The organism is Mycobacterium sp. IS-2888, from assembly GCF_001954215.1.
Taxonomy (GTDB): domain Bacteria; phylum Actinomycetota; class Actinomycetes; order Mycobacteriales; family Mycobacteriaceae; genus Mycobacterium.
Genome location: NZ_MBET01000071.1, coordinates 57,225 through 113,260 on the forward strand (window position 1 = coordinate 57,225; position 56,036 = coordinate 113,260).

Here is a 56,036-nt window from a genome sequence, read left to right on the forward strand (position 1 = left end):
TTCACGAAAGCCAACCGGCGGCGTCCGCGGCCCAGTACGTCAGCACGATATCCGCTCCGGCGCGCCGGATGCTGGTCAGTGACTCCAGCGCCGCGGCGCGCTCGTCGATCCAGTTGTTGGCGGCCGCAGCGCAAATCATCGCGTACTCCCCCGACACTTGATACGCGGCCACCGGCACCGGCGAAACGTCGGCCGCGGCGGCCAGCACGTCGAGATAGCCCATCGCGGGCTTGACCATCACAATGTCGGCGCCCTCGTCGAGGTCCAGCTCGATCTCCCGTAGCGCTTCGCGCAGGTTGCCCGGCTCCTGCTGGTAGGTGCGCCGGTCGCCGGACAGGCTGGAGCTGACCGCCTCGCGGAACGGTCCGTAGAACGCCGAGGCGAACTTCGCGGCGTAGGCCAGGATCACCACGTCGGTGTGGCCCGCGGCGTCCAGGCCGTCGCGAATGGCGCCCACCTGACCGTCCATCATCCCGCTCGGCCCCACCACGTGAGCACCCGATTCCGCTTGTGCCACAGCCAGTTCCACGTAGCGGACCAGGGTGGCATCGTTGTCGACCCGGCCGCGCTCGTCGAGGACGCCGCAGTGTCCGTGATCGGTGAACTCATCCAGGCAGGTGTCGGCCATCAACACGGTGGAGTCACCGAGATCTTTGGCGAGGTCGCGCAGCGCGACGTTGAGGATGCCGTCGGGGTCGGTGCCGGCCGAGCCGGCCGCGTCCTTGTCCTGTTCGCGGGGAACACCGAACAGCATCAGCCCGCCCACCCCGGCCGCGACGGCTTCTTCGGCGGCCCTGCGCAGCGAATCCCGGCTGTGTTGAACCACTTTCGGCATGGATGCGATGCCGCGCGGTTCGTCGATACCGTCGGCGACGAACATCGGCAGCACCAAATGCCTTGGCTCCAAGGATGTTTGCGCCACCAAACGTCGCAACGCGGGGGTGGAGCGGAGCCGGCGCGGGCGCTGCCGCGGGAAGGCCATTGGCTAGCGCCTGCGGCTCTTCTTGCGCGGCGGTGGCAGCGCGCCCTCGGCGCGCAACCGCGCGGCGTGTTCGGCCAGCGCGTCGACCAACGGGCCGATCGCGGCGGTGTCGGGCTGGACATCCACCCGCAAGCCGAATTCGGCTGCGGTCTCGGCGGTTTTGGGGCCGATGCAGGCGATGATGGTGCGCGCGTGCGGCTTACCCGCGATGCCAACGAGGTTTCGCACGGTGGAGCTGGACGTGAAGCACACCGCGTCAAAGCCGCCGGTCTTGATCATTTCGCGGGTGGCCGCCGGCGGCGGCGCGGCGCGCACCGTCCGGTAGGCGGTGACGTCCTCGATCTCCCACCCGCGCTCGCGCAGTCCCTCGGCCAGCGTCTCCGTGGCGATGTCGGCACGCGGCAGCAGAACACGGTTCACCGGGTCGAAAACGCTGTCGTAGGGCGGGAAATCATCGAGCAGGCCGAGCGATGATTGCTCTCCGGCCGGCACCAACTCGGGGCTGATCCCGAAGGCCCGGACCCGGTCGGCCGTCGACTCGCCGACGCAGGCGATCTTGACCCCGGAGAACGCGCGGGCGTCCAGACCGAACTCACCGAACTTCTCCCACACCGCGCGCACCGCGTTGGTGGAGGTGAACACGACCCACTGGAAGCGGCCGTCGACCAGACCCTTGACGGCGCGCTCCATCTGCGCCGGGCTGCGCGGCGGCTCCACGGCGATGGTCGGCACCTCCATCGGCAGCGCGCCGTACGACGTGAGCCGCTCGCTCATCTCGCCGGCTTGGTCCTTGGTGCGCGGCACCAGGACGGTCCAGCCATACAGGGCGCGGCTCTCCCACCAGTTCAGCTTGGCCCGGCTGCTCACCGTCTTGCCGATGGTCACCACCAGCGGTCCGGTCAGCGGACCCGCGGGGTCGGTGGCGCCCAGCACGGCCGAGTCGGTCAACCCGTGCAGCGTCGTTTCCACCGAGCGCTGCTGGCAGGTGGTGCCCTGGGCGGTGACCACGCACGGCGTGGTCTCGGCGAGCTCGTGCTCGATCAGGGTGCGCGCCGCGTCGGCCAGATGCGAGGCGGTGGCCTGCAGGATCAGCGGCCCGGGAGCCGCGGCCAGCGCCTCCCAGTCGACGTCGCCGCGCACGTCGGCCACGGTGTGCGCCGAGCCGAGCGGCAGGCCGGCGTACGTCGGGACCGCGCTAGTCGCGGCCAGGCCCGGCACGATCTCGAGGTGCAGGTGGCTGCGCGCGACGGCGTTCACCTCCGTGATGACCGCGTCGACGGTCAGCGGGTCACCGGCCACCAGCCGCACCACGTCGACGCCCGAACGGGCCTCGGCGGTAAGCATCTTGGCCACTTCGGCGGGCTCGCCCAGGGCCGGGCGGATGTCGGGGCCGCCCGGCAGCACCGTCGGCGCGCCCTGGCCCGGGTCAGCGCCGGAGGCTTCGTCGGCCTTACCGGGGGCCGGGTCGGCGGGCGCCGGGCCGGAGACCGGCGGCAGGTCCTGGCCGATCAACGCCAGCACCGCCTCGGGCACGTCTGGATCGGTGAACACCAGTGCCGCGTTCGCTAGTACCGTGGCGGCCCGCGTGGTCAGCAGTCCGGGGTCGCCCGGACCGGAGCCCACGAACGTGATGTGCCCCGGCCTTGGCTTACGCCCTCGCGTCGTCATTGTCGCTCCCACTCTTCATCGCGCGGGGTCTTGCCGCGCTCCCCTCATCAGCTCACGGGCGCCCAGCTCGAACAGCTCCGCGGCCACCGAGAGCCCCAGCTCTCGTGCCCGACCGGAGGTGCCGATGCCGGACGCGCGGATCACGTCGGACCCGTCCAGCGCCGCCACACAGCCGCGCAGCGACAGCTCTTCGAAGACGCGGTTTTCGTCGTCGATGGACTCGACCACTTCCGCGATCGCTCCCACCGGTGCCGAGCACCCGGCTTCCAGTTCGGCCAGCAGGGCTCGCTCCGCGGTGACCGCCGCGCGTGTGTCGGCGTCGTCCAATTCCGCCAGCACCGCCGCTAATTCGTCATCGGCGCGGCACTCGACGGCGAGCGCGCCCTGAGCCGGTGCTGGCAACATTTGCACCGGCTCGAGCGTCTCGGTGACATCGCCGAGGCGGCCCAACCGGGCCAGACCGGCCCGGGCCACGACGACGGCGTCAAGATCACCACTGCTTACCCTGTTCAACCTGGTATCTAGGTTGCCTCGTAGGGGGCGGATTTCCAAACCGAGACCCAATGCTCTAAGCTGTGCCGCCCGCCGCGGGGAGGACGTGCCCACCAGCGAACCGGCCGGCAACTCCGCGAGCACCAGTCCGTCGCGGGCCACCACCGCGTCGCGGGGGTCGTTCCGTGGGGGTATCGCGGCCACCAGGAACCTGGGATCCGCGGCCGTCGGCAAATCCTTGTGCGAGTGCACGGCAGCGTCGACGCGCCCGTCGTCGATGGCCTCACGCAGCGCGGTGGTGAAGGCGCCCACGCCGAGACTTTCGATCGGTGCCGACGACCGGTCGCCCGCGGTGCTGATCGTCACCAACTCCGCGGGGTGGCCGTTGGCGATCAGGGCGTCCCGGACGCCGGCGGCCTGAGTGGTGGCCAGCAGACTTCCCCGCGTGCCGATCCGGATCACGTGTGCCAATCGGCTACTCGGCAGGCTGTTGCGGGGTGCCGGCATCGAATCCGGTTGACACCACTGGTAATTCGCCCGCTGCGACGGCGTCGACAGCGGTCTGGTCGAGTTCGAACAGCTCGCGCAGCGCCTCGGCGTAGCTGTCACCGCCGGGGGCGCTGGCGAGTTGTTTGATGCGCACGGTCGGCGCGTGCAGCAGCTTGTCGACCACCCGGCGCACGGTGCGGGCGACCTCCTCGCGCTGGGCGCTTTCCAGACCGGGCAGCCGGTTTTCCAGCCGCAGCAGCTCGGCTTCGACGACGTCGGCTGCTCGCTGGCGCAGCGCGGTCACCGTCGGGGTGACCTCCGCCATCCGCTGGCCCGCCAGGTAGGCGGCGACTTCGGCCGCCACGATGTGACGGGCGGCGTCGACGTCGGCCGCCGCGGCGTGGGCGGAAGGTTCGTGCTGGACGCGCTCGACGTCGACGACCCAGACGCCGGGCAGTCCGGCCACCGCGGGATCGACGTCGCGGGGCATGCCGAGGTCGCAGATCACCAACGGGTGGGTCGCTTCGTCGCGGCGGGCGGCGGCGAGCGCGTGGTGTACGTCGGCCAGCGAAACCACGGGGCTCACCGCCCCGGTACAGCTGACGACGACGTCGGCCTCCGCGAGTGCGCCGGGCAACCGGTCGAGGGGCAACGCCTCGGCCTTGGCGCCGGATTCGCGGATCTTGCGGACCAGCCGCTGCGCCCGGGACAGCGACCTGTTGACCACCAGGATGTTCCCGATGCCGGCGCGGGCCAGATGCGCGGACGACAGGGCACCCATCGCCCCGGCGCCGATCACGACGGCGGTCTTGCCGGTCAGCCCGCCCAGGTTGCGTTCGGCCATGCCGAGCGCGACCGAGACCACCGAGGCGCCGGCCGCATCGATGGCGGTTTCGGAATGCACCCGCTTGCCGACGGATAGGGCCCGCTGCGCCAGCTCGTGCAGCACCCGCCCGACGGTGCGGTTGGTCTCGGCGGTGGCGTAGGCGCGGCGGACCTGGCCGAGCACCTGTTGCTCGCCGACGACGGCGGAATCGAGGCCGCTGGCAACGGCGAACAGGTGCTCGACGGCGGCCTCGCTGTAGCGCACGTAGGCGTACTTGGTCAGGTCGCCCATCGACATGCCGGAGTATTCGGACAGCACCTGCCCGATGACCGCCAACCCGCCGTGGAACGCGTCCACCACCGCGTAGACCTCGACCCGGTTGCATGTCGACAGCACCATGGCCTCGGTCACCAGGGGGGACTGCAACACCCGATCGACGATCTTGATCTGGTCGGCATCGTCGATGCTGAGTTGTTCCAGGACGGAAACCGGCGCACTGCGGTGCGAAACTCCGAAAAGCAGGATGCTCACGGCAGCATCACCTGGCCAGCTCCCTTGCTTCCTCCAGTAACTGAACTGGTGTCCACGGTAAACGTTTATCAGGTGGGCTACCAAATAATCGCCCGGCGCCTACGGGCGAGCGGCCCGCATCCTCACCGGCCTAGATCGGCACGAAGTCTGGGCTCGTCGATTTCCCAGTAACTGTGTTCGCGGCCGTCCAGCAAGACCACCGGCAAACGATCCCCGAACTCGGCACGCAGCTGTGGGTCGCCGGCTTCGGCGGCGGCGTCGACATCGGTCGTCGAGAGGTCGAAGCCCAGCTCAAGCGCCAGTTCGGCGAGCCGGGCGTGTACCCGCGCGCAGATGCTGCACCCGGGTCGGGTCAGCAGTTCCACCTGCGGTCGAGGGGCGGGCTGGGACATGGACACCAGTGTGGCACCGGTGAATTGTGGACGCGGCGCCTGGTGATTAGGTTTCGGCTGTGGCCGGTAACGACAATCTGCGCGTAGATCCCCAGGTGATGCAGGGATTCGCGCAAAGCCTGAGCGGTGCCGCCGAGGATCTGCGGAGCCGGCTGGCCGAACTCGACGGTCAGGTCGGCGAGATGCTGGGGGGCTGGCGCGGCGGGTCCGGCGACGCCTACGGCTCGGCGTGGCAGATGTGGCACCGCGGCGCCACCGAGGTGGAGCTGGGCTTGTCGATGCTGGCCAAGGCGGTTGGTGAGGCCGGCGCGGGCTATGCGCAGAACGAGGCCGGCTCGGCGCAGGCATTGCGGGCGGTGCGCAATGGCTGACGCGTTTCAGGTGGACCCCGATGCGCTGGCCGACGCGGTCGAGCGGATGGCCGAGTTTCAGCGTTACGCCGAAAGCATGCTGTCCGAAATCGATTCTCTGGTAGGCAATTTGCACGCGACCTGGACGGGTGAAGGCGCGACAGCTCACACCGAGGCACACCGGCACTGGGCGCATGGCGAGGCGGTGATGCGCGAGGCGCTGGCTCAACTGCGAGCGGCCGCGCATACCGCGCACGGCAACTACACCGGCGCCATGGCCAAGAATTTGAGCATGTGGTCGTGAGCTAATGGCGCCGCTGGCGGTTGACACCGCGGCCCTCGATAGCGCAGGCGCCGAGGTGGTGACGGCAGCCGAGGGTTTGGGCGCGGTGATCTCGACGTTGACGGCTGCGCTGTCCGGGTGCGCCGGGATGGCCGGCGACGATCCCGCCGGCGCGGCGCTCGGCCGCAGCTACGACAGTTCGGCAGCCAAGCTCGTACAAGCCATGGTGGTCACGCGAAACGGCTTGTGCGGTCTGGGTGTTGGCGTGCGGATGTCGGCGCACAATTACTCGCTGGCCGAAGCGCAGTCCGACGTTTCCGGCCATAGCAGCCCGCTTCCGGCGCCGCGACCGACGGGGCCGATCTCGGCGGGCTCCCCGCCCTCATCGGTCGGAACCGGCGACGGCCCCCCGGCGGGCTGGGGATGGGTGGCCCCGTTCATCGGGATGATCTGGCCGAGCGCGGATTCGGGGAAGTTGCGCGCCGCAGCCGCGGCGTGGAGCGCGGCGGGCACGCAGTTCGCGGTCGCCGAAATCCTCGGGACCGGCGGGCCCATGGGAGCCATTCGCGGCCAAAAGATCCCGGAGGGCCCGGCCATCGATCGCGCGTTCACCGAGGCCTACAGCAGCACCACCGGCATCGTGCAGCAGTCCCAGAAGATCGCCGCTCAACTGAGCGATTATGCGGCGAAGGTCGATCAGGTGCACGCGGCGATCCTGGATCTGCTGGCCCGCATCTGCGATCCGATGACCGGGATCAAAGAGGTCTGGGACATTCTCACCGACGAAGACGAAGACGAGATCAAAAAGATCGCCGACGACATTCGCACGGTGGTGGACCGGTTCACCGCGGAGGTCGATGCGCTGCGGGCCGAGATCGCGGCCACCGTGCGTGAGGCAGAAACGATCCTTACGACGATGGGCGACTACGCCTCGCGGGAGTGGGATCAGTTCCTGCACGGCACCGAAGTAGGCCGAGCCATCAACCAGGTGGGGCAGTACGCCAAAGGCGTGTATGCGGAGGCCGGCGACACCCTCGCGGGGCTCTACGACATCAGTCAACTGCGGCTGCTGTTCGACCCGGTGGGCTATGCCAAAAACATGGGCGAGATGGCCGAGGGCGTTCTGCCCCTCGTCGGATTGGGCCCTGACGGTGCGCCCGGCGTCTTGGAGTCATGGAAAGAGGTCGGCAAGAGCCTCAGCCACTGGGACGAGTGGGATACCAATCCGGCCTCCGCCGCTGGCCGGAGCGCGCTCGATCTTGCGATGTTGGCTCTCCCCGGCGGGCCGCTCTCGAAGCTGGGCAAGTTTGGCCGCAGTGTGTTCGGACACGTGGGGCCGCCCAAGCTTCCTAAACCCCCGTCCATCAAGCCGCCCGCGGTTGAGCCGCCACGGGTTGAGCCGCCAACGCCCAAGCCGACAGAGCCGGGCCCGAAGCCGCCGGAACCCGGCCGCCCCGCCCCCGCGCCGCCGGGCAAGCCCACGCCGGCCCCTCCCGGTGCTCCGGCGCCGCACGGCCCGACAGAATCACGGCCACCCGTCGAGCCGCCACATGGGGGTGAGCCGCCGAAATCGACTGCGCCGCCGCACGAGTCACCCACGCAGGTGTCCGCGCCCGCAGAAGGCAAGCCACCGCCGCACGGGTCCGGCGCGGCGCCGGCGGCCGCGCCGGCAGAACGCACACCGCCCCACCCACCGCCGCACGAGCGCGTCCCTGCCGCAGTGTCAGCTCCGGCAGCCGGAGCTCCGGCCGAATCGGTTCCGAGTGCCGCGTCGGCATCCGCGCCCGCGGCCTCGGCGCCTTCGGTGCCTGAGCCGCATCTGTCATCGCCGTCGTCTGTCGGCACGGCCGGCGCGGCCGGTGAAGGACCGCAGCCCTTCGGTGGACCACCCCACGGTGGAGAACCGGCCGCGACGCCGGGCGGAGGAACACCGGGCGGCGGGGAACCTGGCGGGGACCCGGGCGGCGGGAAACCCGGCGACGGCACGCCCCACGGTCCGCACGGGTCCGGGGACGGCGACGGCAAAGGGCCGCACGGGTCCGACGACGGCACGCCTGACGGGTCGGGTGATGGCGAAGGCTCGCCTGGTGACCACGGCCACGGAGCGAACAGCGACCCACCGAAGGCGCGAGACGTCTTTCCCGATGCGAAAGAATTCGGCGAGCTCACGGAAGACGAGTATCGAGCTCGTTTTGAAGATGAAGATGGCGAGCTGATATATCCGGATGAGAACGATCCAGCCAAACCGTATGCCATACCCGGCACCGTTCGCGACTTAACGGATGCCGATATTTCGTCGATGGATGGCCAACGGCTAGATCGTATCGGCCATCCAGGCGGAAAGTGGCTTGCTTTCGAAGGCACCCCATACGAAGGGCGGTCGCTTCCTCACGACAGTTTGGACAAACCGTACTTGTCTTACACAATTAATGCCGCGGCCGGGCTTCCGCCTGGGTGGAAGATAGAATTTTCAAAAGCTGCGCCTTGGTTCGGACATCCCGGCGGGGAGCCTCAGCTTCTTATCCTTGCGCCACCAGGTGAGCGGCCCAGCGTGGCAGTTCTGATTGCAAGACACTTCCTACTACGGGACTGATGAAGGCCGAAGGAGTTGTAATGCCGGACTACCACCTCGATCTCAGCGAATACCCCACATTTCTGCACCGCATCGTGAAATCGTGGTACTCGTGGCAAGAAGTTTACCTTCGTAGCCAGGGCCGGTATCCGGGCGAGGACGAGCGCGCGCCGACAGGCCGACAAACTTCCGAACAAATTTATTGGGGACGCCGGCCGCCCGAGATGACCCGCAACGGTGAGCTAGCTTTCATCGACGACGCGGATGTTTCATATTATTTGGTTCCCGCCAACGGCGGCTATTTCATTGATAGCAAAGAGAGGGGTTCACGGAACAGATATTGGATGTTCAGAAGGTATGAGGATGCTGAAAAATATCTTCTGTTTTTGATAAGCCAGATGGCCCGCCCTGGCGAATTCACCAACTCACCTGAATTCCGCTGGTATCAGGAAGGCGTGGACTCGCGGGTGACCCTGACTAAGCCAGATCCCCTGAATTTCCCCGGGCGCGTTAGTTTATGGGTGGATCAAGAACCTATCGATCGTGGATGGATGGGCGAGAGTGACGCTCCCGCGGGCTCACATGTTCTAGTCCTCAGCTTCGAGGAACTCGATTCGATCCTTCGTGAGGGAATTCCCGCGGAGTGGTTTACCTTCAATATTCCGAACGAGTAAAGAATCGCCTTCGCTTACTTCACCAAACACTTCGAACGGCCCGAACGGTTCAGCGCTGTGCCCAGCACCCCGGCCGTCAGGGCTGCCCTTTCAGCGAGCCCGTACGTTTGTCGGGAGTGTAAGCGACGCACGCAACGCCGCGGTCGTGAGACCGATCCCATGTTTCAGATGTCGGATATGCGACCTTTATCTGTACGCTCAAATCCTGTTGTGCTGTCCGCGAGTAATTCGGCAACGCATCCGGGCACTTGTTCGCGTACTCATCGATGACCGATTGGCCAGGGTAAGGCCCGTCGGGAATGGTGAACACCGCATAGACCTCCGCGGTGTGGGGCTGGTCGCAGCTAATGGTGTCCACCGATGAGACATTTTTGCCTTGCGGAGTGTTGACCAGGCACTCACCGACCTTCACGTCTGTTATCGCCTCACTAGTACCGGGCGACAGCACAGCGAAAACGATGGCGACACTGAAGAGCACCACGTACACCGCCGAGGCCACCAGTCCCGCGATGGCCAAGCCGCGACCGCTTTGGCCGCGACTCTTGATCTGGGATAGCGCGATGATCCCGAAGATGACGCTCAGCAAGACGCCGCCCAGGAGTCCCATCACCAGCGATGCGATGGCGAAGCCGTTCGTTCTGCGCTGAGGGCCCGGGTAACCAGGCTGGGGCATCGGCTGGCCCCACGGTTGCGGGTAAGGCGGCGGCGGGGCATAAGCGCCCGGGGGTGGCTGATAACCGCCCGGGGGTGGTTGATAGGGCGGAATCCACCCCGGGGGCTGCGTCATCCGGCAAGCGTAACGGCGGTGATGCGGCGCCGTAGGCCGTTGAACCACGTTCTCCGCGCTGCCCGCGAGGCACTCCTGGCACTGGCATCTCGCCAACCGGCATCGCCCGGCCAGGCCCCGCGACACCACGTCGTCCCAACATCCCCACCGCCAAACGCGACCGCCGCAGCAACGACGAGCGTGACGCTGGCGTCACGCTGGAGCCCGAACGTGACGCTAGCGTCACGTTCGGCGACGCAACCCACACAACCTCCACGCATCTGCCGGATAGGGTTGAGATCTGCCAGCGATTTAGGAGGCTTGGCGATGACTTCCCCTGAGTCGGGCGGCGCGGAACCAACCGCGCCCGTCGACTTGCAGACGCTGGCCGCCAACGCGAGCGCCGCGCGTGCGCTCGAGGGACTGGAGGACGCGGCCGAGGAGGGGCAGCCGCAGCCGCCGATCGACCTGACCGCCGCCGCATTCTTCGACGTCGACAACACGTTGGTACAGGGTTCGTCGGCCGTGCACTTCGGTCGCGGGCTGGCCGCTCGCAAGTACTTCACTTATCGCGATGTGCTCGGATTCATCTACGCCCAGGCCAAGTTTCAGTTGCTCGGCAAGGAGAACAGCGACGACGTCGCCGCGGGACGCCGCAAGGCGCTCGCCTTCATCGAGGGCCGGTCGGTTTCGGAGCTGGAGCGTCTCGGCGAGGAGATCTACGACGAAATCATCGCCGACAAGATCTGGGCGGGCACCCGCGAGCTCACCCAAATGCATCTCGATGCCGGCCAGCAGGTCTGGCTGATCACCGCCACGCCCTACGAACTCGCCGCGACCATCGCGCGGCGACTCGGCTTGACCGGCGCGCTGGGGACCGTCGCCGAATCGGTCGACGGGGTGTTCACCGGCCGGCTGGTCGGCGAGATCCTGCACGGCACCGGCAAGGCGCACGCGGTGCGGTCGCTGGCGATCCGGGAAGGGCTCAACCTCAAACGCTGCACCGCCTATTCCGACAGCTACAACGACGTCCCCATGCTGTCGTTGGTAGGGACCGCGGTGGCCATCAACCCCGATGCCCGGCTACGCGCGCTGGCGCGCGAGCGGGGCTGGGAGATTCGCGACTTCCGCACCGCCCGCAAGGCGGCCCGGATCGGGGTGCCGTCGGCTCTGGCGCTGGGTGCGGCGGGCGGTGCGCTGGCCGCGTTGGCGTCGCGACGCCAATCACGCTGATAAGCTGCGCCGCTGAGCAGCTATTCGAACAGAGAGCAAACGGCATGACAGTCCCCAAAGAGGCCGAAGGCATCATCGGCAGTCACTACCGGGCACCGGACTACTTCCAGGTCGGACGCGAGAAGATCCGCGAGTTCGCGCTCGCGGTGAAAGACGACCACCCCACGCACTTCAACGAGTCCGACGCCGCCGAGGCCGGCTATCCGGGGTTGGTCGCGCCCTTGACGTTCCTGGCGATCGCGGGACGGCGTGTACAGCTGGAGATCTTCACCAAGTTCAGCATCCCGATCAACATCGCCCGCGTCCTCCACCGCGACCAGAAGTTCGTGTTCCACCGGCCGATCCTGGCCCAGGACAAGCTGTATTTCGACACCTATCTAGACTCGGTAATCGAATCCCACGGCGCGGTGATCAGTGAAATCCGCAGCGAAGTCACAGACGCCGAGGGCAAACCGGTGGTCACCAGCGTTGTCACAATGTTGGGAGAAGCCGCACACCAAGATGCCGACGCCGCGACAACCGCCGCGGCAATTGCATCCATATCTGCTGGAAAGTAGGGTCAATTCAATGACGTCACAGGGTGAAACGGGTGGCACCCAGCTGAAGCCCCCGGTCGAAGATGTCCGATCTCATTACGACAAATCGAACGAGTTCTTCAAGCTTTGGCTCGACCCGTCGATGACTTACAGCTGCGCCTACTTCGATGAGCGCCCGAACATGACGCTGGAAGAGGCTCAGTACGCCAAGCGCAAACTCTCGCTGGACAAGCTCAACCTTGAGCCCGGCATGACGCTTCTCGACATCGGGTGCGGCTGGGGCTCCACCATGCGGCACGCGTTGCAGGAGTACGACGTCAACGTGATCGGCCTGACGCTGAGCGAGAACCAGTACGCCCACGACAAGGCCAAGTTCGAGGAGATCGACACCCCCCGCCGCAAAGAGGTGCGGATCCAGGGCTGGGAAGAGTTCGACGAGCCGGTCGACCGGATCGTGTCACTGGGCGCCTTCGAGCACTTCGCCGACGGCGCCGGTGATGCCGGCTTCGAGCGCTACGACGCCTTCTTCAAGAAGTTCTACAGTTTGACGCCCGACGACGGCCGAATGCTGTTGCACACGATCATCATTCCGGACAAAGACGAAGCCGAGGAGCGCGGCCTGGGGGCGCCGATGAGCCTGCTGCGCTTCATCAAATTCATCCTGACCGAGATCTTCCCGGGCGGCAGGCTGCCCCGGATCTCGCAGGTCGACCACTACTCGTCCAACGCCGGCTGGAAGGTCGAGCGCTACCACCGGATCGGCCACAATTACGTGCCGACCCTGAACGCCTGGGCCGACGCGCTGGAAGCGAACAAGGAAAAGGCGATCGAGCTCAAGGGGCAGGAGACCTACGACATCTACATGCACTACCTGCGTGGGTGCTCGGACCTCTTCCGCGACCACTACACCGACGTCTGCCAGTTCACTCTGGTCAAGTAGCCGTCGAGAGCAAAGCGCCCCGGTGCCATTGGCGCCGGGGCGCTTTCGCGTAGCAGGCCGGATCTCAGCCCAGGAAGATGTTGCGGCGGCCGGCGAGCAGCCGGTACAGCGTCTGCTGGATCGTCTCGCGCACCTGGTCGGTCAGCTCGAAGGTGACCATCGGGTCCTCGGCGTCGGACGCGGCGTAGTCGTTGGTGTAGATCGGCTCACCGAACGCGATGCGCCACTTGGACGGCAGTGGCACCAGACCCGCGGGCCCGGCCAACGGGAACAGCGGAGTGATCGGGAAGTAGGGCAGGCCGAACAGCCGCGCCAGCAGCTTGACGTCGGTGAGCATCGGGTAGATCTCTTCGGAACCGATGATCGAGCAGGGAATGATCGGCGCCTTGGTGCGCAAGGCGGCCGTCACGAAGCCGCCGCGCCCGAACCGCTGCAACCGGTAGCGGTCCTCGAATCGCTTGCCCAGGCCCTTGTAGCCCTCCGGGAACACGGCGGTGAGCTCGCCCGCGGCGAGCAACCGGTGCGCATCGCTCGTGCAGGCCATGGTGTGGCCCGCCTTGCGGGCGGTTTCGCCGATCACCGGCAGATCGAAGACCATGTCGGCCGCTAGCAGCCGCAGGTCCCGCTCCGCCGGATGCTCGTCGTGAACGGCCACCGACAGCATCAGCCCGTCGAACGGCAGTACCCCGGCGTGATTGGCGACCACCAGCGCCGCGCCCTCGCTGGGCAGGTTCTCGATGCCGCTGACTTCGACCCGGAACCAGGACCGGAAGAAGAACCTCAGCAAAGGCCGGACGACCGCGCTGTTGAAGTGGGGATCGAAGCCGAATTCGTCGACCGTGTAGTCACCCGTCAACCGCTGCCGGAGGAATCCGGCGACGGCGGCGACGCGCTGCGCGAGCTCGTTGAGCGGTGCCTCGGCTGCCGATGGCGCGCCCGCGACGCGGCGGTGCTCATCGATTTCCCGGACGACGGCGGCGATCTGCTCGGCCGATGCCCGGCCCCGCGGATCGGTAAGCAACGAGGGATGCTGTCGAGACGACTCCGCGCGCTGATCGGCTCTCCGCCGCGCCGCTACCCGACCCCGATTGGTGTGCAGTGGAATGACATTCGCTCTGGTTTCACCCGCCACGATATCTACCTGACCCCACCCCATGGAATTGGATTTCGGCTACCCCAGCGCTGCGCTAGGGCAATGGCGCGACCCTCCAAGGAGCGTACCCGATCTGGATCGATTATGGGAGTGAGCGCGCGGCCGCGAACGTAGTCGTCGAACGCCTCGGCCGTCGACCATTTGGGCTGGTAGCCGAGCTCCGTGCGCATCCTCGTGGTGTCCATGACGCGGCCGTAACTCAGGTAGTTGAATTGCTCGCGGTTGATCTCCGTGTAGCGATTAGCCCGTCTCAGCGAATCCAGCGCCCAGACCCCGAAGCCGGGTACGGGGAACGGAATTCGCCCGGCCCGCCGGATCGCCTGCGACAGCATGAGGATGCCGTCGGCGCCGACGTTGAACGTGCCGGCCTTGCCGGCCATCGCCGCGCGCTCCAGCGCGCCCAGGGCGTCCTGCTCGTGCAGCAACTGCAATCGGGCGTCGCGGCCGAACATCGTCGGCACCAAAGGCCCAGCTAGATACCGCGACAGCGTGGTGTCCATCGCGGGGCCGATCATGTTGGCCAGCCGCAGGATGGTCACCGCGATATCGGGACGGCGCCGGCCCAGGCCGCGCGCGTAGCCCTCGATGTCGAGGCTGTCCTTGGCGAAACCGCCGCGGATGGGTCGACGGCTGCTGCTGTCCTCGGTGAACATCACCGGATCGTGCGGGCTCGACCCGTACACCTCCGACGTCGACTTCAGCACGACGCGGCGCACCGAGGGAGCCTTCTGGCAGGCCGCGAAGAGCTGCATCGCGCCCATCACGTTGAGTTCCTTGAGCGCAGCGCTACCGCCGGAGCGGGGCGCGTACGACGCGGCCGCCGCGTGCACCACCGTATCGACGTCGCCGTTTCGAATCACCTTGGCGATAAAGGGATTACGAATGTCTGCGCGGACGAACTCGGCGCGGCCCATCCGGCGCAGCATGTCCTTGCTCGGCGCGATCGCGTCCACCGCGATCACCCCTTTGATCAGCGGGTTCTGCGCCAGGCGAGCGGTCAGGTAGCCGCCAAGAAACCGGCATGCACCGGTAACCAGCACAACCTTGGGGTAATGCATGGTGTCGGTCGCGGTGCCGCCCGTCGCGCCACCATCCCCGCTCGGCGAATCCACCAGAACAGCCTAACGGCCAAGAGAGACAGCGGCGTTACGGCCGCATGACGGTCGGCGCGGGTGGGACTGAACCGGTCGGGGCTTACTTGCCAAGTTTTCTGCGCTGCACCCGGGTGCGGCGCAGCAGCTTGCGGTGCTTTTTCTTCGACATGCGCTTGCGCCGCTTCTTGATTACTGAACCCATGAACTCCGCTATCTGACCCGTGACCGGCTTGGAAAGGACCCGGCCACTTTACCCGGCCGCCGGCATGGAACACCAAACGGGCGCCCGCGTGACCGCACGCCAAATCACGCCCCTTGCCATGGTGCGGATCCGACCGCGCGCCGAAAACCTCGGTGTTGCGGCAGGTTTCAGGTCAGCCCGCGTCGAAGTACGAAGTCTCCAGCATGTCGTGGACGGCCTTCGCATGGACCCGGAAGGACCGCCCAACCCGAACCGCTGGCAGCTCGCCGTTGTGCACCAGCCGGTAAACCGTCATTTTGGAGACCCGCATCAGGGCCGCCACCTCGGCGACGGTCAGAAATTGTGTCCTGGCCTGCTGGCCATCGACTGCACCGGTATCCCGCTTGCCAGCGGAATCTCGCGCCGATGGCCCGTTCGTAGACGTCATCGCAACCCAATCGTGTCAGGCCCGCGCAATGCCAGCGGCTTCCCCTCCGCTGGCACCCACACGTGCATACACAAAGGAGAATAGCGGGACTAGTGGGGTTACTGGTACTGGTGGGGGACAATCAGTACAAAATTCTTGAATTATTCTGATGTAATTCTTAGCTGCTCAGAGCGCTTTTTGGCGGCTTGAACGGCCGCGTCGACAGCCGCCCGCAATCCGCCTCGCTCGAGTTCGCGCAGCGCAGCGGCGGTCGTTCCGCCGGGCGAGGTGATGGTCGCGCGCAGCTGCGCCGCGGTGGCGTCCGAGCCGGCCCCCAGGGCCTCGCCTTCGCCAGGCCGGCGGTCTTGATCCATCCGTTCCAGCAGCATCGCCGCCGACCCCGCCATGGTCTGCGCGGTCAGGTCGGTTGCCACCTGGCGACTCAGGCCCGCCGCGACCCCGGCGTCGACCAGGGCCTCGACCATCAAGAAGAAGTAGGCCGGGCCCGAGCCGGACAGCGCGGTGACCGCGTCCATCTGCGACTCGGGAACGGTCAGTACACCGCCGACCGAGTCGAACAGCGCCGAAACCTCCTCGAGCTGCGGTGGGGAAACGAAACGACCGCTGGCCAGCGCGGTCACCCCGGCACCCACCAGGGCCGCCGCGTTCGGCATCGCCCGCACCACCGGCGCCCCGGCCGGCAGCTTCGACTCGAAGTAGCCGATCGTGATCCCCGCCGCGACGGTCACGAATACCTGCTCCGCGCTGTCGTTCTCGGCCGCGGCGGCCGCCCGGCCCAACTCCCCCATCACCGGCTCGACGTCGGCGGGCTTCACCGCGACGACCACGAAGTCCGCATTCTCCACCGCCTCGGTCGGCGACGTCACCAGCACCGAATAGGTGTCCGCGAGGTACTTGGCGCGTTCGGGCACTCGCTCCGCGACCACCAGGTCTTTGACCCGGCGTCCCGCGCGCAGCAGACCCGACAGCAAGGCCTCGCCGATACTGCCGCCACCGATGATCGCGATTCTTGCCATGCCGAAAAGCATCGCAGACACCGGCTACCCAGCGGCGGGCACCATCGCGAGTTGGCGCGCTTGCACGACGATCCGGCCCAGGCTGTCGACCACGGTGTGGTCCTCGTCGAACCAGTAATGCCCGATCTCAGTGCACGTCGCGATGATTCGCAGCCAGCCGTCGGCGGGCAGGCTCCGCAGGAACGCGGTGAGCTGAACCGTGGGGGCCCAGCCGGTGCGCTCCACGGCGAAGGTCACCGGCGCCGACAGATCCCCGCACATCAGCGCAAACAGCGCGTCGGGGGCCACACCGCGGGGGCGCGCCCACATCTGAATCACCGGAGGGCGGCCATCAGCGCTGGGCGCCAGCGTCGACAGCACCGGCCGCACGTCGCAGCCCTCTCCGAGATGGACCAGGCCGGCCAGGGGATGGCCCGGTCCGATCGGCGCGACGTCGTCGGGCGGCTCCGGCGCCATCAGGTCCACCACCGGATTCGCCGACAGCAGCGGCGCAGCCTGGCCGCCGGGCGGGAAATGCTCCGGCTCGCCCAGGTTGACCACGGCGTGCACCGCGGTCCGGCTGCCCTGGACCAGCTCCACGTCGACCACGCTGATCCGGCGTCCGCGCTTGCGGATGGACGTCACCAGCTGCATCACACCGGGATCGGGGGCCGACAGGAAGCTCGCGGCCACGGCGACCGGTTGCAAGACCGGTCCATCCGGTTGGCCGCCGCAGACGGTGCGGGCGGCGTTGGCGCACAGCGCCAGCATGGCGCCGCCGTGCACCTTGGGCCCGATGGTCCAGTGCTTGTTGAGCTCGCCTTCGAAAACACGGGGGTAGACACCCGGGTCGATCTCCCGCAGCGTCATGGCGTCGGTGAACAGCGCGTTCATGGTCTCCCGAAGTGTCTCGTCGGTCACCGCAACAGATGCGTGCGCGCGAACTGCAACGATTCGGCCAGCATGGCCTCGCGCTCGTAGGCCGAACGCGCCGCGGAGGTGGACACCTCGAGGATGACATGGCCCGCGAAACGCCCGCCGGCCAGCGTCTGGCAGACCTCGGCGGTGGGTTGCGTTCCGCGCCCCGGCACCAGGTGTTCGTCGGCGGGCAGGCCACTGCCGTCGCACAGATGCAGGTGCACCAGCCCCGCACCCATGCGCCGCGCCATCTCCAGCGAGTCGGTGCCCGCAGTCGAGGTATGCGACAGGTCCAGCGTGTAGTGCGCGTGGTCGCCGTCCAGCGGGTCGTAGGACGGCGCGAACGCCGAAATCGCCGGGCCGGGGCCGCCGCCACGCCTGCGCATCCGCTCGCGCGACTGGTCGGCCCCGAAGAACCGGTCCGCTCGGAACGGGAACATGTTTTCCACGGCGACCATCACGTCGCTGGACGCCTCCAGCTCCGCGACCTGGTCGCTGAACCCCTCGGCGTAGCGCCGTTGCCAGCGAAACGGCGGATGCACGACGACGGTCTGCGCGCCCAACTGCTCGGCGGCCTTCACGCTGCGTTCCAGCTTGTGAATCGGGTTGGAGCCCCACACCCGCTGCGAGATCAGCAAGCAGGGCGCGTGCACCGACAGCACCGGCACGCGATAGCGCTTGGAAAGCTTCTTGACGGCATCGATGTCCTGGCTGACCGATTCGCTCCACACCATCAGCTCGACGCCGTCGTAGCCGAGGCGGGCCGCATACTCGAACGCGGCCTCGGCCCTCAACGGGTAGACCGAGGCCGTGGACAGGCCGACTTTGATTGCTGGGCGCACTATCTGTGGATGGCGCCTAGCCCGATTGCAGGGAAAGTGCCAGCGGTCCCAGGGTGATCAAGGCACCCACCGCGACCGCGATCAGCGTGCTGCCGATGTCCTCGGTTTTGCGCACCACCCGCACCCCGGCCACCAGGCCCAGGATGACCAGCACCGACAGCACCAGCGCGACCAGGCTGTTCCACCGCCACAGTTGGTCGAAGGCGATGAACAGCAGGCCGCCGAACGCCACGGCGAAGATGCACTGCAAGACGATCAGGCCACCGCGCCACAGGTTCTCGAGTCGTTCGTGCGCGGGGTGGGCGCCCTCATCGGCATGGTCGATGTCGACATGGTCTTCCTCGTCCGCCAGCGAGTCCGCCGAAGCCCGCTCGCCGCTGCGCCGCCGCGCCAGCTCGTCGGCGAGGGTCTGCCCGCCGAACAGCGTCGAGTCCGAGGACTGCAGGTAGGACCTCACGTAGGCGGAGTCCTCGGTCGCGGGTTCGGCTTCGCGCACTTCGGAATCCATCACGTCGACCGGGATGTCGGCGTATTGGTCCAGCGGATCCGGGCTCATGTCCTCGGCGCCGGATTGCTCGGCGTCGCCTGCGTCGACATGGCGCACCGGCCGCGGATATTCGCTGCGCTCGGGCCCCGTCGCGCGTTGCGGCTGTGGTGGGGACTTGGGCCAGCGCGGCTCGGGTTCGGACCAGTACGCCGATGCGGGCCGCTCGTCGGTGACCTCCTGAGCAACGGCCACGTCCGCCACCGGTTCGGCGGGCTCGGCAACCTGGGTCGTCCCGTTGGTCCCGTGGTCGGTCTCGTCGTCGTCTTGGATGACGGGGATCTCGCCGGTCAGCTCGGCAACGGTGACGGCGTCGCTATCGCCGCGCCGACGGCGGCGCCGCCGGGTGAGCTCCGGGGCGCCAATGGTTCCGTTCCTGGCCAGCAATTCGGCCACCGAGATGGGCCGAGTGCCGGGGCTCTCAGTCTCGGAGTGTGGTCCGGTCATGATTTGTCGCCTCTCGATCGGTTCGCATTCCGATCAACCTTCTGGCCTCCAGCATCGCGCACCGAGGTCTCGACGAGGGCCGTTCCGTCAGCTTCGCTGTCGAGTTTGCGCAAGATGAGACCTTCCCGTAATGCCCACGGGCAGATATCCACGGTTTCTATCGACAGCGCTCGCATGCTTGCCTCCGCCACCAGGGCGCCCGCCACGATCTGCGGCGCCCGTTCGGCGCTGACTCCTTCCAGTTCAGCTCGGTCAGCGGTGGTCATCCTAGAGATGAAAGATATGAGTTGCCTGAGGCCGTTGGACGTCAGCGTCCGCTTCACCCGCGGTCCGGCCGCCGACGGCGCCGCGCCGGTCAACCGCGCCAGCGAGCGGAACGTCTTCGAAGTTGCGACGGCCAGGTCCGGGTCGCCGGCGTCCAGGACGGTGGCACTGGCGTCGGCCAGCTCGGCGTCCAGCCAATCGCGCAGCATCGCGACCCGGCGCCGGCCGGGCGGATCCTCGGCCAGCCACTCGCGGGTCAGCCGTCCGGCGCCCAGCGGCAGCGACAACGCGATCTCGGGCTCCTCGTCGACGCCGCTGGACAGTTCCAGCGAGCCGCCGCCGATGTCGAGGTTGACAATCCGCCCCGCGCTCCACCCGTACCACCGGCGCACCGCCAGGAAGGTCAGCCGCGACTCGTCGACGCCGCGCAGCACCTCCAGCTCGACTCCGGTCTCCTTGCGCACCCGGGCCAGTACGTCGTCGGAATTCTCGGCGTCGCGCACCGCGGAGGTGGCAAACGCCATCAGCTCCTCGCAGCCGGAGCTGTCGGCGATCTTGGCGAATTCGTCGATGGTGGAAATCAGTTTCTCGGCGCCGCGTTTGGTGATCTTGCCGGAGCTGTCGAGGGATTCCGAAAGCCGCAGTGTGGCCTTGGTTGAACTCATGGGCGTGGGATGTCCACCGCGGTGGGCATCGACCACCAGCAGATGGACCGTGTTGCTACCCACGTCGAGCACGCCCAATCGCACACAAACAACCTAATCGTTGCGGCGGCATTGGTGCTCTCGCGCCCCGTTGTGTCCGGGGCAGCGGGCCGCCCGAGTGTCAACCGGTCAGCGAATGCCAATTGTGGTCTAACGTTGAGTGCGTGGCGAATTCGCATCTCGAGCCGGGGCAAGAGGTCGAATTGGATTTCGCCCGGGAATGGGTGGAGTTCTATGACCCCGATAACCCCGAGCACCTGATTGCGGCCGATCTCACATGGCTACTGTCCCGCTGGACGTGCGTATTCGGCACGCCGGCCTGCCGCGGCACGGTGGAGGGCCGTCCGGACGACGGCTGCTGTTCGCACGGCGCGTTCCTGTGCGACGACGACGACCGCGCCCGCTTGGACGACGCGGTGAAAAAGCTCACCGCCGACGACTGGCAATTCCGCGAAAAGGGATTGGGCCGCAAGGGCTACCTGGAACTCGACGAGCATGAGGGCCAACCGCAATACCGCACCCGCAAGCACAAAGACGCGTGCATTTTCCTGAACCGGCCCGGCTTCGCCGGCGGCCCCGGCTGCGCGCTGCACAGCAAGGCCCTCAAGCTGGGCGTGCCGCCGCTGACGATGAAGCCCGACGTGTGTTGGCAGCTGCCGATCCGGCGCAGCCAGGAATGGGTGACCCGGCCCGACGGCAGCGAGATCCTCAAGACCACCGTCACCGAATTCGATCGTCGCGGCTGGGGATCCGGTGGCGCCGACTTGCATTGGTACTGCACCGGCGACCCGGCCACCCACATCGGCGCCAAACAGGTCTGGGAAAGCCTGGCCGACGAGCTCACCGAACTGCTCGGCGCCAAGGCCTATGCGGAACTGGCGGCGATGTGCAAGCGCCGCAGCAAGTTAGGCCTCATCGCGGTGCACCCGGCAACCCGGCTCGCCGAGTAGCGTTCAGGTCGCTCGTTTCTTGTTGTAGGACAACACCATTCGCATCGCACTGGCTTGCAGGTACGCCTCGACGGCCACGCCGCCGGCCGTCGCGTCGCGCGCCAGCACCGCCTCGGTGATCGCCCGCAGGTCGGCCACCACCGGCCCGGCGTCGTCGTAGGCCCCGGTGAGCTCGTGCTCGCGGCCGCCGAAGGCGTGCTCGACCCAGCGGTACAACAGCCCCAGGGCGCGGTTGCCGGTGGAATGGATGAGCACCCGGAAGTAGGCAAGGTCGGCGGCCTGGCGCGCCGCGGCGCTATCGGCCTCGGCCACGGCGGCCAGCGCGGCACGTAACGCGTCGGCGTCCTCGGGAGCGCGCCGTTGTGCCGCCAGGCGTCCGATCAACGGCCCCAGCGCCGCACGGATCTCCAGCAGCTCGACCAGGAATTCGGGGCCCAGTTTGCGGACCAGCGCCTCGACGACCGCTGGATGGGTCAGCCCCTCGGGGTCGCGCACCACGTTGCCGCTGCCGTGCCGGGCCTCGATCAGCCCCATCTGTTGCAGCCGCGCCAGGCCCTGGCGCAGCGAGGTTCGGTTGACGTCGAGCTGCTCGGCCAGCTCCCGCTCCGGCGGCAGCGTCGAACCGGGCGGAAAGACGCCGTCGAGGATGGCGTCGGCGATCGACGCCGCGATCTGTTCGTCGACCCGCTGGCGGTCGGGGGGCTGCAACGCACTAGACTGGTTCATTGGCTCAACCAATATACAACCGACGGGCAGGTGAAGCGGTGACCGACGACTGGCGATCCGCCGCGTTCCCGCGCTGGCGGGGCAGGCCCGGGCGCCTGGAAGTCTGGTACGCCACCCTGTCGGATCCGCTCACGCGCGCGGGTCTGTGGATCCACTGCGAGACCGTGGCGCCGCAGCCGGGCCCGCGGACGCCCTACGCGCACGGCTGGGCGACCTGGTTCCCACCCGACGGCCCGCCGCGCACGGAGCGGTTCGGTCCCGAGCCCGCCCAACCCGGGACCGACACGGCCTGGTTCACCGCCGCCGGCGTGCGTGTGGGGCGCGACGAGCTGACCGGGCACGCGGGAGCGCTCGGATGGGACCTGCGCTGGCGCGACGACGGCGCGCCGCTGTGGACGTTTCCCCGCGCGGCGTGGGAGCGCGAGCTGCTGCCGGGCGCCCAGGTGGTCCTCGCCCCTACCGCCGACTTCATCGGCTCGCTGAGTGTCGGCGATGCCTCTTATAGCGTCGACGGCTGGCGGGGCGGGGTCGCCCACATCTACGGGCACGGCAACGCCAAACGCTGGGGATGGATCCACGCCGATCTCGGGGGCGGCGACGTCCTCGAAGCGGTCACCGCGGTCTCGCACAAGCCGGGACTGCGCAGGCTCGCACCGATGGCGTTCATTCGCTTCCGGATTGACGGAAAGGATTGGCCCGCAAGTCCTTTGCCGTCGCTGCTGATGCGGACCACGCTCGGCTTGCGGCACTGGCAGCTGGAGGGACGCGTCGGCGGTCGCAAGGTGCTGATCCGCGTCGACCAGCCGCCGGAGAAGTGCGTGAGCCTGCACTACACCGACCCCGACGGCGGCACCGCGGTGTGCACCAACACCGAGCAGGCCGACGTGCACGTCGAAATCGACGACCGGCACTGGTCGGTGCTCGGAACCGGACACGCGGAAGTCGGCCTGCGCGGCGCCGAGGCACCCGTCGTCAACGAAAGGACACCAACATGAGTTTCGTGCTTGACCCGCCGCTGCTGGTCGCCTCCGGCGTGCTGATCGAACGCAACGTGCCGAGCGATCGCCGCGACGTCGCCGAGGCCGCCGTGCTCGGCGTCTTCTTCGGCGGCTCGTTCGGGCTCTACAACAATGTGCCCGGCCTCGGTATCCTGTGGCGCCCGTTCCGCGCCCGCAATGGCCGCGACTTCATGTGGAACAGCGGCGTTTTCGGCGTTCGGACGGAGGGCGCGCGCTGGCCGCTGCACGCGGCGGCCGGGGCGATCTTCGCCACGTACCCGTTCTTCATCAAGCTCGGCCGACGGCTCGGCCGTTTGGTATGAGCCGTCTCGCCGCGTCGTTCGGTGCCGCGTTGCTCCCCGAGGAGCGCGGTGGGCCGCCACCGGCGCAGCTGGCCGATCGCGTCGACCGCTACCTCGCGCGGCTGCCGGCGACGTCACGGCTGGCGCTGCGCGCCGGGCTGGCGTCCGTGGGGGCGGCGAGCTACCTGACCACCGGCCGCTCGCTGGCGCGGCTTGGTCCCGACCAACGGGATCGGGTGCTGCGCCGGGTCGCCGCTCTGGGCCCGGACGCCGGGGCGGCCGTGGAGGCCATGAAGGCAATCGTGTTGCTGGCCAACGGCGCCGACACCTATGCGCCGGAATTGCTGACCCGCGCCCAGAGGCACGACGTTGCGCGCCCGGATGCGCCGCTGACGGTCATCCCGTCGACCGAGAGCCGCTCGGTCGTCAGCACCGACGCCGTCGTCATCGGGTCCGGCGCCGGCGGCGCGATGGTGGCCCGCACGCTGGCCCGGGCCGGCCTCGACACCGTGGTGCTCGAAGAGGGACGCCGCTGGACGGTCGAGGAGTTCCGTTCCACCCACCCGATCGATCGCTACGCCGGGCTGTACCGCGGCGCCGGGGCCACCGTCGCGCTGGGACGCCCGTCCGTGGTGCTGCCGATCGGCCGGGCGGTCGGCGGCACCACCGTCGTGAATTCCGGCACCTGCTACCGGCCGCCGCCGACCGTGCAGCGGCGCTGGCGCGACGAATTCGGGCTGGGCCTGGCCGACCCCGACCGGTTGGGCGCCCACCTCGACGACGTCGAGCACACGCTGCGGGTCGCGCCGGTGCCGCTGCAGATCATGGGCCGCAATGGGCGGCTGCTGCTCGATGCCGCTTCATCGCTGGGCTGGCGGGCGGCGCCCATCCCTCGCAACGCCCCGGGGTGCGAGGGCTGTTGCCAGTGCGCGATCGGGTGTCCGCGCAACGCCAAGTTCGGTGTACACCTCAACGCGCTGCCCCAGGCCTGCGCGGCGGGCGCACGGATCATCTCGCACGCCCGCGCCGAGCGCGTGCTGTACCACAACGGGCGCGCCCGCGGGGTGCGCGCCCGCCGTCCCGACGGCACCGCCCTCGACATCCTTGCCGACACCGTCGTCATCGCCGCCGGGGCCACCGAGACGCCAATGCTGTTGCGGCGCAGCGGACTTGGCGGACATCCGCGCCTCGGGCATAACCTTGCGCTGCATCCGGCGACGATGCTCGCCGGCCGCTTCGAGGATGACGTCGTCGCGTGGCACGGCGTGCTGCAGAGCGCCGCCGTTCACGAGTTGCACGAATCGGACGGCGTGCTGATCGAAGCGACGTCCACGCCGCCCGGCATGGGCTCGATGGTTTATCCCGGCTACGGCGCAGAGCTACTGGGCTGGCTGGACCGGGCACCTCAGGTCGCCACGTTCGGCGCCATGATCGCCGATCGCGGAGTGGGCTCGGTGCATTCGGTGCGCGGCGAAACGCTGGTGCGCTACAACATCACCCGGGCCGACATCGCCAAAGTGGTGGTCGCGGTCGAGGCCATGGGGCGGCTGCTGTTCGCCGCCGGCGCTGTCGAGGTGCTCACCGGTTTGCCCGGCGCGACGACGGTGACGTCGCTGCCCGCGCTGCAGGATGCGTTGCGGCGCAGCAATCCTCGAAGTCTGCACCTCGCCGCGTTCCATCCGACGGGCACCGCCGCCGCGGGCGCCGACGCGCAGCGGTGTCCGGTCGACGAGGCCGGACGGCTGCGCGGCGTCGACGGCGTCTGGGTCGCCGACGCGTCCATCCTGCCGAGCTGCCCGGAAGTGAACCCGCAGGTGTCGATCATGGCGCTAGCGCTGGCAGTCGCCGACGAGGTCGTCGGTGATCGAGTGTGCGCCTAGGGCGTTGCGTGTGCGTCCAGGGCGACGTCAGCGCACACTCGACACGAGCGACTAGCCCTCGAGCTTGTAGCCCAATCCGCGCACCGTCACCAGGTGCACCGGGTTGGCCGGGTCGGCCTCGATCTTCGACCGCAGCCGCTTGACGTGGACGTCGAGCGTCTTGGTGTCACCGACGTAGTCGGCGCCCCACACGCGGTCGATGAGCTGCCCGCGGGTCAACACCCGGCCGCTGTTGCGCATCAGGTATTCCAGCAAGTCGAATTCCTTGAGCGGCAACGTGATTGTGTCACCGTTGACGGACACGACGTGCCGCTCGACATCCATGCGCACCGGCCCGGATTCCAGCACGCCGTCGCTGATTTCGGAGTCGTCGTCACCGCCGCGGCGCAGCACCGCCCGGATCCGGGCAATCAACTCGCGGGCCGAATACGGCTTGGTCACGTAGTCGTCCGCGCCCAATTCCAGGCCGACGACCTTGTCGATCTCGCTGTCGCGAGCCGTCACCATGATCACGGGCACGCTGGAACGGGCACGCAGCTGCTTGCAGACATCGGTGCCGGATATGCCCGGCAGCATCAAGTCGAGCAGCACGATGTCGGCGCCGGCCCGCTCGAACTCGGCGAGCGCCGTCTGCCCGTCGGTCACTACCGTGGCCTCGAAGCCCTCCTTGCGAAGGAGGAATGCCAGCGGATCGGCAAGCGACTCCTCGTCTTCGACGATCAGCACACTGGTCATCTACTTAGCTCTTCCTCTCGTTGGGACCGATGGGGACGCACCTCACGGCCCCGCGGTTGCTCTGGTGGTTCGTCGTCGTCCCGATAGGCCGGGATGGACAAGGTGAACGTCGATCCGGTTCCCGGCTTGCTCCACACGCCGATGCTGCCGTTGTGATTGGCCGCCACGTGTTTGACGATGGCAAGCCCCAGCCCACTGCCGCCGGTGGCCCGCGAACGCGCCTTGTCGCCCCGGAAGAAGCGCTCGAAGACGCGTTCCTGGTCTTCCAGTGCGATGCCGATACCCCGGTCGGTGACGGCGATTTCGATGTTGTCCCCGCGGCGGCGACGACTGATCGACACCGGCGAGCCCGGCGCGGAATACGCGATCGCGTTGGAGACCAGGTTGGCCAGCGCGGTCACCAGCAGCGTCTCGTCGCCCAGCACGCGCAACCCGCTGGGCGCATCGGTGCGGACCTGGATCTGCGCATTGTCAGCGGCCACCTTGTGGCGTGAAATCGCTTCGGAGACAACGGTATCGACGTCAACTTCGGTGACGTTGGGTAACCGCTCGGCGCCCTGCAGCCGGGACAGCTCGATCAGCTCGGCGACCATGTCGCCCAGCCGGTTGGCCTCGATGAGCACCTTCTCGGCGAATCGGCGAACGGTGTCGGAGTCATCCGACGAAGCCAGCAAGGCCTCGGCAAGCACCGCCATGGCGCCGACCGGGGTCTTGAGCTCGTGGCTGACGTTGGCGACGAAGTCGCGCCGCGTCGCCTCCATGCGGGCGTAGTCGGACTGGTCGTGGACGAAGACCACCGCGAACCGGCGGTCCTCGTTGCTGAGCAGCCGGGCCTGCCCGTGCACCGCGAGGCCGGAGCGGCCATTGTTCTGGCGTTTGGCGGGCTGCATGTCGAACTCGGCGTCGAGACCGCTCAGCGCCTGCTGCGCGGCCTGCCAGGCCTGGTCGTCGAGTTGACGATCCCGCACCAGTCCCAGTTCCGTGGCGCGCTCGTTGAGATAGACGACGTCGCGATGGGAATCCACCACCGCCACGCCGAGCGGCATCAGCGTCACGATCCGCTGCAGCATCTGCGCGACGGTGATTCCTGTCCATTCGGTGGCCACCCGCTGGCGGCGTTGCACCACCCGAGGCGACAGCCGGGTGCCGACCGCAACACCTGCGGCCAGCGCCAGCACGGACAAGACCCCGGCCAGCAACAGCGCCGAGAACACAGTCACATAGAAAATCCTACAAATCTTCCTTAACGCCGCCCTAGCGGAGCGAGGCCAAAATCGGACAAGTCACATCCTGAGCTACAGGTGTTCGGCTCCCGTTTACGCCCTGTTTGGCAAACGGGGCCGTAAAGCACACTATCGGCACGTCAGCCGCGCAACGAAGAAACGAGCAAAAACTAGCGACTGCCCTGGCTCGCTACCGCGGCGGCACCGGCGGCGGCCGCCTCGGGGTCCAGATAGGTGCCGCCGGGCACCGCCGGGCGCAGCGCGTCGTCCAGGTCGTAGCGCAGCGGGATGCCGGTCGGGATGTTCAGGCCGACGATCTCCTCGTCGGACATCCCGTCGAGGTGTTTGACCAGGGCGCGCAACGAGTTGCCGTGCGCGACGATCAGCACCGTCTTGCCGGTCCGCAGGTCCGGGACGATCACGTCGGTGAAATACGGCAGAAACCGCGCCACCACGTCGGCCAGGCACTCGGTGAGCGGGCCGCCCCCGATGTCGGCGTAGCGGGGGTCGGTGTCCTGGCTGAACTCGCTGCCCCGCTCGATCGGCGGCGGCGGCGTGTCGTAGCTGCGCCGCCAGGCCATGAACTGCTCCTCGCCGTAGCGCGCCAGGGTCTCGGCTTTGTTCAGACCCTGAAGCGCCCCGTAGTGGCGCTCGTTGAGCCGCCAGCTGCGCCGCACCGGAATCCACAACCGGTCGGCGGTGTCCAGCGCGACATGCGCGGTGGTGATCGCGCGCCGCAGCAGCGACGTGTAGAGCACGTCGGGCAACAGGTTGTGCTCGGCCAGCAGCTCGCCGCTGCGCACCGCCTCGGCCCGGCCTTTGGCGGTCAGGTCGACGTCCACCCAGCCGGTGAACTGGTTGCTTGCGTTCCATTCGCTTTCGCCGTGGCGGAGCAGCACCAGCGTCGCAGTTTCGCCCATGCCGGCTAGTCTCTCACGCGGCCTTAGTCGTCTTCGTCGTCGATCAGATGGGCGAACGCCTGCAGGTTCTTCAGCGACTCACCGCGCGACACTCGCCATTCCCACTCCTTTTGGATCGACGAGCGAAAACCCAACTCCAACAACGTATTAAAGTCCGAATCCACCGCCTCGAGCACCTGACCGAGCACCCGGTCGATCTCGTCGGCGTCCACCGACGCCAACGACATCCGGCCCACCAGGTAGATGTCGCCGACGTTGTCCAGTGTGTAGGCCACCCCATACAGCCGCCGGTTGCGCTTGAGCAAGAACCGGTAGACGCCCTCGTGGTTCTCGTCGGGCTTGCGGCACACGAACGCCTCGACGCGCACCGAGTGCTCGCCGATGCTCAGGATGGTGTTGGTCTTGAGCTTGCGCTCGCCGGGGAGCTCGACCACCAGCCCCGGCAATCCGCCATGCGCCCCAGGGAATTCCGAGTAGGTCAATCCGCTGGCCTGCAGGGTATGCTCGATCACCGCCTGCACAGTGGAATTCACGCGCCCACCCCGCGCCGCGAGCTCCAGCGGCGTGGCTTGCGCGCCGCCGCCCGGTCCCGCACCCGGCGCTGACGCCCCGCGGCGAAGTCGCCGATCGCGCGCCGGTAGCTGTCCAGCAGCGCGTCGGTGGTGTTCTCCCACGAGAACGTCGCCGCGTGTGCCGCGGCGGCGCGGCTCATCGCGCGCCCGGCCGGCTCGTCGCGCAGGCGCAGCAGGCCGTCGATGGCCTCCGCCCACCGATCGACGTCGTGGCCGGACACCAGGGTGCCGGTGATCCCGTCGCGCACCGCCACCGGCAATCCCCCGACCGCGGCCGCCACCACCGGCGTCCCGCACGCCTGCGCCTCAACGGCGACCAAGCCGAACGACTCCGAATAGCTCGGCACCGCAACGAGATCGGCGGCCTGGAACAGGGTGGCCAGATTCGCGCGCGACTGCGGCGGCAGGAATGTCACCCGCGCCGTAATGCCCAATTCGTCGGCGAGGCGGACCAGCCCGTCCGGAGACGCCAGCCCCGTTCCCGACGGCCCGCCGGCCACCACGATGCGCACGCCGGGCAGTTTCGCGGCGGCACGCAACACGATGTCGGGCGCCTTCAGTGGCTGGATCCGGCCGACGAATGCCACGATGTCCTCGTCGAGCGGGAGCCCCAGCGCGGCCCGTGCCGCCCGGCGATCACCCGGATGGAACACGTCCAGGTCCACCCCGGGGTGCACCACGTCGATGCTCGCCGGATCGGCGCGGTGGATCGAAATCAATTGTCTCGCTTCATCATCGGTGTTGACGATCAGCCGGTCCGCCTCGTCGACCACCTGCTGCTCCCCCACCGTGCGCAGCGGCGGCTCGGGCGCATCCCCGTCGGCCAGCGCCGCGTTCTTCACCGCGGCCAGCGTGTGCGCGGTATGCACCAGCGGCACCGCCCAGCGATCGCGGGCCAGCCAGCCGACCTGACCGGACAGCCAGTAGTGCGAGTGCACGATGTCGTAGTGGCCCGGTTCGTGGGACGCCTCGGCGCGCAGCACGCCGGCGGCGAACGCGCACAGCTGGGTGGGCAGATCGTATTTGTCCAAGCCCTCGAACGGCCCGGCCACGACGTTGCGCACCAGCACACCGGGCGCCACCCGCTCGACCGGCGGATCGGCGGACGCCGTGGCCCGGGTGAAGATCTCCACCTCGATGCCCCGACGCGCCAGGTGCAGCGCCGTTTGCAGCACGTAGACGTTCATGCCGCCCGCATCGCCGGTTCCCGGCTGCGCCAGTGGTGAGGTGTGGACCGCCAATACCGCAATGCGGCGCGGGTCGTTCAGCCGGAAGACGTCATCGTGCCGCACACTGTCATCTTTACAGGACGGGCCCCGCCCCCACCCGAGGGCGCTGTTCGCGCTAAGCGGACGACTCGTCCGGTTCGACATCCGCCCGGGCGGCCAGCGCGCCGGCTCGGCGCATCGCGCCCAGCGGATCGGCGTACAGCCCGCCCAGCGACACGATACCGGCCCCGGCCTCCTGGACCCGGTTGCCGAACGCGGTGACGCGGATGTCGCGCGGGGGCAGCACCGAGCGTGCGGCGAACGCCTCTTCCACCTGGCCCATGGCCTCCGGATACTCGGTGAACCCCTGGCCGCCGACCACCAGCTCGTCGGGGTTGAGCACGTCACGCAGCAACGCGACGGCCTCGCCGAGCACCCGGGCACGTTCCGCGAGCAGCTCCTTGGCCTGCTCGTTTCCGGCCCGGGCCACCCGCACCAGGTCGGTCATCGCGGTGACGGCGCCGTTCGCACGGTTCGCCGGGGCGGCGGGCAGGATCCGAAGCCGGCGGGCGGCGGCCAGCACGGCCTCGTCGCTGACGGTCGATTCCAGCTGCCCGGTGCCGCCCAGCAGCTCCGAGTAAGCGGGCAGGCCGGCGATGGTGCCCGGGCCGCTGGCCGGGCAGTGCACGCGGCCGCCGATCACCAGCGCATAGCCCACGGTCTCGCGGGCGTAGATGTACAGGCTGGTCGGCGAGCTCGGCGCGAACCGCCGCATGCCGAGCAGCAGCTCGGCGCCGGCCATCGCGTCGACGTGGGAGGCGACCGAAACCGGCAGGCCCAGCGCGTCGGCCAGCACCGATCCGACCGGCGCTTGCCGCCAGCCCAGCCGCGGGTGGTCGACGTGGCCGGTGGCGCCGTCGACGGTGCCGCCGATCGCCACGCCCACCCACAGCAGGCGGCGCCGGTGCCAGCGCCTCATGTAGCGGGTCGCGCTTTCGGCCAGCGAGGCCAGCGCGGGCCCGGGCGGGCTGAGCGGTGTCGGGGTCTCGACGGTGTCCAGCGTGCGTCCGAACAGATCGGTGGCGACGATGCTGGTGGTTCGCGCGCCGATGTGGATGCCCAGCGTCACGAACGGTTCATGGTTGATTTCGACGGGCACCCGCGGGCGTCCGATCGCGCCGGAGACCGCGAGGTCGGCGCGCTCCCGCAGCAGGCCGGCCGCGAGCAGCGCGATGACCTGGCGGTTAACCGTCGCGATGCTCAGTGATGTGACCGCGGCGATGACGTCACGTCCGACGGGCCCGCGCAACCGCACCGCGCGGAAGACGGACGCCGCCGCCGAATCGGAGATGTGCAGGGCCGGCGGCAAGATCTGGCGGTGCAACCGCAGATGGCCTTTGCGGCCGGGCGAATGATGCGTATGAGTGAGACTGGTCGTGCGCACGAGCGTCCTTTGGTTGAGTACTGAGGGCCGGTCTTCGGCCACGCCGGGGAGTCAGGCGCGGCAAAGTGCGCGGCAACAACACGCACCTGCCGCGCAAAGACACGCGGTGGTGGTGTTGACCAAAACGCTGTACTGCACAGGGGAAATTTAGCACGTTTATTAGAGTTGTCCTGGTGAGTTCAGCGAGCGATCGGGTCGCCGTCGTCACCGGTGCCAGTTCCGGGATCGGTGAGGCGACCGCCAAAACCCTTGCGGCCCTTGGATTTCACGTCGTGGCGGTGGCACGTCGGGCCGACCGGATCAACGCCCTTGCGGACCAGATCGGCGGTAAGGCCGTTGTGGCTGATGTCACAGACGACGGGGCCGTCGCGGCGCTCGCACAGGGCCTCAGCCGAGTCGATGTGCTCGTCAACAACGCCGGCGGTGCCCGGGGGCTGGAGCCGGTGGGCGAGGCCGACCTGGAGCACTGGCGGTGGATGTGGGAGACCAACGTGATGGGCACCCTGCGGGTCACCCGCGCGCTGCTGCCCAAGCTGATCGAGTCCGGCGACGGGCTGATCGTCACCGTCACCTCGATCGCGGCGATGGAGACCTACGACGGCGGGGCCGGCTACACCGCGGCCAAGCACGCCCAGGGCGCGCTGCACCGCACGCTGCGCGGCGAGCTGCTGGGCAAGCCGGTCCGGCTCACCGAGATCGCGCCGGGAGCGGTCGAAACCGAGTTCTCCCTGGTCCGTTTCGACGGCGACGAGCGGCGCGCGGACGCCGTCTACTCCGGCATCACACCGCTAACGGCCGCCGACGTAGCCGAAGTGATCGGGTTCGTGGCCTCCCGGCCGTCCCACGTCAACCTGGACCAGATCATCATCCGGCCCCGCGACCAGGCCAGCGCCTCGCGGTTTAACCGCCGGGCCTAGCCGGCGCCGACGTGGTGGTGGTCGTCGGGGTGCCCGACAGGGTGGGAGCGTCGGACGGCGTCACCGGTGCGGTGACCGGGATCTGCGTCGACGGCGGATGCGCCGAAGGGGGCGGCAGCGCCGACATCGCCACCCAGGTGTCCCAGTCGACGGCCCAGTCCCAAATGTCGCCGTCGGAGTAGGACAGCTGAATCGAGCTTCCGGTCACCTCGACCGGGTCGCCGTACATCGCGCTGCCGTAGTACTGCTCGGCATCCGCGGTGGACAGGTTGATGCAGCCGTTGGTGACGTTGGTGTTGCCCTGCGCCCCGGAGCTGGCGGGGTTGGCGTGGATGAACTCGCCGTTGTTGGAGATCCGCACCGCCCAGCGTTCGTGGATGTGGTTGTAGCCGGCCGCCGGGTTGGACATGTAGAAGTCCGCGTACTTCTCGGTGACGACGTGGATGCCGTTGCGGGTGACGTTGCGCGCCTTGTCGGCCTCGCCGTAGCTGCACGGGAAGTCCATGATGACGCCGGCGTCGGTGACGACCTGGATGCGGTGCGACGAAACCTCGGCCTTGACGACCTGCTTTCGGCCGATCTGGATGCGCAGCGAGATGTCGTCGGCGCCGTACGCGCCCTCCCCGAAGGGTCGCCCGTAGAGCTTGGCGTCGACGTTGACGGTGGTGCCCGCCGGGTAGTACTCGCGGGGACGCCAGTGCGCGCGGGCGCCCTGCGCCTCGTCGGGCAGCCAGGCCCAGCTGCCCTCTACGGGCGGGGTGGTGGTGACGGTGAGGGCCTTCTCGACGGAGGCCTTGTCGCTGATCGGCGCGTCGAACTGGATGATGATCGGCGCCGCCACCCCGACGGTCTGACCGTCGGCCAGCTGGAATGCCCCGCCGATCTTCTTGCTGGGTGACACGGTGGTGAACTTGCCGCTGACCGGGATCGCCTTGCCGTCGTGGCCGACGGCCGAGCCGCTCCAGGTGTAGGTGCCGTCGTAGCCCAGCGGCTCGGTGATCGTGTAGACGGTGCGATCGGAGTTGAACGCTCCGGCGACGACCTTGCCCGACGAGTTCGTCAGCGCCACCTTCTGAAACCAGCCGTCACCGATCTGAACGCTCACCGGCGCAGTGGGAATCACGTCCGAGGCGGCATCGGCCGGCTCGAATTTCAGGTGCGCCGCGGGGGCTTCTTTCTTCTGGGCTTGCTTGGTCACGGTGCCCGCGCAGGCGGCCAAGAAATTGGGCGCGAACACACCAACCCCGAGGGCCGCCAAAGCCAGCCGCCGGTTGATCGGCCCCCCACTTTGAGGCGCGCTGGATGTGCTCACGACAAATAAAGATACCGGGAGAACGACTCTCGCCCGGTCACGACAACTCGCCGCCGGGGGTGCTGTTGAACGGATTTAACCCCTACAGCCTGCACCCGAGCAGGACGGGTTCGGGTTCCAGTGTGATGCCAAACACGTCGCGGACTCCGTCACGGATCGTGCGGGCCAACGTGACGACGTCCTCGGCCCTGGCCGAGCCGCGGTTCGTCAGAGCAAGCGCATGCTTGGTGGACAACCGGCAGGGGGCGCGCTCGTCCGCCGGATAGCCCTTGGCGAAGCCCGACCGCTCGACCAGCCAGCCGGCGGCCAGCTTGACTCCGTCCGGTGCCGGGTAGTGCGGTACCGGCCCGTCGATCTCGGCGGCCAGCCGCTCGTACACCTCGGGTGCGACCACCGGGTTGGTGAAGAACGAACCCACGCTCCAGGTGTCGTGGTCGGCCGCGTCGAGGACCATGCCCTTGCGGGCGCGCAGCGCAAGCACCGCGTCACGCACGGCGCGCGGATCCGTGCGCTCGCCGCCGCTCAGATCGAGCGCGGCCGCCAACTCGCCGTAACGCAGCGGCGCGCTGCGGCCCGACGCATCCAGTGCGAACTCCACTTCCAGTACCACGGAAGGGATTTCGAGACCGCCGGCTTGCTTGAGCACGCTGGTGCGATACCCGAAGCCGAGCTCGCTGCCCGGTACCCACCGCACTGTGCCGCTGCGCCGATCCAGCAGCCGGACCCGGGTGATGGTGTCGGACACCTCGGCGCCGTAGGCCCCGACATTCTGCACCGGCGTCGCGCCGGCCGAGCCGGGGATACCGGACAGGCATTCCAGCCCACCCAGGCCGTGCTCGATGGCCGCGAGGACGACGTCGTCCCACACCGCGCCCGCCTCCGCGCGCACCACGTTGCCGTCAATGGTGATGCCGTCGTTGGCCAATCGCACCGCGGTCAGGTCGGTCAGCGTATCGGCGATCACCAGGTTGGAGCCGCCGGCGAACACAAACGGTGGGCCACCCGCGTTTTCGGAGTCCAGCCGCCGCACCACGGCGACGATTTGTTCGCTGCTCGTGCAGGTGATCAGGCGCCGCGCCACGGGTCCGATTCGCATCGTGGTCAACGGCGCCAGCGGCACCGCCTCGGCGACATGCGCACCGGCAAACAGCGAACCGACCACGGGCCGTAACGGTAGCCTGGCCAGCTATGCCGCGTTCATTCGACATATCCGCCGACTACGAAGGCAGCGTCGAATCGGTTCTCCAGGCTTACCGCGAGGAGGCCTACTGGCTGGCCAGGCTTGCGGCGTCCGGTGTCGACGAGACGAAGCTGGAGGCGTTGCGCTTAGGGGGCGAGTCCGGGGACGACGACACCATCGATGTGGTCACGCTGCAGGTGATCCGCAGTGACAAGCTGCCGGCCCTGATCACGCAATTGCACCGGGGCGATCTGTGCATCAGGCGCGAGGAGACGTGGGGTCCGGTGGCCGGCGGGGTCGCCATGGCCACGGTAGCCGGATCGATCGTGGACGCTCCGGCCAACGTCTCCGGTACCGCCGAATTGTCCACCGCGGGCAAGCCGGTCGGCTCGCGACTGGAGTGCCGGATCACCGTCCAGGTGCGCGTCCCACTCATCGGGGGCAAGTTGGAGAATTTCATCGGCACCCAACTGGCCGACCTGGTGGTCGCGGAACAGCGATTCACCACGGAGTGGATCGCGAAGAACACCTGACCCGTCGCGCTTTAGGCTGGCGCCATGCGAATCGCGTTGGCGCAGATCCTCAGTGGCACCGATCCGGCAAAGAATCTGCAACTCGTCCGCGAGTACGCCGGCCGGGCCGCGGAGGCCGGCGCGCGGCTGGTGGTGTTCCCCGAGGCGACCATGTGCCGGTTCGGCGTCCCGCTGGGACCGGTCGCCGAGCCGGTGGACGGGCCGTGGGCCGACGGCGTGCGGGCGATTGCCGCCGACTCGGGCATCACGGTGATCGCGGGCATGTTCACCCCGTCCGGCGACGGGCGGGTGAAGAACACGCTGATCGCGGCCGGGCCGGGCACGCCCAATGAGCCCGACACCTACTACGACAAGATCCATCTCTACGACGCGTTCGGCTTTATGGAGTCGCGGACCGTCGCTCCCGGTGCGGAGCCGGTGGTGATCACCGTCGACGGCGTCGGGGTGGGGTTGTCCGTTTGCTACGACATCCGTTTTCCGGAGCTCTACACGGAACTGGCCCGACGAGGCGCGCGGGTGATCGCGGTCTGCGCGTCCTGGGGTTCGGGTCCCGGCAAACTCGAGCAGTGGACGCTGCTGGCCCGGGCCCGGGCGCTTGATTCGATGAGCTATGTCGTGGCGGCCGGTCAGGCCGACCCCGGCGACAGCCTGACCGGCCCGGGGTCCGGCTCGGGCGCACCGACTGGAGTGGGCGGCAGCCTGGTGGCCTCGCCGCTGGGTGAAGTGGTCGCGTCGGCGGGCGCCGAGCCGCAGCTCGTGGTCGCCGACATCGACGTCGATGCGGTGGCGAAGGCCCGCGAGAGCATCGCGGTGCTGCGAAACCAGTCAAGCTTTGCTCGAATCGATAGGGCAGAATCGGTTGGGTGACGAACCCGCCAGGACCGCCAGGACCACCTAACGAGGGCCCGTGGGGCCGTCCCGGCAGTCAAGGCCCCTCCGGCCCACCGACCGAGCGGCCGACCGAGCGATTCCGGACCGGAGGCCCCGGCCAGCCGCCGCCGCAGCCCGGGCCTCCTCCAGTGCCGCCACCCCCACCTCAGCGGGCGCCGGGCCCACCGCCGCCGCGGGCTCCGGAGCCGCAGACCGAGCAGCTGGGTGCGACCCGGCCGGACACGCAGGGACCCGGTTACCCGCCTCCGCCCGTTCCGCCGGCGGGCCCGACGGAACGCTTGGCAACTCCGAACGAAGAGCCTGTGAAAAGAAAACGACGCTTCCTTCGCGACCCGCTATCGATCCTGCTGGTCTGCATCATCGTGGTTTCGCTCGTCATCGCGGCGCTGATCGGCGCCGAGCTGTACGTGCGCCACGTCGCCAACAACAAGGTCGCCGAGGCGGTGGCGTGCGAGACCAAGGATCAGGCCACCGCGTCGTTCAGCGTGACGCCGCTGATGCTGTGGCAGCAACTGACCAAGCACTACAGCAACATCTCGGTGTCCACGGCCGGCAACCAGATCCGTTCCGCCAAGGGCATGAAGATCGAAATCAACATCCGGGACGTGCAACTCAAGTCGACCGCGAATTCCAAGGGCACCATCGGATCGCTCGATGCCACCATCACCTGGACGACCGACGGCATCAAGCAGTCGGTGCAGAACGCGGTCCCGGTTTTGGGCCCCTTCGTCACCAGCAGCGTGACAACGCATCCGGCCGACGGCACCGTCGAGCTGAAGGGCATGCTGGACAACATCACAGCCAAGCCGGTGGTCTCCGGCACCGGGCTGCAGTTGCAGATCGTCAGCTTCAACGCCCTGGGCTTCACCATGCCGAAGGAAAGTGTGCAGTCGACGCTGGACAAGTTCACCTCCGACCAAACCAAGAACTTCCCGTTGGGCATTCACGCCGACAGCGTGCAGGTGACGAGTTCCGGTGTGGTGAGCCACTTTTCGACGCAGAACGCCACGATCCCCACCGGCAACACGAACCCCTGCTTCGCCAACCTCTGATTCAGCCGAGCCCGTCGAGCACGGCCCGGGTACCTGACAGGCCCAGCCTGGTCGCGCCCGCGTTGAGCATCGCGACGGCGTCGGCGGCGGTGCGGATGCCGCCGCTGGCCTTGACCCCCAGTCGCCCGCCGACGGTTTCGCTCATCAATGCGACGGCGCGCAGCGACGCCCCGCCGGCGGGATGAAATCCCGTCGACGTCTTGACGAAGTCCGCGCCGGCGTCTTCGGCGGCGCGGCACACCGCCGCCAGCGTGCGCTCGTTATGGCCAAGCAGGACAGCGGATTCCACGATCACCTTCAGCACAGCTCCGGCGGCGGCGGCGCGCACCGCTTCGATGTCGGCCCGCACCGAATCGAGCTCACCGGCCAGCGCGGCACCGACGTCGATGACCATGTCGACCTCGCTGGCACCGGACGCCACGGCGTGCGCGGCCTCTTGCGCCTTGATCGCCGGCACATGCTTGCCCGACGGAAAACCGGCCACCGTGGCAACCCGCACATCGCCGGCCTGGGTTGCGATCGGCACCATCGACGGCGAGACGCACACCGCGTAGACGCCCAACTCGGCGGCTTCGGCGACCAGCGCGGCCACCTCGGCCCCCGTCGCCTCGGGCTTGAGCAGGGTGTGGTCGACCAGTGCGGCCACCTGGGCGCGATTCGGTCGGTTCGCCACTAGAACGGCCCTTCCGGGCCGCCGGGATTACAACCGGCCGCGACCATTTCGGTGTCGTCGACGACCGGCCGCCACGGCTCGAGGTTCCAGCTGGTCTTGCCCGGTTGCGCCGTTTCGGCGAACTGCCAGTGGCACAGGAACTGCGCGCGCATGCCGGCGGTGTCGGCGTCCGGCGCCGACGCGAGCACCTCGGCCCACGCCGCGGCGGCGGCCGCCGACGTCCCGGGCTGCCTCGAGGCCGCCCGCCCGGAGGGCGTCGGGAAAACCCGCAAGCTGGCCAGGCCTCCCCACTGCATCCATTCGGTGTGATCGATAAACGGCGGCGAGTACGACGGGTTAGCGGGGGCTGCCGCGCCCGTGCCCGGGTCCGCCCCGGCAGGGACGGCCGCCGCGAGGGCGAGCAGCACCGCCGCCGGCAAGGCCAGCAGGGCTTTCATCCCGTCAGCGCGACTTACCCTGAATTTCGAGGAGTTTGGGCCGAACATCGACCAGATACACGCCGGCCGCGCACGCCGCGATCGCCATGCCGAGCACGCCGAAGACGAAGCTCAGGATCGATGTCAGCGCGACGGCCAGGCCCAGGATCACCAGCCACACGGGCTTGGTCAGCTTGTCGGCGGCGGTATAGGCGTCGGGTCGCTGCAGCGCCGCGTGCACGAATGCGTACACCGCCGTCACCAGGACGGCGATCTGCAAGACCAACATGACGGTACCCACGAGGTGGCTCACGCCTTAAGGGTATGCGGGCGGCGTCCAAAACGTCGACTCCGAGTTGCCCGTGGGCAACTCGGAGTCGAGTGTGCTGCTTGATCCGGGTTGCCCCCGCGGGGGCAACCCGGGGTCTGTCTACTTCTGGGTGACCTTCTTGGCCGACGACTTCTTGGCCGCAGCCTTCTTGGCCGGCGCCTTCTTGGCGGGGGCCTTCTTGGCCGGGGCCTTCTTCGCGGGAGCCTTCTTGGCAGGCAGGTCGATGCCGACCAGCTTGGCCGCCCGCTCGCCGACCGCGCGGGTCTGCGACGCGACGGTGCCCAGCGCCTCCTGGGTCAGCTCGACGGCCTGGTCGACGGAAGCCTGTGCCCGCGCCGACGCGTCGTCGAAGCCCGACTGGCTGCGCAGCCGCTCCAGCGCGATCTCGCCGCGCTCGACCAGCTCGTTGTAGCGGCTGGTCGCGGCCTCCAGGTAACCCTCGGCGGCCTTGCGCAGCTCGTCGGCCGTGAACCGCTCGCGCAGCTCGGTGAACTGCTCGGGCAGGTCCTCCTGCAGCTTGGCCAGGCGGGCACGCCGCTCCCCGACCCGGCTGCGGGTCTCGGTGCGGGTCTCCTCAGCCCGCTCACGCAGGTTGGTGATCAGGTCGTTGACGGTGGCCAGGGCCAGGTCCGCCGCGCCGAGCGCGGCGAGCAACGGGGCGCGCAGGTCTTCGATGTTCGGGTTTTCGGCCATTGGTTTTCCTTTCGTTATTTCTTTCGTTATTGGTGTTACTGACTGCTGTCTGGTGGAAGTTGCGCGAGAACCTCCTGCTTGGTCGGTCGAGTGATGATCGAGTGGCATCTGCCCTGGCCGCCAGATCGGGCTCAGCAGCGCCAGCAAACGGCCTGGAACGGTTGAGTCCCTTCCTTCTGGGTAACCGCGCGGCGCGCCGTCTATGCGTCGCCCAGGTCAGGCGCCATTGGATTCGGTCGGACACTCCTCTTGGGTGGATTCGTTTTGTTGGGCGAACGACGCGTAGATATCGAGCAGGATTTGCTTCTGACGCTCGGTGATCGCGGTGTCGGTGATGATCGCGTCGCGCACCTGACTGGCCTCGCTGGGCTCGAGGATCCCGGCCCGCACGTAGAGGACCTCCGCCGAAATCCGCAGCGCCTTCGCGATTTGGTTCAGGACGTCGGCGGACGGCTTGCGCAGTCCGCGCTCTACCTGGCTGAGGTAGGGATTGCTGACCCCCGACCGCTCGGCGAGTTGGCGCACCGAAACCTGGGCGTTTTCCCGCAGGTCGCGAATGAAGCTGCCGATGTCGGAGGCCACTTCGGAGGCCGCGGTCGACACCTTGGCGGAGAGCTTCTCCTCGGGTGCCATTGCGTACTCCTGGGTCGATGGTCGGTCTTGACGGCCATCAGACTACGGACAAGTGCTTGCTTTTGCAAGCACTTGTTAGCACCGCTAGAAAAGCAGCTGCGCGACGGCGTAGATCGCCAGCCCCGCGAGCGAGCCGACCACGGTTCCGTTGATCCGGATGAATTGCAGGTCGCGACCGACGTGCAGTTCGATCCGCCGGCTGGCCTCCTCGGCGTCCCAGCGCTCGATCGTCTCGGTGATGATCGCCGTGATCTCAACCCCGTACTGCGAGACCAGGTGCTGGGCCGCCCGGACGATCCAGTTGTCGACCTTGTCGCGCAGCTCCGCGTCGTCGCGCAGCGATTCCCCGACGCGAACCACGGTGTCGGCGATGCGGGTCCGCAGCGCGCTCGACGGGTCGTCGACGCCCTCGAGCACCAGCCGTTTCATCGTCTTCCATGCCGTCGCTGCGGCGTTGGCGATCTCGTCGCGGGCCATCAGTTGCTCTTTGACGGTTTCGGCACGCGCGATGGTGTCCGGGTCGTGCTGCAGGTCGTCGGCGAATTCGAACAGGAAGCGGGTCGCCGAACGGCGCAGTTCGTGGTCGGGGTTGCGCCGCACCTTGTCGGTGAAGTCCATCAACTCGCGATGAATGCGGTCACCGACGAGGTGGTCGATGAATCGGGGCGACCAGCTCGGCGAGTCGCGCTCGACCACCCGCTGGATGACCTCGCCGGCATTTAGCGACCACTGAAAGGCCCGGTCGGCGAGCAATTGGATCAGGGCTTCCTGCCGGTTCTCGGCCAGCAGCGTCGCCAGCACCCGGCCCACCGGCGGACCCCACTGCGGTTCGGCGATGCGGCGCACGATCATTCGGTCGATGACCTGCTGCACGTCCTCGTCGCGCAGCAACTCCACCAACACCCGGAGGATGGTCGCCGTCTCGCTGGCCACCCGCTCGGCGTGCGAGGGCTCCGACAGCCACTTGCCGAGCCGGCCGGGCACCTGCGCGTCGCGCAGCTTGGTCTCGACCACCGCCGGCGACAGGAAGTTCTCCCGCACGAAGGTGCCCAGGCCCTCGCCGAGCTGATCCTTTTTGCGCTTGATGATCGCCGTGTGCGGGATGGGTATGCCCAGCGGGTGCTTGAACAGCGCGGTGACGGCGAACCAGTCCGCCAGGGCGCCGACCATGCCGGCCTCCGCGGCCGCGCCGACGTAGCCGACCCAGACGCCCGCGCTCGTGTGGGCCTGCGCCCACCGGCACGCGAGGAAGACGCCACTGGCACCGATCAGGAAACCCAGCGCCACCATCTTCATCCGGCGCAGCGCCACCCGGCGTTCGGCGTCGGCCTGCGGATCGGCCCCCGCGAACGATTCGGCGAGGGACGTATGGGGGCGGCGCGCCGGGCTCGCCGACGCGGTCACCTCCGGCCCCCGCGCCGGCGAGCCCGGCGAGTCGGCTCTGTGTGCCACCACACCATCATGTATCGCCGCGGACGATTAGTGTGACTTGCACTGTCCAGGGGCCTATTCTCCGCGCCCCGCCATCCGCCAACCGGACCCCCCAGGCCGTATCATCGAGGGCGTCTAGGGAAATGGAAATCGGCGACTGTGACAGAGCAAATACCGGCTGTGACCGTCAAGATGGATGGTCGCAAGCGGCGCTGGCATCAGCACAAGGTCGACCGGCGCAACGAGCTCGTCGACGGAACCATTGAAGCGATTCGCCGGCTCGGCCGCTTCCTGAGCATGGACGACATCGCGGCCGAGATCGGGGTCTCCAAGACCGTGCTCTACCGCTACTTCGTCGACAAGAACGACCTGACGACCGCGGTGATGATGCGGTTCACGCAGACGACGCTGATTCCCAACATGGCCGCGGCCCTGTCGTCGAACTTGGACGGCTTCGACCTGACCCGCGAGGTCATTCGGGTCTACGTCGACACGGTCGCAAACGAGCCCGAGCCGTATCGGTTCGTGATGGCGAACAGCTCGGCAAGCCACAGCAAGGTGATCGCCGACTCCGAACGAATCATCGCCCGCATGCTCGCGGTCCTGATGCGTCGGCGCATGAACCAGGTCGGGTTGGACACCGGCGGGGTGGAGCCGTGGGCCTACCTGATCGTCGGCGGCGTGCAGCTCGCCACCCACTCGTGGATGTCGGAACCCCGGATGAGTCGCGACGAGCTGATCGATTACCTGACCATGCTCAGTTGGAACGCGCTGTGCGGGATCGTCGAGGTCGGCGGGTCGCTGGAGAAGTTCCGCGCGCAACCGCATCCGTCGCCGATCATTCCCCGGCAGTCGCGTTGAGGCCGGTCTAGGCTCGGGGAATGCCGGAGGCGAGCGTGGGCTCACGGTTGAGGTCGTGGGCATACGCACTTCGCACCACCAACCCGCCACCCGACGGACCGGTCGACGCCGTCACGCGGTGGCTGGTCGTCACCCGTGCGGCGGTACTGCCGATGACCCTGGTCTCCGGTCTGGTGGCGGCGCTGCTGGCGGTGGGCAAGCCGGGCCTGGATTGGCGGTGGCTGGTGCTGGCCGTGTTGGGAATCACGTTGGCGCACACCGCCAATAACCTGATGAACGACCTCTACGACACGCAGGTCGGCACCGACAGCGCCACCTATCCGCGCGCGCTGTACGCCCCGCATCCGGTGCTGTCCGGGCTGATCAGCCGCCGAACCCTGGGGCTGGCGATCCTGCTGGTGAACGTCGCGGACCTGGCGATTCTGGTGACGCTGACATGGGCCCGCGGTTGGCCCGTAATCGCCTTTGCGCTCAGCGGTTTCGCGCTCAGCGTCGCGTACACGGCGCCGCCGCTGCGCCTGAAGAAGCGCGGGCTGGGTGAGCCCGACGTTTTCGTCGTGTGGGGCCCGCTGATGGTGTGCGGGACGTACTACTCGGCGGTCGGCTCGGTCGGTTGGGACGTCGTTCTGGCCTCACTGCCCTACGGCTTGCTGTGCACGACGGTGCTGATGGGCAAGCACATCGACAAAATCCCGTACGACGAGCCGCTCGGGATCCGGACGCTGCCGGTCCTGCTCGGCGAGGCGCGCGCCCGCGTCGTGACGCTGGGCATGATGGTCGGCTTCTACGTGCTGGTCGGGATCGCCGTCGCCGCCGGCGCGATGCCCTGGGCCGCGCTGGTGGTCGCGTTGGCGCTGCCCCGTCTGGTGAAGGTGTGGCCATACTTCCGCCGCCCGAGACCCGCCGAACCGCCACCGAAGTTTCCGGTGTGGCCGCTGTGGTACGCCGCGCTCGCGTGGGTGCACGTGCGCCAGGCGGGCGCGCTGCTGGTGCTGGGCCTCGCGATCGGCGCCGTGCTGCGTAGCTTGCACTGAGCACATCGGGCGCCGTCAGTACGTATAGAAGCCTTGCCCGGATTTCTTGCCAAGCCGCCCGGCTTCCACCATGCGCAACAGCAGCGGCGGCGGGCCGTACTGGGGCTCCTTGAATTCCTCAAACATCTTGTCCGCGATCAGCTTTAGAGTGTCCAATCCGACAAGATCGGACAGTCGCAGCGGGCCCATCGGATGCGACAGCCCGGCGACGACGGCCTTGTCGACGTCTTCGACGGTGGCGAAACCGGCCTCGACCATCCGGATCGCCGACAGCAGGTACGGGACCAGCAGCCCGTTGACCACGAAGCCAGACCGGTCGGAGCAGCGCACCACCTGCTTGCCCAGCACCCCGCTCGCGAACTCCTCGGTGCGGGCGGCCGCGGCCTCGTCGGTGACCAGGGTGCTGACGAGTTCGACCAGCGGCAGCACCGGGACCGGGTTGAAGAAATGCAGACCCAGCACGCGCTGAGGATTCCGGGTGGCCGCGGCCACCTTCATGATCGGGATGCTGGAGGTGTTCGACGCCAGGACCGCGTCCGGGTCGGTGATGACCCGGTCAAGTTCCGCGAACAGCCCGGCCTTGACGGCCTCGTCCTCGACGATGGCCTCGATCACCAGCTGGCGGTCGGCCAGGTCCTTCAGGTCGGTGGTGAAGGTCAGCTTGTCGAGCGCGCGGTCGCGCTCCCGCTCGGTGACCTTGCCCGCGCTGACGCCACGCTCCAGCGACCGGACGATGCGGTTGCGTCCCGCCGTGATCAGCTCCTCGCTGGGCTCGTACACCGTCACGTCGACTCCGGCGCGCACCGAGACCTCGGCGATGCCGGACCCCATCTGCCCCGCACCGACAACCCCGACCCGCTGGATCGCTGCGTCGCTCACTACTTCCTCCTAAACGCGCGAGCAGACGCAGAATCGCATCGACTGGGCTGCAGAAGTGCGACTCTGCGTCTGGTGGCCGGGCAGGGCCCGGCGAACACCGCTGAAGGTTAGTGGAACTGACCCTCTTCGGTCGAACCGGCCAGGGCGGTGGTCGACGAGCTCGGGTCCACCGTGGTGGCGATGCGGTCGAAGTAACCGGCACCGACCTCGCGCTGGTGCTTGGTCGCGGTGTAACCACGCTCCTCGGCGGCGAACTCGCGCTCCTGCAGCTCGACGTACGCGCTCATCTGGTTGCGGGCGTAGCCGTAGGCCAGATCGAACATCGAGTAGTTCAGGGCGTGGAAGCCGGCCAGCGTGATGAACTGGAACTTGAATCCCATTGCGCCAAGCTCTTTTTGGAACTTCGCGATGGTGGAGTCGTCCAGGTGCTTCTTCCAGTTGAAGGAAGGCGAGCAGTTGTAGGCCAGCATCTGGTCGGGGAACTCGGACTTGACGCCCTCGACGAACTTGGCCGCGAGCTCGAGGTCCGGGGTCCCGGTCTCCATCCAGATCAGGTCGGAGTACGGCGCGTAGGCCTTGGCCCGCGCGATGCACGGCTCGAGACCGTTCTTGACGCGGTAGAAGCCTTCCTTGGTGCGCTCACCGGTGATGAACGGCTGGTCGCGCTCGTCGACGTCCGAGGTGATCAAGGTGGCCGCCTCGGCGTCGGTGCGGGCGATCACCACCGTCGGCACACCGGCGACGTCGGCGGCCAGGCGCGCCGAGGTGAGGGTGCGGATGTGCTGCTGAGTCGGGATCAGCACCTTGCCGCCGAGGTGGCCGCACTTCTTCTCCGAGGCGAGCTGGTCCTCCCAGTGCGACCCCGCGACGCCCGCGGCGATCATCGCCTTCTGCAGCTCGTAGACGTTGAGCGCGCCACCGAAGCCGGCCTCGCCGTCCGCGACGATCGGCGCCAGCCAGTTCTCCACCGACCGGTCGCCCTCGACCTTGGCGATCTCGTCGGCGCGCAGCAGCGCGTTGTTGATGCGACGGATGACCTGCGGCACCGAGTTGGCCGGGTAGAGGCTCTGGTCGGGGTAGGTGTGGCCGGACAGGTTGGCGTCACCGGCGACCTGCCAACCCGACAGGTAGATGGCCTTCAGGCCGGCGCGCACCTGCTGGACGGCCATGTTGCCGGTCAGGGCGCCGAGCGCGTTGATGTATTCGAGGTCGTGCAGCTGCTCCCACAGCACCTCGGCGCCGCGGCGGGCCAGGGTGTGCTCCTCGACGACGCTGCCTTGCAGGGCGACGACGTCCTTGGCGGTGTAAGTGCGGTTGATGCCCTTCCAGCGCGGGTTGGTGTCCCAGTCGTGCTGGATCTGTTCGGCGCTCTTCGGGGTGCCAACGTCAGACATTGGGCTTAACTCCTTTGCAATTGGTGAACGGTTGACGCCGCCGTCCGGCGGTAGCTGGAGGCTCAACTTCACTGGCGTGCTAATACGACCATGGCACAGGCCGTTTATGCCGGTCCACCCGTTTCATTTGCCAATTTCCGCAATGCGTTTCTCCGTTTTTGCAAATCTTGCGAAGGCGGCGTGAAACTGAACCGTTTCAGAAGCTACCGGCCAGTAACCCCAAAGCCGCAGGTCAGCAGCGGAATTTGAGCGGGCCGCTTAGCGGCCCGAATCGGCTACAGGGAGAAGAGCGCGGCGACGGCTTTCGTCTCGTCGCCGACGGTATATGTGAGCGTTGTAACAGGGCGATCGACCAGGCCGGGACCGAACTGATCGGTCGAACCGGCGGGGTGGACGTGCGAAATGATCTCCAGCTTGTCGCCCAGGGCGACCGGCGCCTCGTGCTCGATGGTGGTGCGTAGCGGTCCCCGCAGCAGCTCGGGATGCGCGGCCAGATAATCCTCGATCACGCTCCAGTACACCGAGTTGTTCATGTGGTCGAACAGGTCGATGTCGGTCACCCGGACCGGGAACTCGTGGATCTCCGTCGCGTCGTCGCGGCTGCCCGGCTTCAAGTAGCCCTTCCACCGCAGCCGGTCGATGGATGTGGTCTTGTGTAGGCCCGCCAGGAAGTCGTCGGCGATGCGCGCGGGCATCTGGGTTTCCCGGTTGATGTTGATCCAGAACGCCTCGGATTCGATCAGGCCGCCCTTGCGGCCGTCGACGCGGACCCGCATCTCGCACCACCGGTTCGAGGTGCCCGAGCACCAGCGCCGGCACCGCAGCATGTCCTGGAACTCGATCGGGCGGATCAGGTCGAGCATCGTTCGGCGGACGATCCACAGCGGGTGGGTCTCCTCGAAGCCCATCTCGCGCAGCTGGTCCTGGCCGATGTCCTGGATGTGACGGCAGGCGGCGTCCAGCCGCAGCCGGCCGGTGCGGTCGATGTCGCCGACGCGCAGCGGCCACTCACGATCGAATACGTCGGGGTGGCCGTCGGGCACCGGCATCATTATTTTGTCCAGGCTCACGGCTTCGCTCCCCCGCTTGCTCCTCGTTGGACCCCACGGTAACCGGGGTGCCGCCGGGAATCATGCCAAATGGCATCTCCGAAAAACCAATCGTAACGCGATGCCAACTCTGCAAACCGCATCTTCACAGTGCCGGGTAGGCTCTGTGAGGTGTCCAAAACATTCGTCGGCTCGCGCGTTCGCCAGTTGCGCAGCGAGCGCGGATTCAGTCAGGCCGCGCTGGCCCAGATGCTGGAGATCTCGCCCAGCTACCTCAACCAGATCGAGCACGACGTTCGGCCGCTGACGGTGGCGGTGCTGCTGCGGATCACCGAGGTGTTCGGCGTGGACGCGACCTTCTTCGCCCCGCATGACGACACCCGGCTGGTCGCCGAGCTGCGCGAGGTGACGATGGATCGCGACCTGGGCATCGACGTCGAACCGCCCGAGGTCGCCGAGATGGTCGGCGCCCATCCCGCCCTGGCGCGCGCGGTGGTGAACCTGCACCGGCGCTACCGGATCACCACCGCACAGCTGGCCGCCGCCACCGAGGAGCGGTTCTTCGACGGCAGTGGCACCGGGTCGATCACGATGCCCCACGAAGAGGTGCGCGACTACTTCTACCAGCGCCAGAACTACCTGCACGAGCTGGACACCGCCGCCGAGGACCTCACCACCCAGATGCGGTTGCATCACGGCGACCTGGCCCGCGAGCTGACCCGGCGGCTCACCGAGGTGCACGGTGTGCACATCAACCGGCGCATCGATCTCGGCGACACCGTGCTGCACCGCTACGACCCCGAGACCAAGACGCTGGAAATCAGCAATCACCTCTCGCTGGGTCAGCAGGTGTTCAAGATGGCCGCCGAATTGGCCTACCTCGAATTCGGTGACCTGATCGACAGCATGGTCACCGACGGCAAGTTCACCAGCGACGAGTCGCACACGCTGGCCCGGCTGGGGTTGGCCAACTACTTCGCGGCGGCCGCGGTGCTGCCCTATCGCCAATTCCACGACGTCGCAGAGAATTTCCGCTACGACGTCGAGCGGCTGTCGGCGTTCTACTCGGTGAGCTATGAGACCATCGCGCACCGGCTGTCGACGCTGCAGCGGCCGTCGATGCGCGGCGTTCCGTTCTCGTTCATCCGGGTCGACCGCGCCGGCAACATGTCAAAACGTCAGTCCGCCACCGGTTTTCACTTCTCTTCGAGCGGCGGAACCTGCCCGTTGTGGAACGTCTACGAAACGTTCGCCAACCCGGGCAAGATCCTGGTGCAGATCGCCCAGATGCCCGACGGCCGCAATTACATGTGGGTGGCCCGCACCGTGGAGCGCCGCGCCGCGCGGTATGGTCAGCCGGGTAAAACCTTCGCGATCGGGCTGGGCTGCGAACTTCGGCACGCCCACCGGCTCGTCTACTCGGAAGGACTCGACTTGTCGGGGGATATCGCCACGCCCATCGGCGCGGGTTGCCGTGTCTGCGAACGCGACAACTGTCCGCAGCGGGCGTTCCCCGCGCTGGGGCGCGCACTCGATCTCGACGAGCACCGCAGCACGGTGTCCCCGTATTTGGTGAAGCAAGCGTGAGCGGGCTCCCGGCAGGTCCCGTCGGCCGCATCCCGTCGGGCGGATTCCGCGAACTCGGACCGATCAACTGGGTGATCGCGAAGCTGGGCGCGCGCACGGTGAAAGCACCCGAGTTCCACCTGTTCACCACTTTGGGTCAGCGCCGATTGCTGTTCTGGGCCTGGGCCTTTTACGGAGGCCGGCTGTTGCGCGGGCGGCTGCGGCCGGTCGACACCGAGCTGGTGATCCTGCGGGTCGCGCACCTGCGCTCGTGCGAGTACGAGCTGCAGCACCATCGCCGGATGGCCCGCAGGGCGGGTCTGGACGCGGACATGCAGGCCACGATTTTCGCCTGGCCCGACGCGCCGAACGGATCCGGGCTGACCGACCGGCAACAGGCGCTGCTGACGGCGACCGATGAGTTCGTCAAAGACCGGACGATCACCGACGCGACCTGGCAGTGGCTGGCGAGTCACCTGGATCGGCGGCAGCTGATCGAATTCTGCTTGCTCGCAAGCCAATACGACGGCCTCGCGGCGACGATGTCCGCGCTCGACATCCCGCTGGACAACCCGCGGTAGCTAGAGGTAGACGTCGGCCAATACGGCCAGCGTCAGCACCACCGGAAGTATCGGCAGGCCGAAGGCAAACGCCGCCCACAGCTGGTTACCGCGCCGGCGCAGCCACCACCCGCACACCGCGGCGCAGATTCCCAGCACCACCGACAGCAGCAACACGAGCGGACCCCACTGGCCCGCCGTCGCATTGTCCCCGGTCGAAATGGCCACCAGCCACAGCACATAGCCGATCGCCACACCGCCGATGGCGCCGACGATCCTCTCGCTGGTCTTGCTGGTGTTCATCGATCAGAAGTTGATCATGTGGCCGGTCAGGCCGTGGAAGCACTCCTGCAGCGCCTCGGACATGGTCGGATGGGTGTGCACGTTGCGGGCCAGCTCAGTCGCGGTCAGATCCCACTTCTGCGCCAGGGTGAGCTCGGGCAGCAGCTCGGACACGTCGTGGCCGACCAGGTGCCCGCCGAGCAGCTCGCCGTACTTCGCGTTGGCGACCAGCTTGACGAAGCCGCTGGGGTCGCCCACGCCGTGCGCCTTGGCGTTAGCGGTGAACGGGAACTTGGCGACCACGACGTCGTAGCCCTCGTCGCGGGCCTGCTGCTCGGTGAGACCGAAACTGGCGACGTTGGGTTGGCAGAACGTCGCGCGCGGCAGCATCCGATAATCGCCGAGCGCCAAAGTCTCTGCGCCGCCGATGGTCTCGGCCGCCACCACACCCTGGGCCTCGGCGACGTGCGCGAGCATCAACAGTCCGGTGACGTCGCCGATGGCGTAGATGTGCGGCAGATTGGTGCGCATGTAGTCGCTGATGCCGATCGCCTTGCGGTCGGTGAGAGCGACCCCGGCCGCCTCCAGCCCGTAGCCCTCGACATTGGGCGCAAAACCGATGGCCTGCAACACCTTTTCGGCCTTGAGCTCCTCGCTGCGACCGTCCTTGCTGACCGTCACCCTGACCACCGACCCGTCGTCGGAGATGGCCTCGACCTTGGTTCCGGTCAACACCTTGACGCCCAGCTTCTTGAACTGTTTTTCGATCTCCTTGGATACCTCGGCGTCCTCGTTGGGCAGCGCGCGCGGCAGGAACTCGACGATCGTGACGTCGACGCCGTAGTTCTTCAGCACGTAGCCGAACTCCATGCCGATCGCGCCGGCCCCGGCGATGATGATCGACTCCGGCAGCTCCCGGGACAGGATCAGTTCCTCGTAGGTGACCACGTTTTCCGACAGCGACGTGCCGGGCACCAGCCGGGTGCTGCTGCCGGTGGCGATGATGACGTTGTCGAACGTGACGGTTTCCGTGCCACCGTCATTGAGCTCAACGGACAGCGTGTTGGCGTCGGTGAATCTGCCGTACCCGTGAATCTCGGTGATCTTGTTCTTCTTCATCAGGAAGTGCACGCCGGCGACGCGGCCCTCGGCCACTTTGCGGCTTCGGTCGAAGGCGATCCCGTAATCGAAGGTCGCCTCACCGCTGATGCCGAAGGTCTTGGCCTCTTTGGTGAAGATGTGGGCGAGCTCGGCGTTGCGCAGCAGCGCCTTGGACGGGATGCAGCCGACGTTCAGGCAGACTCCGCCCCAGTACTTCGGCTCGACCACCGCGGTGTTCAGGCCCAGCTGTGCGGCGCGAATGGCCGCGACATATCCGCCGGGACCGGCCCCGAGGACGACGACGTCATAGTGAGTCACGGCCCCTACCCTAGTGGCCTAGTACGGGATGACGCCGATCAGGCAGTGGCCCACCCGCTCGCAGTAGTAATAGCCGTAGAGCGGCGCGGCGGCGGCGACGGCGGCAAGCGGCCCGGACATCACCGCGATCGACAGCGCCGAGATCAGCGGCCTGCCGTGCATCGCCAGCATCACGCCACCCACCACGCAGGCGACGACGTAGACCAGCACCGCGAACACAGCGGGCGCCTTGTCGATGGTGTGGTACCACCAATAGAACAGCCCAAGCCCGACGACCGCCGCCACGGCCCACACGCCGAGGAGCACCAGAACCAGCTGCCACCACTTCAGGTAGTGGTAGCGGCCGGGAACGGCGACCGGCTGCACCGGCGCACCGCCGGCTTCGGTCACGCCGTCCCGCTCGGTGTCCTCGTCCGGGGCCGTCTCCGGGGCCGTCTCCGGCGCCGGCGTTTCCGGCTCGGCGACGACGGGAACGGGCTGTGAGCCAGTGTCGTCGGAGAAGTCCGGCACGAACGCCTCGGTCCGCGGGTGGGACTCCCGGTCCTCATCAGGCAAGTCAGGCACCCGCCACCACCCGCAGAGCGACGAGCGCGCCGAACCAGCCCGGCGCCACCGCGAGGATGAACGCGCCGACCATCGTGACCCAGCGCCGCCCCGACAGCACGATCGTCAGCAGTCCGATCACACTGGGAACGCCCACCACGAGTGCGATCGCGATGTCCGGGCGGACCCTCGGATGGTCCACGACGGTGAACGCCACGGCCGCCAATAACCCGACCGCACAACCGATCAGCATGGCACTGGCCAGCAGCCACGGACGCGGAAGGGGAATCACTTTCTCGACTGTACTGCGGTTGGGCAGGTCCCCAATGCCGCGTCGGCCACCACCGGACCGCGTGTCGCAGGCCGTTCACCGCGCTCGTAGTCGGCGCCGGTGATGACCGTGGCCAACGACGCCTGCTCGTCGTCGGTGAACACCCGGCCGCGCGACAGGAATCGCATCCCCTCGGGCGCTTCCAGGCTGAACCCGCCGCCGCGGCCGGGCACCACGTCGATGACCAGCTGCGTGTGCTTCCAGGTCTGGTACTGCGGACCCGAAATCCACACCGGCACCCCGTCTCCGACATCGAGCACGCCGAGCAAGACGTCGCGATCGCCGACGATGAAGTCGCCGATCGGATAGCACATCGGCGACGACCCGTCGCAGCAGCCGCCGGATTGGTGGAACATCACCGGACCGTGCCGGTCCTGTAGCTGCCCAAGGAGCTTGGCAGCATCCGCGGTGATCACCACCCCGGGGATCATCAGAAGAATCCTTGGGCCTTCTGCGAATAGGACACCATCAGGTTCTTGGTCTGCTGGTAGTGGTCGAGCATCATCTTGTGGTTTTCCCGGCCGATGCCGGACTGCTTGTAACCACCGAACGCCGCGTGCGCCGGGTACACGTGATAGCAGTTGACCCACACCCGGCCGGCCTGGATGTCGCGGCCGGCGCGGTAGGCGGTGTTGCCGTCGCGGCTCCAGACGCCCGCGCCCAGCCCGTAGAGGGTGTCGTTGGCGATGGCAAGAGCGTCGTCGTAGTCCTTGAACGACGTCACCGCCACCACCGGTCCGAAGATCTCCTCCTGGAAGACCCGCATCTTGTTGTTGCCGCCGAAGATCGTCGGCTGCATGTAGAAGCCGCCGGACAGGTCGCCACCCAGCTCGGCGCGCTCTCCGCCGGTGATGATCTTGGCGCCCTCGTCCTTGCCGATCTCGATGTAGGACAACACCTTTTCCAATTGGTCGTTGGAGGCCTGCGAGCCCAGCATGGTCTCGGAGTCCAGCGGGTCGCCCTGCCGGACCGCCTTGGTGCGGATGGCCGCCAGCTCCAGGAACTCGTCGTAGATGTCGGCCTGGATCAGGCTGCGCGACGGGCAGGTGCACACCTCGCCCTGGTTGAGGGCGAACATGGTGAAGCCCTCCAACGCCTTGTCCTGGAAATCGTCGTGCGCGGCCATCACGTCGGAGAAGAAGATGTTGGGGCTCTTGCCGCCGAGTTCCAGCGTGACCGGGATCAGGTTCTGCGACGCGTACTGCATGATCAGTCGCCCGGTGGTGGTCTCCCCGGTGAAGGCGACCTTGGCGATGCGGTTGCTCGACGCAAGTGGCTTGCCGGCCTCCGCGCCGAATCCGTTGACCACGTTGACCACCCCGGGCGGCAGCAGGTCGCCGATCAGCGACATGAGATAGAGCACCGACGCCGGGGTCTGCTCGGCGGGCTTGAGCACCGCGGCATTGCCGGCCGCCAGTGCGGGCGCCAGCTTCCAGCTCGCCATCAGGATCGGGAAGTTCCAGGGAATGATCTGGCCGACCACGCCCAGCGGTTCGTGAAAGTGGTAGGCGACGGTGTCCTCGTCGATCTGGGACAGCGAGCCCTCCTGCGCGCGGATCGCCGCCGCGAAATACCGGAAGTGATCGGCGGCCAGTGGGATGTCGGCGGCCAGCGCCTCCCGGATCGGTTTCCCGTTGTCCCACACCTCGGCCACCGCCAGCGCGGCCTTGTTTTCCTCGATGCGGTCGGCGATCTTGTTCAGGATTGACGCGCGCTCGGCGGGCGCGGTCTTGCCCCAGGCGGGTGCGGCCGCGTGCGCGGCGTCGAGCGCCTTTTCCACATCGGACTCGTCCGACCTGGCGATCTCACAGAACGTCTGACCGGTCACCGGCGTCGGGTTCTCGAAATAGCGGCCGCCCGTCGGCGCGACCCACTGGCCCCCGATGAAGTTCTCGTACCGGGATTCATACGACATCAATGCCCCGGCGGCACCTGGACGTGCGAAAACAGTCATCTGCTCTCACTCCTCGTTCTGTCCTCCTGCGATACAGCTCACACTACCGCCGGGGTCACAATGGCTTCCATGACTTCAGAGGCTGTCGATACCCCCGACCACTTGGCCGAGGACCCGTACCTGTGGCTCGAGGACGTCACCGGCGAGGAGGCGCTGGATTGGGTCCGGGCGCGCAACGAGCCGACGCTCGCCGAATTCTGCGATGCGCGGTTCGCGCAGATGCGCACCGAGGCACTCGAGGTGCTCGACACCGACACCCGAATCCCGTATGTCGTCCGCCGCGGCGAGTACCTCTATAACTTCTGGCGCGACGCCGCCAATCCGCGCGGGCTGTGGCGACGCACCACCCTGGACAGTTACCGCACCGACTCCCCCGAGTGGGACGTGCTGATCGACGTCGACGAGCTGGGTCGCGCGGACGACGAGAAATGGGTGTGGGCCGGCGCCGGCGTCATCGAACCCGACCACACCCGCGCCCTGATCGCCCTGTCGCGGGGCGGCTCGGACGCGTCCATCGTACGCGAATTCGACATGGCGACAAGGGAATTCGTCGCCGGCGGGTTCGAGCTGCCCGAGGCCAAGTCGCAGGTCGCCTGGGCCGACCCGGACACCGTGCTGGTGGGCACCGATTTCGGCGCCGGCTCGCTCACCGAATCGGGCTATCCCCGCGTGATCAAGCGGTGGCGGCGCGGCACGCCCTTGGTCGACGCGCAGACCGTGTTCGAGGGCACGTCTTCCGACGTCCGCGTGTTCGCCTCGGTGGACCGCACACCGGGCTTCGAACGCACCCTGTTGCTTCGCGCACTCGACTTCTGGAACGACGAGGTCTACGAACTGCGGGGCGCCGAGCTGATTCGCATCGACGCGCCCACCGACGCCAGCGTGTCGATCCACCGCGAGTGGATATTGATCGAGCTGCGCACCGACTGGTACTTCCGCGACACGGTGTACCCCGCGGGTTCGCTGCTCGCGGCCGACTATGACGAATTCCTTGCCGGCACAGCCGAATTGCGGGTGGTGTTCGAGCCCGACGACCACACCGCGCTCAACCACTACGCGTGGACCAAGGACCGCCTGCTGATCGTCACGCTGGCCGACGTGGCCAGCCGCGTGGAGATCGCCACGCCGGGCACGTGGCGGCGCGAGCCGGTGCCGGGCATCCCGGCCGCCACCAACACCGTCGTCGTCACCGCCGATGACACCGGCGACGAGTTCTTTCTGGACTCCAGCGGATTCGTCACGCCCTCGCGGCTGCTGCGCGGCGCCGGCGACGGGCAGCCGGACCCGATAAAATCCGCACCGGCGTTCTTCGACGCCGAAAACTTGTCCGTGGCACAGCATTTCGCGACCTCCGACGACGGCACGTCGATCCCGTACTTCGTGGTGCGGCCCCGCAAAGCGGACGGCCCGGGCCCCACCCTGCTGAGCGGCTACGGCGGATTCGAAGTCGCCCGAACCCCCGGCTACGACGGCGTGCTGGGCCGGCTCTGGCTTGCCCGCGGCGGGACCTTCGTGATGGCCAACATCCGCGGCGGCGGCGAGTACGGGCCCGGGTGGCACACCCAGGCGATGCGCGAGGGCCGGCACAAGGTGGCCGAGGATTTCGCCGCGGTGGCAACCGATCTGGTGCGCCGCGGCATCACGACCGTCGAGCAGCTCGGCGCGCGCGGCGGCAGCAACGGCGGCCTGCTGATGGGCATCATGCTCACCCAATACCCGGAGAAGTTCGGCGCGCTGGTCTGCGACGTGCCGCTGCTGGACATGCGGCGCTACCACCTGTTGCTCGCGGGCGCGTCCTGGGTGGCCGAGTACGGCGACCCGGACAATCCCGACGACTGGGAGTTCATCTCCAAATATTCGCCGTACCAGAACATCTCGACACGGCCATATCCGCCGGTGCTGTTCACCACGTCCACCCGCGACGACCGGGTGCACCCGGGCCATGCCCGCAAGATGGCGGCGGCGTTGCAGGACGCGGGCCACCGGGCCTGGTATTACGAGAACATCGAGGGCGGGCACGCCGGCGCTGCCGACAACGAGCAGATCGCGTTCAAGTCGGCGCTGAGCTATTCGTTCCTCTGGCGGACCCTGGGAGGCAAGGCATGAAGATCCTCGATGTCATCGAGGTCGGGTTGGTCTTTGCCGGGCTGATCCTGATCGCCGCCGGCTGGGCGCAGATTCGTTTTCGCTTCATCGCCGGGCGCCGCAAGGCCCGTTACTTCTACTGGGGAACCTCGGCTCTCGGCATCCTCTTCTTCGCCTTCGGGACGGGCAAGCTGTGGCCGAACGCCGTCATGACGACGCTGATCTTCTCGGCCATCGTGGTGGGATCGGCCTACCTGGCATCGCCTTATCTGAAACTCGGCGACCGGATCTACGCGTGGAATCCGGAAAACCGCGAGCCCGACCCACCCGATGAGGAGCGCTAGCCCACATCCCCTGGGTGACTATTGGCGATGGGAATTCGACGCCATCACGCCAACCACTACGGTCAAGAACCGGCCGCTTCAACTCTGTTGTGCGCGACAGTCACGCGAGGGCGTTCCATCGGAAACTCGTTCATTTTTGAGAACAGCTTCACGACTGAGCGCAGTTCGGGTTCTGGCATTCCATGCAGGAGGGTCTCCATTTGCCGCTCGATCTCCGCATAGACGGCCCGGATTTTCTTTAACTTCGCCGGATTCAAACGCACCAGAATGCTGCGGCGGTCGCGCGGGTTTGGCTGCCGCTTGACATAGCCGCCTTTCTCCAGTCGGTCGAGCATCACGGTGACGCCGCCCGTGGTAAGTCCGGTGCAGCGGGCCAGCTCGCCAGGGGTCG

61 protein-coding genes and 1 pseudogene (1 of these 62 only partly in view) are annotated in these 56,036 nt (G+C 67.8%); 21 read left to right on the forward strand and 41 right to left on the reverse strand.

Annotated features, from left to right (window positions below):
• Position 1 precedes the first annotated feature (1 nt).
• From hemB to A5745_RS14155, 5 genes and pseudogenes are all read right to left on the reverse strand, one after another.
• The gene (gene hemB, locus A5745_RS14135; RefSeq protein WP_076116736.1) at positions 2-982 is read right to left on the reverse strand and encodes a porphobilinogen synthase; all 981 of its coding nucleotides are present in this window, start codon (positions 980-982) and stop codon (positions 2-4) included.
• 3 nt (positions 983-985) lie between these two features.
• Positions 986-2,650 (reverse strand): uroporphyrinogen-III synthase, encoded by a 1,665-nt coding sequence (locus tag A5745_RS14140; protein ID WP_076062498.1) that lies wholly within the window; start codon positions 2,648-2,650, stop codon positions 986-988.
• Between the two features lie 15 nt (positions 2,651-2,665).
• A complete protein-coding gene (gene hemC, locus A5745_RS14145) occupies positions 2,666-3,604 on the reverse strand; it encodes a hydroxymethylbilane synthase (protein WP_076116847.1) in 939 nt (312 codons plus the stop codon).
• 13 nt (positions 3,605-3,617) lie between these two features.
• Positions 3,618-4,988, reverse strand: coding sequence for a glutamyl-tRNA reductase (locus A5745_RS14150; protein ID WP_076116738.1), 1,371 nt, complete (start codon positions 4,986-4,988; stop codon positions 3,618-3,620).
• A gap of 7 nt (positions 4,989-4,995) precedes the next feature.
• Positions 4,996-5,380, reverse strand: a pseudogene (locus A5745_RS14155) (glutaredoxin family protein).
• 59 nt (positions 5,381-5,439) lie between these two features.
• Here A5745_RS14155 and A5745_RS14160 point away from each other — a divergent pair.
• On the forward strand, positions 5,440-5,751 hold the full coding sequence (locus A5745_RS14160; RefSeq protein ID WP_076062505.1) for a WXG100 family type VII secretion target: 312 nt from the start codon (positions 5,440-5,442) through the stop codon (positions 5,749-5,751).
• On the forward strand, positions 5,744-6,034 hold the full coding sequence (locus A5745_RS14165; protein ID WP_076116742.1) for a WXG100 family type VII secretion target: 291 nt from the start codon (positions 5,744-5,746) through the stop codon (positions 6,032-6,034). The genes A5745_RS14160 and A5745_RS14165 overlap by 8 nt, the downstream gene beginning before the upstream one ends.
• A 264-nt stretch (positions 6,035-6,298) precedes the next feature.
• Here A5745_RS14165 and A5745_RS25065 read toward each other — a convergent pair whose 3' ends face one another.
• Positions 6,299-6,568, reverse strand: a complete 270-nt coding sequence (locus A5745_RS25065; protein WP_254848578.1) for a hypothetical protein — start codon at positions 6,566-6,568, stop codon at positions 6,299-6,301.
• Between A5745_RS25065 and A5745_RS14170 the strand changes: the two genes are divergently transcribed.
• Together A5745_RS14170 and A5745_RS14175 are read left to right on the forward strand one after the other, a co-directional pair.
• On the forward strand, positions 6,567-8,606 hold the full coding sequence (locus tag A5745_RS14170; RefSeq protein ID WP_254848579.1) for a TNT domain-containing protein: 2,040 nt from the start codon (positions 6,567-6,569) through the stop codon (positions 8,604-8,606). The two genes, A5745_RS25065 and A5745_RS14170, sit on opposite strands and share 2 nt — an antisense overlap.
• 20 nt (positions 8,607-8,626) lie before the next feature.
• Entirely contained in the window at positions 8,627-9,259 is a 633-nt protein-coding gene (locus tag A5745_RS14175) for a hypothetical protein (RefSeq protein ID WP_139329610.1), read from the forward strand.
• 76 nt (positions 9,260-9,335) lie between these two features.
• Here A5745_RS14175 and A5745_RS14180 read toward each other — a convergent pair whose 3' ends face one another.
• Entirely contained in the window at positions 9,336-10,046 is a 711-nt protein-coding gene (locus A5745_RS14180) for a DUF4190 domain-containing protein (protein WP_076116748.1), read from the reverse strand.
• A 306-nt stretch (positions 10,047-10,352) separates the two neighbouring features.
• Between A5745_RS14180 and A5745_RS14185 the strand changes: the two genes are divergently transcribed.
• Genes A5745_RS14185 through cmaA2 form a run of 3 tightly spaced genes read left to right on the forward strand, consistent with a single transcriptional unit; the run spans position 10,353 to position 12,734 of the window.
• Positions 10,353-11,258, forward strand: a complete 906-nt coding sequence (locus A5745_RS14185) for an HAD family phosphatase (RefSeq protein WP_076116750.1) — start codon at positions 10,353-10,355, stop codon at positions 11,256-11,258.
• A 44-nt stretch (positions 11,259-11,302) separates the two neighbouring features.
• Positions 11,303-11,815, forward strand: coding sequence for a MaoC family dehydratase N-terminal domain-containing protein (locus A5745_RS14190; protein ID WP_076062515.1), 513 nt, complete (start codon positions 11,303-11,305; stop codon positions 11,813-11,815).
• Positions 11,816-11,825: 10 nt separating this feature from the next.
• Positions 11,826-12,734 carry a cyclopropane mycolic acid synthase CmaA2 gene (gene cmaA2, locus A5745_RS14195; RefSeq protein ID WP_076116752.1) on the forward strand — a complete coding sequence of 303 codons (909 nt, stop codon included), beginning with the start codon at positions 11,826-11,828 and terminating at the stop codon, positions 12,732-12,734.
• Positions 12,735-12,798: 64 nt separating this feature from the next.
• Here cmaA2 and A5745_RS14200 read toward each other — a convergent pair whose 3' ends face one another.
• The 9 genes from A5745_RS14200 to A5745_RS14240 all read right to left on the reverse strand — a co-directional run bounded on the left by A5745_RS14200 (position 12,799) and on the right by A5745_RS14240 (position 20,369).
• Positions 12,799-13,890: a lysophospholipid acyltransferase family protein gene (locus tag A5745_RS14200; RefSeq protein WP_139329611.1), complete on the reverse strand. Its 1,092-nt coding sequence runs from the start codon at positions 13,888-13,890 to the stop codon at positions 12,799-12,801.
• Entirely contained in the window at positions 13,872-14,945 is a 1,074-nt protein-coding gene (locus A5745_RS14205) for an SDR family oxidoreductase (RefSeq protein WP_076116849.1), read from the reverse strand. Before A5745_RS14205 ends, A5745_RS14200 begins: the two co-directional genes overlap by 19 nt.
• A gap of 136 nt (positions 14,946-15,081) precedes the next feature.
• Positions 15,082-15,183: a 30S ribosomal protein bS22 gene (locus A5745_RS14210; protein WP_003402602.1), complete on the reverse strand. Its 102-nt coding sequence runs from the start codon at positions 15,181-15,183 to the stop codon at positions 15,082-15,084.
• A gap of 172 nt (positions 15,184-15,355) precedes the next feature.
• A complete protein-coding gene (locus A5745_RS14215) occupies positions 15,356-15,610 on the reverse strand; it encodes a cell division/environmental response transcriptional regulator (protein WP_076062519.1) in 255 nt (84 codons plus the stop codon).
• Between the two features lie 140 nt (positions 15,611-15,750).
• Positions 15,751-16,626: a pyrroline-5-carboxylate reductase gene (gene proC / locus A5745_RS14220; protein WP_175879824.1), complete on the reverse strand. Its 876-nt coding sequence runs from the start codon at positions 16,624-16,626 to the stop codon at positions 15,751-15,753.
• 24 nt (positions 16,627-16,650) lie between these two features.
• Positions 16,651-17,499 (reverse strand): thioesterase family protein, encoded by an 849-nt coding sequence (locus A5745_RS14225; RefSeq protein ID WP_076116851.1) that lies wholly within the window; start codon positions 17,497-17,499, stop codon positions 16,651-16,653.
• Positions 17,500-17,522: 23 nt separating this feature from the next.
• Positions 17,523-18,365, reverse strand: coding sequence for a sugar phosphate isomerase/epimerase (locus tag A5745_RS14230; RefSeq protein WP_076116755.1), 843 nt, complete (start codon positions 18,363-18,365; stop codon positions 17,523-17,525).
• Between the two features lie 16 nt (positions 18,366-18,381).
• The gene (locus A5745_RS14235) at positions 18,382-19,356 is read right to left on the reverse strand and encodes a hypothetical protein (RefSeq protein WP_076062523.1); all 975 of its coding nucleotides are present in this window, start codon (positions 19,354-19,356) and stop codon (positions 18,382-18,384) included.
• Positions 19,353-20,369, reverse strand: coding sequence for a Ppx/GppA phosphatase family protein (locus A5745_RS14240; protein WP_076116757.1), 1,017 nt, complete (start codon positions 20,367-20,369; stop codon positions 19,353-19,355). Before A5745_RS14240 ends, A5745_RS14235 begins: the two co-directional genes overlap by 4 nt.
• A 119-nt stretch (positions 20,370-20,488) precedes the next feature.
• Here A5745_RS14240 and A5745_RS14245 point away from each other — a divergent pair, with 119 nt between their 5' ends.
• Positions 20,489-21,274 carry a hypothetical protein gene (locus A5745_RS14245; RefSeq protein ID WP_076062527.1) on the forward strand — a complete coding sequence of 262 codons (786 nt, stop codon included), beginning with the start codon at positions 20,489-20,491 and terminating at the stop codon, positions 21,272-21,274.
• Between the two features lie 3 nt (positions 21,275-21,277).
• On the opposite strand, the gene A5745_RS14250 is transcribed toward A5745_RS14245, so the two are convergent.
• Entirely contained in the window at positions 21,278-22,000 is a 723-nt protein-coding gene (locus A5745_RS14250; protein WP_076116759.1) for a FadR/GntR family transcriptional regulator, read from the reverse strand.
• 38 nt (positions 22,001-22,038) lie between these two features.
• Between A5745_RS14250 and A5745_RS14255 the strand changes: the two genes are divergently transcribed.
• From A5745_RS14255 to A5745_RS14265, 3 genes are read left to right on the forward strand one after another with little or no spacing between them, the layout of a single operon-like run.
• On the forward strand, positions 22,039-22,995 hold the full coding sequence (locus tag A5745_RS14255; RefSeq protein ID WP_076116761.1) for a hypothetical protein: 957 nt from the start codon (positions 22,039-22,041) through the stop codon (positions 22,993-22,995).
• The gene (locus tag A5745_RS14260; protein ID WP_076116764.1) at positions 22,992-23,321 is read left to right on the forward strand and encodes a hypothetical protein; all 330 of its coding nucleotides are present in this window, start codon (positions 22,992-22,994) and stop codon (positions 23,319-23,321) included. The genes A5745_RS14255 and A5745_RS14260 overlap by 4 nt, the downstream gene beginning before the upstream one ends.
• The gene (locus tag A5745_RS14265) at positions 23,318-25,180 is read left to right on the forward strand and encodes a GMC family oxidoreductase N-terminal domain-containing protein (protein ID WP_076116766.1); all 1,863 of its coding nucleotides are present in this window, start codon (positions 23,318-23,320) and stop codon (positions 25,178-25,180) included. The genes A5745_RS14260 and A5745_RS14265 overlap by 4 nt, the downstream gene beginning before the upstream one ends.
• Before the next feature lie 51 nt (positions 25,181-25,231).
• On the opposite strand, the gene regX is transcribed toward A5745_RS14265, so the two are convergent.
• From regX to A5745_RS14295, 6 genes are all read right to left on the reverse strand, one after another.
• Positions 25,232-25,915 carry a two-component sensory transduction protein RegX gene (regX, locus tag A5745_RS14270; protein ID WP_076062535.1) on the reverse strand — a complete coding sequence of 228 codons (684 nt, stop codon included), beginning with the start codon at positions 25,913-25,915 and terminating at the stop codon, positions 25,232-25,234.
• Positions 25,912-27,135, reverse strand: a complete 1,224-nt coding sequence (locus A5745_RS14275) for a cell wall metabolism sensor histidine kinase WalK (RefSeq protein ID WP_139329615.1) — start codon at positions 27,133-27,135, stop codon at positions 25,912-25,914. The genes regX and A5745_RS14275 overlap by 4 nt, the downstream gene beginning before the upstream one ends.
• A 173-nt stretch (positions 27,136-27,308) precedes the next feature.
• A complete protein-coding gene (locus tag A5745_RS14280; protein WP_076116769.1) occupies positions 27,309-28,058 on the reverse strand; it encodes a phosphoglyceromutase in 750 nt (249 codons plus the stop codon).
• A 23-nt stretch (positions 28,059-28,081) separates the two neighbouring features.
• Positions 28,082-28,591, reverse strand: coding sequence for a YbjN domain-containing protein (locus tag A5745_RS14285; protein WP_076116771.1), 510 nt, complete (start codon positions 28,589-28,591; stop codon positions 28,082-28,084).
• Positions 28,588-30,003 (reverse strand): D-inositol-3-phosphate glycosyltransferase, encoded by a 1,416-nt coding sequence (mshA, locus tag A5745_RS14290; RefSeq protein ID WP_371336946.1) that lies wholly within the window; start codon positions 30,001-30,003, stop codon positions 28,588-28,590. Before mshA ends, A5745_RS14285 begins: the two co-directional genes overlap by 4 nt.
• Positions 29,975-31,282, reverse strand: a complete 1,308-nt coding sequence (locus A5745_RS14295) for an ROK family transcriptional regulator (RefSeq protein ID WP_076062544.1) — start codon at positions 31,280-31,282, stop codon at positions 29,975-29,977. Before A5745_RS14295 ends, mshA begins: the two co-directional genes overlap by 29 nt.
• A gap of 173 nt (positions 31,283-31,455) precedes the next feature.
• On the opposite strand from A5745_RS14295, the gene A5745_RS14305 reads away from it, so the two are divergent.
• A complete protein-coding gene (locus A5745_RS14305; protein WP_371336947.1) occupies positions 31,456-32,199 on the forward strand; it encodes an SDR family NAD(P)-dependent oxidoreductase in 744 nt (247 codons plus the stop codon).
• Here the strand turns inward: A5745_RS14305 and A5745_RS14310 are convergent.
• Both A5745_RS14310 and A5745_RS14315 read right to left on the reverse strand, forming a co-directional pair.
• Positions 32,183-33,511 (reverse strand): Ig-like domain-containing protein, encoded by a 1,329-nt coding sequence (locus tag A5745_RS14310; protein WP_076062547.1) that lies wholly within the window; start codon positions 33,509-33,511, stop codon positions 32,183-32,185. The genes A5745_RS14305 and A5745_RS14310 overlap by 17 nt on opposite strands.
• Before the next feature lie 82 nt (positions 33,512-33,593).
• Entirely contained in the window at positions 33,594-34,697 is a 1,104-nt protein-coding gene (locus tag A5745_RS14315; RefSeq protein WP_371336951.1) for a UDP-N-acetylmuramate dehydrogenase, read from the reverse strand.
• Positions 34,698-34,699: 2 nt separating this feature from the next.
• On the opposite strand from A5745_RS14315, the gene A5745_RS14320 reads away from it, so the two are divergent.
• Genes A5745_RS14320 through A5745_RS14330 form a run of 3 tightly spaced genes read left to right on the forward strand, consistent with a single transcriptional unit; the run spans position 34,700 to position 37,167 of the window.
• Positions 34,700-35,224, forward strand: a complete 525-nt coding sequence (locus A5745_RS14320) for a DUF2505 domain-containing protein (protein WP_076116778.1) — start codon at positions 34,700-34,702, stop codon at positions 35,222-35,224.
• Positions 35,225-35,248: 24 nt separating this feature from the next.
• A complete protein-coding gene (locus A5745_RS14325; RefSeq protein ID WP_076116780.1) occupies positions 35,249-36,091 on the forward strand; it encodes a carbon-nitrogen hydrolase family protein in 843 nt (280 codons plus the stop codon).
• Positions 36,088-37,167, forward strand: a complete 1,080-nt coding sequence (locus tag A5745_RS14330) for a DUF2993 domain-containing protein (protein ID WP_076116782.1) — start codon at positions 36,088-36,090, stop codon at positions 37,165-37,167. The genes A5745_RS14325 and A5745_RS14330 overlap by 4 nt, the downstream gene beginning before the upstream one ends.
• Before the next feature lies 1 nt (position 37,168).
• On the opposite strand, the gene deoC is transcribed toward A5745_RS14330, so the two are convergent.
• The 6 genes from deoC to A5745_RS14360 form a co-directional block, all read right to left on the reverse strand.
• Positions 37,169-37,840 carry a deoxyribose-phosphate aldolase gene (gene deoC / locus A5745_RS14335; RefSeq protein WP_076116784.1) on the reverse strand — a complete coding sequence of 224 codons (672 nt, stop codon included), beginning with the start codon at positions 37,838-37,840 and terminating at the stop codon, positions 37,169-37,171.
• Positions 37,840-38,277, reverse strand: a complete 438-nt coding sequence (locus tag A5745_RS14340; RefSeq protein ID WP_076116786.1) for a DUF2599 domain-containing protein — start codon at positions 38,275-38,277, stop codon at positions 37,840-37,842. Before A5745_RS14340 ends, deoC begins: the two co-directional genes overlap by 1 nt.
• A 4-nt stretch (positions 38,278-38,281) precedes the next feature.
• A complete protein-coding gene (locus A5745_RS14345) occupies positions 38,282-38,569 on the reverse strand; it encodes a DUF2516 family protein (protein WP_040621261.1) in 288 nt (95 codons plus the stop codon).
• A gap of 117 nt (positions 38,570-38,686) precedes the next feature.
• The gene (locus A5745_RS14350) at positions 38,687-39,280 is read right to left on the reverse strand and encodes a heparin-binding hemagglutinin (RefSeq protein WP_076062559.1); all 594 of its coding nucleotides are present in this window, start codon (positions 39,278-39,280) and stop codon (positions 38,687-38,689) included.
• A 216-nt stretch (positions 39,281-39,496) separates the two neighbouring features.
• Positions 39,497-39,913, reverse strand: a complete 417-nt coding sequence (locus tag A5745_RS14355; protein WP_076062561.1) for a helix-turn-helix domain-containing protein — start codon at positions 39,911-39,913, stop codon at positions 39,497-39,499.
• 84 nt (positions 39,914-39,997) lie between these two features.
• Positions 39,998-41,368 carry a DUF445 domain-containing protein gene (locus A5745_RS14360; RefSeq protein WP_139329618.1) on the reverse strand — a complete coding sequence of 457 codons (1,371 nt, stop codon included), beginning with the start codon at positions 41,366-41,368 and terminating at the stop codon, positions 39,998-40,000.
• 135 nt (positions 41,369-41,503) lie between these two features.
• Between A5745_RS14360 and A5745_RS14365 the strand changes: the two genes are divergently transcribed.
• Both A5745_RS14365 and A5745_RS14370 read left to right on the forward strand, forming a co-directional pair.
• Positions 41,504-42,205 carry a TetR/AcrR family transcriptional regulator gene (locus A5745_RS14365; protein ID WP_076116788.1) on the forward strand — a complete coding sequence of 234 codons (702 nt, stop codon included), beginning with the start codon at positions 41,504-41,506 and terminating at the stop codon, positions 42,203-42,205.
• Positions 42,206-42,225: 20 nt separating this feature from the next.
• On the forward strand, positions 42,226-43,239 hold the full coding sequence (locus A5745_RS14370) for a prenyltransferase (RefSeq protein ID WP_076116790.1): 1,014 nt from the start codon (positions 42,226-42,228) through the stop codon (positions 43,237-43,239).
• A 15-nt stretch (positions 43,240-43,254) separates the two neighbouring features.
• On the opposite strand, the gene A5745_RS14375 is transcribed toward A5745_RS14370, so the two are convergent.
• The 3 genes from A5745_RS14375 to A5745_RS14385 form a co-directional block, all read right to left on the reverse strand.
• Positions 43,255-44,118 (reverse strand): 3-hydroxybutyryl-CoA dehydrogenase, encoded by an 864-nt coding sequence (locus A5745_RS14375; RefSeq protein ID WP_076116792.1) that lies wholly within the window; start codon positions 44,116-44,118, stop codon positions 43,255-43,257.
• Between the two features lie 107 nt (positions 44,119-44,225).
• Positions 44,226-45,512 (reverse strand): isocitrate lyase, encoded by a 1,287-nt coding sequence (aceA, locus tag A5745_RS14380; protein WP_076116794.1) that lies wholly within the window; start codon positions 45,510-45,512, stop codon positions 44,226-44,228.
• A 275-nt stretch (positions 45,513-45,787) separates the two neighbouring features.
• Entirely contained in the window at positions 45,788-46,582 is a 795-nt protein-coding gene (locus tag A5745_RS14385; protein WP_076062570.1) for an acyl-[acyl-carrier-protein] thioesterase, read from the reverse strand.
• 150 nt (positions 46,583-46,732) lie between these two features.
• On the opposite strand from A5745_RS14385, the gene ramB reads away from it, so the two are divergent.
• Positions 46,733-48,148 (forward strand): acetate metabolism transcriptional regulator RamB, encoded by a 1,416-nt coding sequence (gene ramB / locus A5745_RS14390; protein ID WP_076062572.1) that lies wholly within the window; start codon positions 46,733-46,735, stop codon positions 48,146-48,148.
• Positions 48,145-48,708 (forward strand): carboxymuconolactone decarboxylase family protein, encoded by a 564-nt coding sequence (locus tag A5745_RS14395; RefSeq protein ID WP_076062574.1) that lies wholly within the window; start codon positions 48,145-48,147, stop codon positions 48,706-48,708. The genes ramB and A5745_RS14395 overlap by 4 nt, the downstream gene beginning before the upstream one ends.
• Here the strand turns inward: A5745_RS14395 and A5745_RS14400 are convergent, their stop codons facing one another.
• The 6 genes from A5745_RS14400 to adh are packed head-to-tail and all read right to left on the reverse strand — an operon-like array spanning position 48,709 to position 53,216.
• Positions 48,709-48,990, reverse strand: a complete 282-nt coding sequence (locus tag A5745_RS14400; RefSeq protein ID WP_076062575.1) for a hypothetical protein — start codon at positions 48,988-48,990, stop codon at positions 48,709-48,711.
• Positions 48,991-48,993: 3 nt separating this feature from the next.
• On the reverse strand, positions 48,994-50,388 hold the full coding sequence (gene lpdA / locus A5745_RS14405; RefSeq protein ID WP_076116796.1) for a dihydrolipoyl dehydrogenase: 1,395 nt from the start codon (positions 50,386-50,388) through the stop codon (positions 48,994-48,996).
• An 18-nt stretch (positions 50,389-50,406) separates the two neighbouring features.
• Entirely contained in the window at positions 50,407-50,943 is a 537-nt protein-coding gene (locus A5745_RS14410; RefSeq protein ID WP_076116856.1) for a hypothetical protein, read from the reverse strand.
• A 1-nt stretch (position 50,944) separates the two neighbouring features.
• A complete protein-coding gene (locus tag A5745_RS14415) occupies positions 50,945-51,223 on the reverse strand; it encodes a putative holin (RefSeq protein ID WP_170874506.1) in 279 nt (92 codons plus the stop codon).
• Positions 51,220-51,693 (reverse strand): DUF779 domain-containing protein, encoded by a 474-nt coding sequence (locus A5745_RS14420; protein WP_076116797.1) that lies wholly within the window; start codon positions 51,691-51,693, stop codon positions 51,220-51,222. Before A5745_RS14420 ends, A5745_RS14415 begins: the two co-directional genes overlap by 4 nt.
• Complete coding sequence (adh, locus tag A5745_RS14425; RefSeq protein WP_076116799.1) at positions 51,693-53,216, reverse strand: aldehyde dehydrogenase; 1,524 nt, start codon at positions 53,214-53,216, stop codon at positions 51,693-51,695. The genes A5745_RS14420 and adh overlap by 1 nt, the downstream gene beginning before the upstream one ends.
• 69 nt (positions 53,217-53,285) lie before the next feature.
• Between adh and A5745_RS14430 the strand changes: the two genes are divergently transcribed.
• Together A5745_RS14430 and A5745_RS14435 are read left to right on the forward strand one after the other, a co-directional pair.
• Positions 53,286-55,322, forward strand: a complete 2,037-nt coding sequence (locus A5745_RS14430) for a prolyl oligopeptidase family protein (protein ID WP_083662934.1) — start codon at positions 53,286-53,288, stop codon at positions 55,320-55,322.
• A complete protein-coding gene (locus A5745_RS14435; protein WP_076116803.1) occupies positions 55,319-55,645 on the forward strand; it encodes a hypothetical protein in 327 nt (108 codons plus the stop codon). The genes A5745_RS14430 and A5745_RS14435 overlap by 4 nt, the downstream gene beginning before the upstream one ends.
• Positions 55,646-55,707: 62 nt before the next feature.
• Here A5745_RS14435 and A5745_RS14440 read toward each other — a convergent pair whose 3' ends face one another.
• Positions 55,708-56,036: the 3' portion of a MarR family winged helix-turn-helix transcriptional regulator gene (locus A5745_RS14440; protein WP_076062585.1), read on the reverse strand. 160 nt of this gene lie beyond the right edge of the window; only the last 329 of its 489 coding nucleotides appear in the window; its start codon lies beyond the right edge, outside the window — the gene reads right to left on this strand; the stop codon is at positions 55,708-55,710.

Bases quoted from the DNA above. Each gene is read 5' to 3' on its own strand.
- hemB (WP_076116736.1), bottom strand. From the start codon at position 982: ATGGCCTTCCCGCGGCAGCGCCCGCGCCGGCTCCGCTCCACCCCCGCG.
- A5745_RS14140 (WP_076062498.1), bottom strand. From the start codon at position 2,650: ATGACGACGCGAGGGCGTAAGCCAAGGCCGGGGCACATCACGTTCGTG.
- A5745_RS14165 (WP_076116742.1), top strand. From the start codon at position 5,744: ATGGCTGACGCGTTTCAGGTGGACCCCGATGCGCTGGCCGACGCGGTC.
- A5745_RS14170 (WP_254848579.1), top strand. From the start codon at position 6,567: ATGGGAGCCATTCGCGGCCAAAAGATCCCGGAGGGCCCGGCCATCGAT.
- A5745_RS25065 (WP_254848578.1), bottom strand. From the start codon at position 6,568: ATGGGCCCGCCGGTCCCGAGGATTTCGGCGACCGCGAACTGCGTGCCC.
- A5745_RS14175 (WP_139329610.1), top strand. From the start codon at position 8,627: ATGCCGGACTACCACCTCGATCTCAGCGAATACCCCACATTTCTGCAC.
- A5745_RS14180 (WP_076116748.1), bottom strand. From the start codon at position 10,046: ATGACGCAGCCCCCGGGGTGGATTCCGCCCTATCAACCACCCCCGGGC.
- A5745_RS14185 (WP_076116750.1), top strand. From the start codon at position 10,353: ATGACTTCCCCTGAGTCGGGCGGCGCGGAACCAACCGCGCCCGTCGAC.
- A5745_RS14190 (WP_076062515.1), top strand. From the start codon at position 11,303: ATGACAGTCCCCAAAGAGGCCGAAGGCATCATCGGCAGTCACTACCGG.
- cmaA2 (WP_076116752.1), top strand. From the start codon at position 11,826: ATGACGTCACAGGGTGAAACGGGTGGCACCCAGCTGAAGCCCCCGGTC.
- A5745_RS14200 (WP_139329611.1), bottom strand. From the start codon at position 13,890: ATGGGGTGGGGTCAGGTAGATATCGTGGCGGGTGAAACCAGAGCGAAT.
- A5745_RS14205 (WP_076116849.1), bottom strand. From the start codon at position 14,945: ATGCATTACCCCAAGGTTGTGCTGGTTACCGGTGCATGCCGGTTTCTT.
- A5745_RS14210 (WP_003402602.1), bottom strand. From the start codon at position 15,183: ATGGGTTCAGTAATCAAGAAGCGGCGCAAGCGCATGTCGAAGAAAAAG.
- A5745_RS14215 (WP_076062519.1), bottom strand. From the start codon at position 15,610: ATGACGTCTACGAACGGGCCATCGGCGCGAGATTCCGCTGGCAAGCGG.
- proC (WP_175879824.1), bottom strand. From the start codon at position 16,626: ATGGCAAGAATCGCGATCATCGGTGGCGGCAGTATCGGCGAGGCCTTG.
- A5745_RS14225 (WP_076116851.1), bottom strand. From the start codon at position 17,499: ATGAACGCGCTGTTCACCGACGCCATGACGCTGCGGGAGATCGACCCG.
- A5745_RS14235 (WP_076062523.1), bottom strand. From the start codon at position 19,356: ATGACCGGACCACACTCCGAGACTGAGAGCCCCGGCACTCGGCCCATC.
- A5745_RS14250 (WP_076116759.1), bottom strand. From the start codon at position 22,000: ATGAACCAGTCTAGTGCGTTGCAGCCCCCCGACCGCCAGCGGGTCGAC.
- A5745_RS14260 (WP_076116764.1), top strand. From the start codon at position 22,992: ATGAGTTTCGTGCTTGACCCGCCGCTGCTGGTCGCCTCCGGCGTGCTG.
- A5745_RS14265 (WP_076116766.1), top strand. From the start codon at position 23,318: ATGAGCCGTCTCGCCGCGTCGTTCGGTGCCGCGTTGCTCCCCGAGGAG.
- regX (WP_076062535.1), bottom strand. From the start codon at position 25,915: ATGACCAGTGTGCTGATCGTCGAAGACGAGGAGTCGCTTGCCGATCCG.
- A5745_RS14280 (WP_076116769.1), bottom strand. From the start codon at position 28,058: ATGGGCGAAACTGCGACGCTGGTGCTGCTCCGCCACGGCGAAAGCGAA.
- mshA (WP_371336946.1), bottom strand. From the start codon at position 30,003: ATGTCGAACCGGACGAGTCGTCCGCTTAGCGCGAACAGCGCCCTCGGG.
- A5745_RS14320 (WP_076116778.1), top strand. From the start codon at position 34,700: ATGCCGCGTTCATTCGACATATCCGCCGACTACGAAGGCAGCGTCGAA.
- A5745_RS14325 (WP_076116780.1), top strand. From the start codon at position 35,249: ATGCGAATCGCGTTGGCGCAGATCCTCAGTGGCACCGATCCGGCAAAG.
- A5745_RS14340 (WP_076116786.1), bottom strand. From the start codon at position 38,277: ATGAAAGCCCTGCTGGCCTTGCCGGCGGCGGTGCTGCTCGCCCTCGCG.
- A5745_RS14350 (WP_076062559.1), bottom strand. From the start codon at position 39,280: ATGGCCGAAAACCCGAACATCGAAGACCTGCGCGCCCCGTTGCTCGCC.
- A5745_RS14355 (WP_076062561.1), bottom strand. From the start codon at position 39,913: ATGGCACCCGAGGAGAAGCTCTCCGCCAAGGTGTCGACCGCGGCCTCC.
- A5745_RS14370 (WP_076116790.1), top strand. From the start codon at position 42,226: ATGCCGGAGGCGAGCGTGGGCTCACGGTTGAGGTCGTGGGCATACGCA.
- aceA (WP_076116794.1), bottom strand. From the start codon at position 45,512: ATGTCTGACGTTGGCACCCCGAAGAGCGCCGAACAGATCCAGCACGAC.
- A5745_RS14400 (WP_076062575.1), bottom strand. From the start codon at position 48,990: ATGAACACCAGCAAGACCAGCGAGAGGATCGTCGGCGCCATCGGCGGT.
- A5745_RS14420 (WP_076116797.1), bottom strand. From the start codon at position 51,693: ATGATCCCCGGGGTGGTGATCACCGCGGATGCTGCCAAGCTCCTTGGG.
- adh (WP_076116799.1), bottom strand. From the start codon at position 53,216: ATGACTGTTTTCGCACGTCCAGGTGCCGCCGGGGCATTGATGTCGTAT.
- A5745_RS14430 (WP_083662934.1), top strand. From the start codon at position 53,286: ATGACTTCAGAGGCTGTCGATACCCCCGACCACTTGGCCGAGGACCCG.
- A5745_RS14435 (WP_076116803.1), top strand. From the start codon at position 55,319: ATGAAGATCCTCGATGTCATCGAGGTCGGGTTGGTCTTTGCCGGGCTG.